Genomic DNA, 56,734 nt, shown 5'->3' with positions numbered 1-56,734 from the left:
TCAAGAGGTCGATCCTGTTTCACTATGGTGGACTATGCATGGCACCTAACCCATACGAATAAGTGAAGAGCCATAAATAACCAGCCTCTTTATAAAAGTATTTCAGAGTCTGCGGTGGGTTTTGTATTGAAATATTTCGATTCAGCTGCATCGATGAATGAGTACGTTTTGGTGTGGGATAGGCTGCGAAGATAACATGTTGGCTTGACAGAGGTGCTGTAAAGTATCACGCCGCGAAAGAAGTTGGCCGTAGTGGTCTGACTCTACTTATGAGCCCCGTTAAAAATGGGGGATTACCTTAGGAGGTGTTATGGGGCAGGAGAGTATGGTCTCTGTTATTATGCCTAATTATAATGGGGGAGAATATATTGGAGCGGCTATCCAGTCTGTACTTTCCCAGACATACGCCGATCTCGAGCTTATCGTGGTTGATGATGGTTCGACAGACAAGTCTCTACAGGAGGTTGAGAGGATCAAACAGCAGGACTCACGTGTAAAGCTGATAAGAATGCCCGGGAACTCTGGAGCGGCAAAAAGCAGAAATGCAGCTATATTGGAGTCAGTGGGTCGCTTTATTGCTTTTCTTGATTGTGATGATCTTTGGTATGAACAGAAGCTGGAAGTGCAATTGGCTGAAATGATTGCTGCAGGCAGTGCCATCAGTTGCACTGCTGTAGATGTTATAGACTCTCATGGAGGTAAGGTTGGTGCTCGTAAGGTGCCGGAAGTCATTAGCTATTCCACCTTGCTGCGTAAGACTCCGATCGTGACTTCTTCGGTTATTTTTGATACTGATCAGGTAGGTCGGGTATTGATGCCTGATATTATTAGGCGGCAAGATTTGGCTATGTGGTTAAAGATAATAAGAATGAATGGGGTGGCGTGTGGTATCGATAAGTGTTTGGGCGCTTATCGAGTTCACTCCTATTCGCTGTCCAGAAATAAAGTGGTCTCCGCTAAATATACTTGGAAAGTTATCAGGGAAGTGGAAAATTTATCTCTGATTAAGTCTGCGTATTATTTCTCTTTCTATGCTGTCGGTGGCTTGCTTGGACGGTTGCGGGGCGTTAACTAATGCTTTCATGCAGTCGATTTTCTTTTGTTGCTTTTCGGTTGTTTGAGTGTTTTCTTGGTGTTTTGCGTGGCTTATTCTGATGAATAATAAAATTCTTGTTACTGGCGCTTCTGGATTTATTGGGCGTTATTATATGAGCCTTTTGGAAGACAAGCCGGTAAAAATTATCGCTGCCTCTCGAACCAGACCTGAGTACGTTCCAACTAATGGCACTTGGCTGGCCTCACCTGAGCTGGCAGAAGGCTCTTGTTGGCAAGCGCATTTGGATGGAGTGCAAACGCTGGTGCATTTGGCTGGTCGAGCCCATGTGGTGAGAGAGCCGTCGGTGAACGCCGTAGATGAATTTAGAAAGATAAACACGGAAGGAACCGTTGAACTGGCTAAGCAAGCACTGAAAGCTGGAGTTCAGCGTTTTATTTTTGTTTCTTCCATTGGGGTTCATGGTATAGAAACGCGTGTGCCATTGAAACCTGGCTCTCCTGTGGCCCCGTTGGATGACTATGCAGTATCAAAGCAGGAGGCTGAAAAGCTGTTGCGTGATGTTTTTTTTGACTCGAATGTTGAATTAGTCATCGTTCGGCCTCCAATGGTTTACGGCATAGATGCCCCAGGGAATTTTCGCCGCCTATTAGATATGGTCACTAAAGGTGTGCCGCTGCCATTTGGTTTAGTTCAGAATAGACGCAGTTTGGTATCTGTGCATAACCTATCTGAAATACTTTGGCGAGCGGCCAGCTACCCTCTGCCATCATGTTGCATCATTCTTCCTTGTGATGGGGAAGTGGTGAGTACTGCAGAAATAATAAGGGGGATGGCTAAAGCGTTGGGGGTATCCCCCCGATTACTGCCGGTTCCTGTTGCCTTGATGTATGCTGCGGCGACCCTCTTGGGACGAAGGCGGACGGCAGTCAAGGTCTTGGGCGACTTTGAGATCGACCCGCAGCCTCTATATGAGTTGTTGGGCTGGAGGGGTAAAGCAAATTTTGTGGATGAGCTAAAAAGGGGTGTGGTTCGTAGCGTCTTGAAATGACGCAGAGTTTGTGTGCTGATCGGCGAAATCCCTGCAACAGTTGTCCGCGACGTTCAGGCGCGGCGATCTTCTTGAGTTTCTGGATGATGGTTTTCGCGCCGCTGCTTCTACCTTTCTGAATGAGTAATCGCATGTCTTTGTGGATTTTGTTGCCCGGTGTTTTTGGTGTTGCTTTGCTGTTGACCTGGATGTTACGCCGTTATGCCTTGTCTCGCAGCCTGATGGACATACCTAATGCGCGTAGTTCACATTCAGTCCCTACGCCTCGGGGCGGTGGTGTGGCTATTGTCCTGGCCTATCTGGCTGTGCTGCCGCTGGTGGGGTATCAGGGTTGGTTGAGTTGGCCATTGGTCGTCGGGCTGATGGGGACAGGGGCTTTGGTAGCGGTGATCGGCTTTCTGGATGACCACGGCCATATCGCGGCGCGCTGGCGGTTGCTGGCTCATTTCGTGGCGGCTGCCTGGTTGCTGGCCTGGTTGCCGGCGCTGCCTCGATTGGCGCTGCTGGGCACCAGCTTTGATCTGGGGCTGATCGGTTATGTATTGGCTGCGGTAATGCTGGTATGGCTGTTGAACCTTTATAACTTCATGGATGGTATTGACGGTATTGCCAGCGTAGAGGCGATTACTGTTTGTGTGGGCGGTGCTTTGCTGTATGCACTGGTTGGGATACCCATGTTAGCTACTGCGCCTTTACTTCTTGGAGCAGCTGTAGCCGGGTTTCTGGTATGGAACTTCCCTCCTGCGAAGATCTTCATGGGAGATGCGGGCAGTGGTTTTCTAGGCGTAGTGCTTGGTGGGCTGGCGTTACAAGCAGCCTGGGTTGCACCGCAGTTACTATGGGCCTGGTTGATTCTGCTGGGTGTATTTGTGCTGGATGCCACCTTCACCCTGCTGCGCCGGCTGCTGCGCGGGGACAAGGTATATGAGGCGCATCGCAGCCATGCTTACCAGTATGCATCGCGCGAGTACGGCGCACATTTGCCGGTTACGCTGGCGGTGCTGGCGATCAACGTGCTTTGGTTGCTGCCCTGGGCTTGTGTGGTAGCGCTGGGTTATATCGATGGGCTGTTGGCCTTGTTGATTGCCTATCTGCCGTTGGCTGTGTTGGCGGTGAGATTCCGCGCCGGGCGGTTGGAAAGCACATGAGCGTAGCGCAGGTGCGCTACACACCCAGGTGATGCGGTCGGCCAGGCGCTATCGTACAAGGGGTTAGAGAGATGAAGACATTATTGATTCTGGGTGCCGGCGGGCATGGTAAGTCGGTTGCCGAGGCGGCGTTGCTCAGGGGAGAGTGGGAGTCTGTTCTTTTTCTTGATGATGCCTGGCCGCAGGTGACCGAAGCCTTGGGTTGTAAAGTGGTGGGCAAGGTGGCGGATATCGGTACTGTGGCTGGCCGTTGCCAGGGCGCTATTGCTGCTGTGGGGAATAATGCGGTTCGTGAGCAGTGGATTGCTCTGATTGAGCAAAGCGGTATTGAGCTGGTTTCTGTCGTGCATCCCAAGGCCTGGATCAGTCCTGCCGCCAGAGTGGGTGTAGGGAGTGCGGTGATGGCCGGTGCGGTGGTGGGTACGGTTTCCGAGGTGGGTAAGGGTGTGATTGTCAATGCCAATGCCACCGTGGACCATGATGTGCAGATGGGGGATCTGTCGCATATTGGTGTAGGGGTGCAGCTTGCCGGCGGAGTGAAAATTGGTGCGCGTGCCTGGCTGCAGGCAGGGGCGTGCTGTGGTTACAACGTAGAAGTCGCCGAGGGAGAGCTGATTCTTCCTGGGGCTGCTTTATATGAGAAGAGGTGATGCTTGAAAGTTCTAGTAACGGGTGCGGCGGGTTTCATCGGCTTTCATGTTTCCAGACAATTGCTGGAGCAGGGCCATAGCGTTGTCGGTTTGGATAACCTCAACGATTACTACGAGGTGTCACTCAAGGAGGATCGGCTGAAGGAGCTGGCACCTTATGAGCATTTTCGTTTTGTGAAGATGGATCTGGCTGACCGTGATGCGGTGGCCCGACTGTTTGCTGAGGAGGGCTTCAACCGGGTGGTGAACCTGGCAGCGCAGGCGGGTGTGCGCTATTCACTGGAAAATCCTCATGCTTATGTCGACAGTAATCTGGTTGGCTTCGTGAACATTCTGGAGGGGTGCCGTCAGAACAAGGTGGAGCATCTGGTGTACGCTTCGTCCAGTTCTGTGTATGGGGCTAACGAGACCATGCCGTTCAGCGAGCAGGACAATGTTGACCATCCTGTGTCCCTGTACGCGGCCACCAAGAAGGCCAATGAGCTGATGGCGCATACCTATAGCCATCTGTATGGGGTGCCTACTACCGGACTGCGTTTCTTTACCGTATATGGCCCCTGGGGGCGGCCGGATATGTCGCCCATTCTGTTTGCCAATGCGATCACGCAGGGCAAGCCACTGAAAGTATTCAACTTCGGCCAGCATCGCCGCGACTTTACCTATATCGACGATATCGTGAATGGCGTCCTGTTGTCCCTGGCGCGTATTCCTGAAGGTAACCCCGAGTGGTCGGGGCTGAAGCCTGACCCATCCAGTAGCCGGGCTCCCTGGAAGGTCTACAACATCGGTAACAGTCAGCCGGTAGAGTTGCTGCATTACATCGAAGTGATCGAGAAGGCGCTGGGTAAGACTACCGAGAAGGAGCTGCTGCCGCTGCAGCCGGGGGATGTCGAGCATACCTATGCGGATGTTACTTCTTTACAGCGGGATACGGGTTATCAGCCGCGCTTTTCCATTGAGGAAGGGGTGGAAGAATTTATTCGCTGGTACCGGGATTATTATCGGGCCTGAGTCACTGTCCGGACCTCTCTTGTTCAAATATCTGGAATATTATCAATCATGAAAATTGCCGTAGTAGGTACAGGTTACGTAGGGCTTTCCAATGCCGTTTTGCTCAGTCAGCACCATGAAGTGGTGGCGTTGGATATCATGCCTGAGAAGGTCGCTCTGCTGAATGATAGGGTCTCGCCTATCGAAGACACGGAAATCTCTGACTTTCTGAAGAACAAGCCGCTGAATTTCACTGCGACTCTGGACAAGCAGGAGGCGCTGAACGGTGCTGAGTTCGTCATCATCGCTACGCCTACCGACTATGATCCGCAGAGTAATTATTTCAATACCAGCAGTGTTGAGGCGGTCATTGCGGATGTGTTGGCGATCAATCCGGGTGCGGTGATGGTCATCAAGTCTACTGTTCCGGTGGGCTATACGCAGGCGATCAAGGAAAAGTTCAATACCGGCAACATCCTCTTTTCGCCGGAATTCCTGCGTGAAGGCAAGGCGTTGTATGACAACCTGTACCCGTCGCGCATCATTGTTGGTGAGCGTAGTGAGCGGGCCGAGGTGTTTGCCGGACTGCTACGGCAGGGCGCGATCAAGCAGGATGTGTCGGTGCTGTTCACGGACTCGACCGAGGCTGAGGCGATCAAGCTGTTCTCCAATACCTATCTGGCCATGCGTGTGGCTTACTTCAATGAACTGGATAGCTATGCCCAAGTGCATGGGTTGGACAGCAGGCAGGTCATCGAAGGCGTGAGCCTGGATCCGCGCATCGGCGGCCACTACAACAACCCTTCCTTTGGTTACGGTGGTTATTGCTTGCCGAAGGACACCAAGCAACTGCTGGCCAACTATGACCAGGTGCCCAACAACCTGATCAAGGCCATCGTGGACGCCAACCGTACCCGCAAGGACTTTATCGCTGACTCCATCATTGCCAGGAAGCCGACGGTGGTGGGTATCTATCGTTTGGTGATGAAGTCCGGCTCGGATAACTTCAGGGCGTCTGCTATCCAGGGTGTGATGAAGCGGATCAAGGCCAAGGGGATCGAGGTAGTGGTCTATGAGCCGGTGCTGGAAGAGGATGCCTTCTTCGGGTCTCGCGTGCTTAATGATCTGGATGCCTTCAAGCAGCTGTGTGATGTGGTGATTGCGAACCGGCAGTCTGCGGAGTTGGAGGACGTGGCTGAGAAGGTGTATACGCGGGATTTGTTTGGTAGTGATTGAGTTTCAAGGTGCCAGGGTGTTGTGCTCGGCGTAGCGCAGGCGCGCTACACCCCAGTGTTAGTGGGCCAGGGCACTTGCTCTGGCGGGATTGATTCGCCGTCCCAGCCGACCACGGGAATGGTTTCGCCTGGTGGTTGCAGGTGTGCTTGCTTGATCACTTTTAAATCTTGCCTGTCGGTGATCTCAGAGGGCCTGCAGGTATGCCGGTGTTGATGGCTGGTTGTGGGGACGTGGCGTATAATGTAACCATTACCCAAGTCACCGATAGGAGGGAGTGACCATGACAACGCTAACTGTTGGTGAAAAAAAGGCATATTTCGCCAGGGTCCAGCGCGACAATTATGCAGCCAGTTTGAGATTGGAAGGGTTCACTGTAAAACCCCGTGATGCTTCCTGTTCTCTCCCGACAAAGGCGGAGCTTCTCAATCGTTATCGTCAAGAGAAGGTTTGATTCTGGATAAATATGGTGTTGGGCAGGATCCTTATTGCTACCCAGGAAGCCTTGTCCTACGGAATCGCTTGCATATTCTTGACGAGGACCTTCTGACGCTGGCTGAGCGTGACATTACTACGGTATCGGCAGGTGAGATCCGATTCCAGTTGCCACCATATGACTTTTCCTACCTATGTCGCATGCACAGCGAACTCTTCATTGATATTTATGATTGGGCTGGGCAGGTCCGGACAGTCGATATCTCCAAAGCTGATACACGATTCTGTAACGTAGACAGGATCAGGCCTGAGGCAGCCAAGCTTTTTCATACGCTGGCAAATGCTAACTGGTTGGAAGGATGCGAGCGGATAGAGCTGGTGAAGCGGGTTGCTGAGTTTTATGGAGACCTGAATGTTATTCATCCTTTTAGGGATGGGAACGGTCGCGCGCAACGTCTGTTGTTCGAGCACTTGATTATCAATGCCGGCTACCAGATTGACTGGTGGCAGGTAAGTAGAGATGAATGGGTGCAAGCAAATATTGCTGCTGTTGTTTGCGACTATGGACCTTTGGTGGCGGTTTTCGATCGATGCATTGGTCAGCGGATTTCTCCATGAAGGAGTGGTCTGGCGCCTCGACATTACCTGTGTCGTGCAAGGCTTATCAAACGTATGGCACGCAGGCGCTTGATCATCTCGTCGAGGGTCCGACAGGTCGCTGTCAGGGTAGGAGCCCCCGATGTTGGAGTGGAAGCCGGGAAACCAGACCTGTTCGACCATCTTCTGCCGCCGTCAGAAAGGTGCCTTCTATCTACGTGATCCCTCTGGCAGGTATCGGCGTGTTCGAACAGCTACGCCGTATTAATGTACAGATCGATACATTAGCATTTTGTACGTTAAGGGCTTCCCATGCAGAAATTTTACAACCGCGAGCAGTAACTGCATCAGCTGCGAAAAACGAAATAGACATTGTCGCCATCAATGACCTGGAAAAACGCATCCTGCTAGTGGAGGTCAAGCGCCAGTTGAAACGCTACAGCCCACAAGCCCTGGCGGATAAAACCCGGCACTTGCTGCACAAGCTCGACTGCAAAGGCTACAGCGTGGAACAGGAGTGCTTCGCTCTGGATAATCTGGAGACTGTTCTGGATAGGTATGCGGAGTCGGGCGCCGGTGTACGCAGACGTTGAGCTGGTCGGCCATGGCCATCACTTTCCTGAGTCCGATGTCGCATGCATCGCGAACTCTTCATTGATATTTATGATTGGGCTGGGCAGGTCCGGACCGTTGATATCTCCAAAGCTGATACACGATTCTGTAACGTAGGCAGGATCAGGCCTGAGGCAGACAAGCTTTTTCATGCATGTGGTAATGGATATGGCGAATGGCGTAGCGCAGGGACGCTACACCCCAAACAGGAAGTGGAGCCGAGATGAAACGCCCCTCACGACGACAACGAGTGAAGTCAAAGCATGCACTGCTGGACGATTCCAGGCTGAGTCTTGAGCAGCGCTTGCAGATAGCGCAAGCGGTGCGTTATCAGGGCAGCCCTTTCCATAAGAAGTTCCCGGCGGATTACGGACTACCCGAACCAAAACCCCGGCCAGACAAAACCCTTTGCGACGCTGAGGAAAAATTTTCGTTATCGGATGCCCAGACACTATTGGTTGCCGGCGTTATGCGGGGCATGGTGAGTACGCAGTTCCGGAATGGCTGGCCTCAGAATATCTGGGCTGTACATAATGACATAGTATTTGAGTCCCAGCTGCAGAATCAGGGGCTGGGAGAGTATCATGGCTATCCAATGATACTGGATGTGGCTTTTGCTGACGTCATCCGCAAAGAGTGGGAGAAGCGAGCACCATGAGCATGCATATTGCCACGCGCTGGCTGGAAACGGCGCAGGTTAGTCGCGCTTCCCAGTGGGAAAGCGCTGCAGACAATGCGACTTTATCAGAGCTTGAACTGAGCGTAGCCGGCTTGTGTATGACACGTGCCGAAGACTCACTGAACGGTGAGGTGCGGCGTCATGCGGTGCTTTCCGCGAACCGCCTGGCAGAATGGCTGGTGTGGAATTGGTGGCGTTTATGCTTTGAACCTCGGCGTAACGGTAAACAGCAGGCACCAGGCTGGCTTGAGTCTCATGGAATGGCTGCGGTTGGGGGAGGTTGGTTATGGCCCAACGTGACCTTTGCCAGTGATGGGGTGCGGATGCGAGTCAGCGCTGATCCCAGTGCGGCAAGCGCGCAACAACCCCTGCGTTATTTGTCTGCAGGGCATGCAGTCATTCCTCTGATCAGCTTTGAAGATGCTGTTGATGACTTCGTAGAGCGGGCTTGCGAGCGGTTGGTGGACCAGGGGCAGACACAAGCTGACCTCCTGATGATGAGGCAAGAGCTGCAAGCAGAACGCGCAGATCCAGAGCTGGCAATCTATCGGCAGCTGGAGGCGTTACTGGGCTTTGATCCTGATGAGTGTCCAGAGACATTGGTAGCGGGCTTGTATCAGGATATCGATTTGTTGGGGCTGGATGCGATTACCGAGCTGGCTGCGGGTGCAGGTAATGCCGCTATCAGCGCTGATCAGCTTCAGAGCTGGGCGCGTTCAAAGGGGGGAGCGTCTTCCAGGGAAGATAGAATAGGCTGGTCGGGGCAGGATGCGCGTGTTGACTATCAGCTGGAAGCTTGGCGCAATGGGGTAAAAGCCGCTCATGCTCTGAGAGAGCAGGAAAATGTACCGGACACTCCTATCAGTAACACTCAGTTAGCCGAATGGTTTGCTGTCCAGAAGGTCTTTTTTGAGGATCAGAGCCATAATCAGGCGCTGGCCTATGATCTGGCTCTGAAGGGCGAGTCGAGTCGTGTGCTCCTGCGTTCGAAATGGCCTGTTGGCCGGCGGTTCGAGGTGGCAAGACTGCTGGGTGATGGCTTGTTACGACCAGCACCTGAAACATTGCACTTGGCAACCGCGCAAAATACCTATCGTCAGAAGCTACAGCGCGCTTTTGCTGCGGAGTTGCTATGCCCTATTGGTCCCCTGACAGAGTTGCTGTCAGGGGAATACTCAGATGATGCTCTGCAAGGGGCTGCCGATGTATTCGGTGTTAGCCCAATGACGGTGACAATGCAGCTGCTGAACAACCATGTTCTGCAAAGCGATGAGCTGAACGGCTACGATCTTGACTTGGTCACAGCATAACCCCATTGAAGAAGGCTTCGGAATCCTGGCTGTTCAGGCTCATGACTTCGTGTTCATGGATGGTTTTTTCAGCGTGAGCCAGCGCGCTGCAGTGGTGCCTTTATCAATGCGTGTGGTGTGGCAGGCGCGCTACACTCCGATGTTAGTGGGCCAGGGTACTTGCTCTGGCGGGATTGGTTCACCGTCCCAGTCGACCACGGGAATGGTTTTGCCTGGTGGTTGCAGGCTTGCCTGTTTGATCACTGCGGTGAGGTTCGGTGGGCGATAGGGGGTTGGGGTGATGTCCTTGTCCACGGGGGCGTCGTGTTGGACGTGTTCCAGTTGCCAGCGTTGCAGGGCGGAGATGTGCAGGTATTCGTTGACGGTCTCCTCTTGCGGGTTGGGCGTGTTGCGCCGGCTGTTTTCGAGGCTGACGTTGTTGCGGATCAGGCCGTCGAGCTTGCCGGTGGGTGGTGTGATCACGTCGCAGATGGTGCGCAGGTAGGGGTAGGTGTGGCTGAGCATGGCGCGGTATAGCAGTGTTCGGCTTTCGATGCCTTTGCCCTTGATGCGTTCCTGTATCGGGCGGTTGAGATCCAGGGCCACGTGATGAACGTCGATCGCCAGGTCGGTGTGGACGCGCAGGCGTTTGATCATCCAGTCGAGGGTGATGTCCGACAGGTCGCTGTCGGGGTAGGAGCCGCCGATGTTGGAGTGGACGCCGGCGAACCACACCTGTTCGACGATCTGGCCGGACGGCAGTGGTTGGCCGATGGGCTTTTCCCATAGTGTGGGTGGGAAGGCGGCGCGTTTTTCGTCGATGGCCAGGGCGTGCAGGGCGACGTCGACATGCGAGCCCAGGCGTACGTCGTGGAAGTACCAGCGTGAAGCGAAGGACAGGTTCTTCGCCCAGTCGCCGGGAATACCCAACGAGCCGACGGTGTCCCATACGCCGATGCATTTGATCCTGACCTGTTCGTGGCGCTTGAGGTTGTCGATGGCGGCGATGGCGGTTTTTCTTGCCTGGTTGTCGGGGTAGTTGTCCGATCGGCGGATTTCCAGCAGTTGTTCCAGTGGGCCACCGAGGCAGGAGGGGTGGAATATGCCGGCCAGGTTGATCAGCCCCGCCAGGCTGCGTGCGGTATAGGCGCCCCGGGAAAAGCCGAAGAGGTAGATTTCATCGCCTGGCTGGTAGTTGTTGCCGAGGAAGCGATAGCCGTCGATGACGTTGGCATCCAGCCCGGCGCCGCTGAAGCCACCGCTGACCTTGTCGCCCTTGGCGGTGCCGACGCCGCGCCCGTAGTAGAGGATCTGGCTGGTGCCGTCGCCTGCCACCGGTGGGATGGAGCGCAGCAGCTTGACGACGTTGGTTACCTTGTCGCTTTTGTCATTGGAATTCCAGGTGCCGTCCAGGCAGAGAACCAGTCTTCTTTTGGGCATGACGTTTTCCTTGTCATTGGGGGTGCCCATTCTGTATAGCTCATTTGGTGCGATTTGGAGGGGGAGGCGTAGTGCCCGAGTGCGGATCGGGCGCTACATCCCTGGCATTATCTCTACGTTAAGTCACACTAGTGTCACTTTGTGTAGAGTGAGGTGGTGAACGCTTCATGCTTGCGTCGACAATTTTCTGGAGAAGAGTGATGGATGGTCAAGACATTCGCTGGGTGCAGCGCTTGGCAAATTTTAAGCGAGCGAGGGCGAGGTTGGTCAGTGCGGTGGAGTTGGCCCATTCACGTGATCTAAGTGATCTGGAGAAGCAAGGAGTCATTCAGGCGTTCGAGTTCGTCTTTGAGTTGGCCTGGAATGTGATGAAGGATTATTTTCTCTATCAGGGCAATCCCGGCATAACAGGGTCCAGGGATGCTATTCGTAACGCGTTCAAGCACGGTCTGGTTACGGATGGAGAGGGCTGGATGGAGATGATCAAGAGTCGTAATCAGTCTGCCCATACCTACAATGAGTCTGTCGCCAACGAGATTACCGATAAGATTCTGAATAGCTATCATGGTTTGTTCGCTCGGTTTGAAACAGATATGCAGAGTAGGGCCGAGGAGATATGACAACCTTGCTGTACGGTCTGCCCACCGACGCGATTGAACGATTGACGCGGGTATTCAAGCAGTGGCCGCAGATTGATGAGGTTCTGCTTTACGGATCACGTGCCAAGGGAAACTATCGGCCAGGATCGGATATCGACTTGACGATCAAGGGAGAGATGCTTGATCTGTCGACGTTGTTGACGATTGAAAATCAAATCGATGATTTGCTGTTGCCCTGGACTGTGGATTTGTCACTGATGCACCGGATTGACAACGCGTCGCTTGTTGAGCACATCGAGCGCGTTGGGGTGCCTTTTTATGTCAAGCATGATACGGCCTTGATACAGGTATAGCGTCCGAATGCGGACCGGGGGTGCTCATCCCATGACTGCTGTGGTGGGTTACACATGTCTTGTTTGGCTAACGATTCCATCCCTTTGTCTACCGCTTCATATGCTTTCTGCGAAGCTTGCTTCGTATATGGATTTAATCTGAACTCTTTCTGCGCTACGCTTTCCTATTTTTTGAAAAAAACTTATTTAGAATCAGGAGTTAACAGTGAAGGTCACTAAAGCTGTTTTGCCGGTTGCGGGGTTGGGTACGCGCTTTTTGCCCGCCAGTAAGGCGATTCCCAAGGAGATGGTCACGGTAGTGGACAAGCCGGTGATTCAGTATGTGGTCGAGGAGGCGCTGGCGGCCGGGATCAACGAGATTGTATTGGTGACTCACTCCAGCAAGAAGGCCATCGAGGATCACTTCGATGTGCACTATGAGCTGGAGGCGGAGCTGGAGCGCCGGGGCAAGAAGGAGTTACTGCAGGTGTTGCGCGATATCGCGCCGCCGCAGCTGAAGGTGACGGCGGTGCGTCAGGGCCGGGCGTTGGGCCTGGGGCATGCGGTGTATTGTGCTCGGCCGGTGGTTGGGGATGAGCCCTTTGCCGTGCTGCTGCCGGATGTGTTGGTGGAGCAGGGCAGTGGCGCCACCAATGACCTGGGGTTGATGACGCAGCGCTTTATCGAGACCGGTGGTCATGCCCAGATCATGGTCGAGCCGGTGCCGGAGGAGTTGGTCAGCCAATACGGGGTGGTGGATGTGCATGGCGTTGAGCTGCAGCCGGGCAACCATACGCTGATGAGCCGGGTGGTGGAGAAGCCGCCACGTGATGAGGCGCCGTCCAACCTGGCGATCGTCGGTCGTTATGTATTGCCCGGGCGCATCTTCGAGCTGCTGGCCAATACCCAGCCCGGTGCGGGTGGGGAGATCCAGCTGACCGATGCGATTGCCGAGCTGATGAAGGGAGAGGGCGTCGAGGCCTGGCATATTTCCGGTCGCTCCTATGATTGCGGCAGCAAGCTGGGGTATCTGGAGGCGACGGTTGCCTATGGTTTGCAGCATCCGCAACTGGGAGCTGATTTCCGGGCGATGTTGGGGCGTTATCAAGGTTGAGGATGAACCATGTACATTGATGTGTATGGCGATACGCTATGCGCGCTGGTCAGCTCTGCGGCGCTGGCTTCCACGGGGCATCAGGTCCGCTTGCATGTGCCCGCCGGGCCGATTGCCGATGCCTTGAGTGGTGAGGAGTTTCCTTTCCGTGAGCCGGGGCTTGCGGATCTGATGGCTGAGCAGAAGCGCTCTGGCCGACTGCTGGTGGCAGGGCTTGATACCGCACCGGATACCCGTTGCACCGTGCTGTGGCTGGCATTGTCGCCGGATGCGCTGGAGTTGGCGCATCGCCTGGTGGATGGCTTGCCGGCTGATATCGATCCTGAATTCCTGGTGGTCAACCAGTCCACCTTTCCCGTCGGCAGTACCGAGGCATTGCAGCAGACTCTGCTGGGCCGACCTGGAGCCGACCTGCGCCATGGTGCGGTGGTGAGCATTCCCGATCTGCTGACCGAAGGGGCGGCGCTGAATGGTTTCACCCGCGCCGAGCATTGGTTGGTGGGGGCGGATTTGCCCTGGGCGGTGCGCCTGGTGGCGGAAATACTGCGCCCGTTTAATCGCCGCCGGGATTCGATCATGCAGATGCGCCCGCGGGAGGCGGAGTTCACCAAGCTGGCGATCAACGGCATGCTGGCGACGCGTTTGAGCTATATGAATGATATGGCCAACCTGGCGGACAACCTGGGTGTGGATATCGAGCGGGTGCGCCAGGGGATGGGGGCGGACAAGCGCATTGGTGAGGCTTATCTGTATCCCGGTTGTGGTTTTGGTGGGCTGAGCTTTTCCCGCGATGTGATGAGTCTGGCCAGTACCCTGCAGCACAGCGGTCTGCAGGCGCAGTTGCTGGAAGAGGTGCTGCAGATCAACGAGCGGCAGAAGGAGGCGCTGTTCCGCAAGTTGTGGCGGCACTATGACAATAAGCTGGATGGCCGCAAGGTGGCGATCTGGGGCGTGGCGTTCAAGCCTGAGTCGTCGCGTATCGATAATGCGCCGGCGTTGAAGCTGATCGAGGCGTTGTGGGCGCAAGGTGTGCAGGTGCATGTCCATGATCCCCGTGCGTTGCCGGCGCTGGCGCAATGGGCTGGTACGCGGGATGACCTGGTGCTGCACGACGACCCCTATGCGGCGGTGGCCGGGGCGGATGCGTTGATGCTGGTGACCGAGTGGAAGTCCTACTGGAGCCCGGATTTTGCGCGGCTGAAGGCCGAGATGCGTGCGCCGCTGGTGCTGGATGGGCGTAATGTGTGGGACCCGGTGTATATGAAGCGTAGTGGGTTTACTTATTACGGGATAGGTCGGCGCTGATGAAATATTTACAAAAGGCGAAATTATGATCTGGCGCGTTCTGGCGGACCACGCCGATAGCATGAAAGAACAGCATCTGGCCCAGCTGTTCGCGACCGATCCGCAACGCTTTGCGCATTTGCATTGCGAGTGCGGGCCGTTGTTGTTCGATTATTCCAAGCAGCGCTTGACCGAGCAGACGCTGGAGACTCTGTTCCAACTGGCCAGGCAGAGCAAACTGGAGGAATGGATCGGCAAGTTGTTCGCTGGCGAGCCGGTCAACTGCACCGAAGGCCGGCCGGCAATGCACTGGGCGTTGCGCTTGCCGCGTGATGCCGCGTGCCAGGTTGATGGCGACGATATCACCGCCCAGGTACATGAACAGCTCGACCGGATGGAGCGCATCGTCAACAAACTGCATTCCGGACAGTGGCGCGGGGTGACCGGTGAGGTGGTGACCGATGTGGTCAATATCGGTGTGGGTGGCTCCGATCTGGGGCCGTTGATGGTCAGCGATGCGCTGTGTGACAGCGTCATGCCTACCTCGTCACGCCTGACCATGCATTTTGCCTCGACCATGGATGGCAGCCAGCTGTCGCAGCTGCTGCGTACGCTCAATCCGCATTCGACGCTGTTCATCATCTCCTCCAAGTCGTTCACCACCATCGATACCCTGAGCAACGCCGATACCGCCCGGCATTGGCTGCAGCACACGCTGGGCAGCAAGCCGGGGGTGGCGCATTGTCACTTTCTCGGGGTGTCTTCCGCTGTGGCGAAGATGACCGAGTGGGGGATCAGCGAGGAGCACCAGTTGCAGATATGGGACTGGGTTGGCGGGCGCTATTCGCTGTGGTCGGCGATTGGTCTGCCGATTGCGCTGAAGGTGGGGATGGACGGCTTCCGGCACCTGCTGGCCGGTGCGCACCTGATGGATGAACACTTCAAGTCGGCGCCATGGGAAAGCAACCTGCCGGTGCTGATGGCGATGATCGGCGTCTGGAATACCAATATCTTGGGAATTAACGCCCAGGCGGTACTGCCCTATGATGGGCGTTTGAAACATTTGCCGCTGTACCTGGAGCAGTTGGAGATGGAGTCCAACGGCAAGAGCGTGACCCGTGAGGGCAAGCCGGTGGAGCACCATACCTGCCCGATCATCTGGGGCGATGTGGGGCCGAATGCGCAGCACGCCTTTTACCAGCTGCTGCACCAGGGCACCGAGGCGGTGACCTGTGACTTCATTATGCCGGCGCGGCGTTATCATCAGAGTCATGATGAGGTGATGGAGGAGCTGGTCGCGCAGCATGAGCTGGCCCTGGCCAACTGCCTGGCGCAGTCACGTCTGCTGGCGCTGGGGGATGCGGCGCTGAAGGAGCCGGAGAGCATGCCGAGCTATCAGCGTTACAGGGGGAATCAGCCGAGTTCGACTTTGTTGTTGGATGAGTTGACGCCGTATAGCCTGGGGGCGTTGATCGCGATGTATGAGCATAAGGTGTTTGTGCAGTCGGTGATCTGGGGGATTAACCCGTTTGACCAGTGGGGGGTTGAGATGGGTAAGCGGTTGGCGGTGGATACGTTGGCGAGGATTCGGGGGGAGACGCGGGAGTTGGTGGGGGCGGATTCTTCTACGGTGGGGTTGTTGGGAAGGATTTTGGGGGAGGGGTGAGGTTTTTTTGTTCCCCCTCTCCCCAGCCCTCTCCCGCGAGGGGAGAGGGAGCTTGTTGGTGCCTGCGGGGTGTTTTCCTTATTTCTGACAGTATTAAGTTATTGATGATGTCCAGATGTCCAGATGTCCAGATGAGCAGATGAGCAGATGAGCAGATGTTGTGGAGTCTCGGTGTAGTGGCCGTTCAGAGAAGCTTCAGGACGAAACAATAGCTCCCAGCCTGCACGACCGGCTCCCTCTCCCCTCGCGGGAGAGGGCTGGGGAGAGGGGGAAGGGCAGCCCACCCCCAAAAAGATTTTCACGATTTTCAAGCAAAGGAACCTGTATGTCCGAGATCACTTGTTTCAAGGCCTATGACATTCGTGGGCAGTTGGGTACGCAGCTGGATGAGGGCGTTGCCTATCGTATTGCCCGGGGCTTTGCCCAGTGGCTCAAGCCCAAGCGTGTGGTGCTCGGTGGCGATGTGCGGGAGACCTCTGCGCCGTTGAAGGCGGCGCTGGCCAATGGGTTGCGTGACGAGGGTGTGGATGTGCTCGATCTGGGTATGGTCGGCACCGAGGAGGTGTACTTTGCCACCTTCCACCTGGGTGTCGACGGCGGTATCGAGGTGACGGCGTCGCACAACCCTATCGATTACAACGGCTTCAAGCTGGTACGCGAGGGTGCTCGGCCGATTTCCGCCGATACCGGGCTGGCGGATATCCGTGCTCTGGCGGAGGCTGCTGAGTACGAGCTGGTCGACGGCTGTGACCCTACGGTGGCGGAGGCGGATCGCGGCAGCTACGAGTTGGTCGATGTCCGCGCCGACTACATCGAGCACCTGCTCAGCTATATCGACCCGGTGTCTTTCACGCCCATGCGCCTGGTGGTCAACGCCGGTAACGGTGCGGCCGGGCCGGTGGTGGATGCGCTGGAGAAGGCCTTCGCCGAGCAGCATATTCCCGTGGAACTGGTGAAGATCTGCCATGAGCCGGATGGCAGTTTCCCTAATGGCATTCCCAACCCGCTGCTGATCGAGAACCGCGGTGTGACCCGCGATGCGGTGCTCAAGTACGAGGCGGATATGGGGATTGCCTGGGATGGTGATTTTGATCGCTGCTTCCTGTTCGATGAGCAGGGCCGCTTTATCGAGGGCTATTACATCGTCGGGCTGTTGGCGGAGGCTTTCCTGCAGAAGGAGCGGGGCGCGCGCATCATCCATGACCCGCGGCTGGTATGGAATACCGTGGAGCAGGTGGAGCAGAGCGGTGGGGTGGCGATCCAGACCAAGGCCGGGCATGCCTTCATCAAGGAGCGCATGCGTGCCGAGGACGCGGTGTATGGCGGTGAGATGAGTGCACACCACTACTTCCGTGACTTCGCCTATTGCGACAGCGGCATGATCCCCTGGTTGCTGGTGGCCGAGCTGGTCTGCCGCAAGGGCAAGCCGCTGTCCGAGCTGGTCGGCGAGCGTATTGCTGCCTATCCGTCCTCTGGTGAGATCAACCTGACGGTCAGCGATGCCGCAACGGTGATCAAGGCAATCGAGGCGCAATATGCGCCTGAGGCGCTGGATGTGGATTACACTGATGGCCTGAGCGTCTGTTTCGCGGATTGGCGCTTCAATCTGCGGGCGTCGAATACCGAGCCGGTCATTCGCCTGAACGTGGAAAGCCGGGGTGATGCAACCTTGATGCAGCAGCAGACCGATAAGCTGCTGGAGGCGATACGGGCGATTTGACGTTGGGTTTGAGGTGGTAGGCCGTAGGCGTAGCGCAGGCGCGCTACACCCCGAAAGCGGGCGCGGTGTATTCGGGTTGTCGAGCGCCTGCTCGACGACAGGTTTTAGGTGGGGCGGGCGCAGGTGTGGCGCCCGATAGCGGTCCGGGGGCTGCATCCCCGAAGCCGGGGGCTACGCCCCGGAAGATGAGGAATTGGGTATGAGCAAGACCATCTTGGTGACGGGGGGCGCGGGTTATATTGGCTCGCACACCTGCATCAGATTGCTGGAGTCGGGCTACCGGGTGGTGGTGCTGGACAATTTCAGCAACAGCTCTCGGGAGGCGGTGCGGCGGGTGGAGGATATCACCCGTCAGGCGTTGCCGCTGGTTGAGGGTGACGTGAACGATGCTGCTCTGCTCGATCAGTTGTTTGAGCAGCATGCCATCGATGCGGTGATCCACTTTGCCGGGCTGAAGGCGGTGGGCGAGTCGGTGGCCCAGCCGCTGCGCTACTACCACAACAACGTCAGCGGCACTGTGGTGCTCTGTGATGCGATGCGCCGGGCCGGAGTGAAGAACATGGTGTTCAGCTCCTCGGCCACGGTGTATGGCGATCCGGCCTCGGTGCCGATCCGTGAGGATTTCCCCACCAGTGCGACCAACCCCTATGGTCGCTCCAAGCTGATGGTCGAGGGACTGCTGGGCGATCTTTATGTATCCGATAACGCCTGGAACGTGGCGCTGCTGCGCTATTTCAATCCCGTGGGTGCGCATATCAGCGGCCGTATCGGTGAGGACCCGGCGGACATTCCCAATAACCTGATGCCTTACATCGCCCAGGTTGCGGTGGGCCGGCGCGAACATCTGAGTGTGTTCGGCAGCGATTATCCAACCCATGATGGCACCGGTGTGCGTGACTATATCCATGTCATGGACCTGGCCGAAGGGCATGTGAAGGCGCTGCAGTGGCTGGAGCGCGGCCTGGGGCTCAAGGCGTTCAACCTCGGTACGGGCAAGGGCTATTCAGTGCTGGATATGCTGCATGCCTTCGAGCGGGCCTGTGGCCAGAAACTGCCCTATGTACTGACCGACCGTCGCCCTGGCGATGTGGCCTGCTGCTATGCCGATCCGGCCATGGCTGCCGAGGAACTCGGCTGGCGCGCGGAGCTGGGGCTGGAGGCCATGTGTGCCGATGCCTGGCGCTGGCAATCGAATAACCCGAATGGGTATCGCTAAGTGTCTTCGGCCTCTTTCCAGTCATCGTCGGCCCCCCTTCGTCATCCTCGGCGCAGGCCGAGGATCCAGGGTCCTGGCCTACTCTGTGTAGCGGGTGGATCCTTCGCCTTCGCGAAGGATGACGATGGAGGAGCGAAGGGTGACGGGTGAGGAACGAAGGATCGCGAGGGAGACGCCTGGGATGACGAGGGAGGTCGAGGGCGGTAGTGAGGGAACCCGAGAGTGTTGAAGATAAAAAAGACCTGGAACATTCTGTAACATATCGCTGTCGCACTAGAGCAGCGGATGTTCCCAGTTATCATCATCAGAGGTTTGAGTCGGTGCTGAAAGAACAACTGATCGAATTGAGTCATGGCCAGAAACGTTCCATCCAGATCGTGGCCGATGTCATATTGTTGTCGCTGGCCCTGTGGTTGGCTTTATATCTGCGACTGGGTGACGAGGGCTGGACCTGGCCGGAGAACGGGCAGGGGTTCCTGTTCCTGCTTGGGCCTTTGCTGGCCATTCCGCTGTATGTACGTACGGGCATGTACCGCGCGGTCATGCGGCATTTCGGTAACGTGGCGCTGTATTGCATCGCCAAGGCGGTCACGCTGGGCTTTCTGGCATTCGCTTTTGTTCTGCTGGTGGCCAAGGACCTGGGCTGGGATGTGTTGTTTCCGCGCTCGGTGTATTTTTCCTATTGGGCGCTGAGCCTGATCCTGATTGGCGGCCTGCGCCTGCTGGCGCGTGAGTATTTTATGGGCGACTGGCTGACCGCGGGCCTGCCGGTGCTGCACCATAACAAGGATAAGGACAGCGAGCATGGCGGCCAGCCGGTGGCTATCTACGGAGCGGGCGCCGCTGGTCTGCAATTGCTGGCGTCGTTGAAGGTCGGTCGTCTGTACAAGGCATTGGCCTTCGTTGACGATGATCCGCGGCTGGTCGGCCGGACCATTGGTGGGTTGAAGGTGTATTCCGGTGACCAGGTCGGCAGCATGATCGCTGATACCGGCGTGGCGGAGCTGTTCCTGGCATTGCCTTCGGCGCCGCGCTCGCGCCGCCAGGAAATCCTGACCAATCTGCAGGGCCATGGTGTGCACGTGCGTACCATCCCCGGCATCATGGATCTGGCCTGTGGCAAGGTGAAGGTCGACGATCTGCAGGAAGTGGATATCGCCGACCTGCTGGGCCGCGATCCGGTACCGCCGGACCCGTCGCTGTTCCAGCGTTGCATCAAGGGCCAGGCAGTGATGGTGACCGGTGCCGGTGGTTCGATCGGCAGTGAGCTGTGCCGCCAGATCGTCCAGTCCGAGCCGACTACCCTGGTGCTGTTCGAGCACAGCGAGTTCGCCCTGTACGAGATTCACAGTGAACTGGAAGGCTGGATTCGCACCCGCAAGCTGGATATCCAGCTGGTGCCGATCATGGGCTCCATTCGCAATTTCGGGCGCCTGCAGGATGTGATCGGCGCCTGGAAGATCAATACCATCTACCATGCCGCGGCCTACAAGCATGTGCCCATGGTGGAGCACAATATCGCCGAAGGCATCATGAACAATGTGTTCGGTACCCTGAATGCGGCGCAGGCGGCGATCAAGTGCCGGGTGGAGAACTTCGTGCTGATCTCCACTGACAAGGCGGTGCGCCCGACCAATGTGATGGGCTCGACCAAACGCCTGGCTGAGCTGGTACTGCAGGCGCTGAGCCGTGAGCAGGCGCCGCACTTGTGGGGAGAGACGCCATCGGTCAACCAGGTCAACCGGACCCGCTTCACCATGGTGCGTTTCGGGAATGTGCTGGGGTCTTCCGGTTCGGTGATTCCGCGTTTCCGTGAGCAAATTCGCCGTGGTGGCCCGATTACCGTGACCCACCCGGACATCACCCGTTACTTCATGACCATCCCCGAGGCAGCGCAGCTGGTGATCCAGGCCGGGGCCATGGGGCAGGGTGGTGACGTGTTCGTGCTGGACATGGGCGAGCCGGTGACCATCCTCGGGTTGGCGCGCAAGATGGTCATGCTGTCGGGCCTGACGGTCCGCGATGAGATCAACCCCAACGGTGATATCGCCATTACCTTCAGCGGCCTGCGTCCGGGCGAGAAGCTGTATGAGGAACTGCTGATCGGGGATAACCCTGAGGCCACTGCGCACAGCAAGATCCACCGGGCCAATGAAGTGTATACGACCTGGAGCGCCTTGCTGCCGATCCTGGATACCCTGCGTGAGGCGGTGCGCGAGGATGACTACAACCAGGTACGCGAAACCCTGCTGGCTACCGTACAGGGGTATGCGCCTACCAATGGTATCGTCGACCTGTTGTATGAGCAGCATGCCAGGCAGGAAGAGTCGCCTGGCGTCGGCAAGGATATTGCTGCTGGGTGATCAGGGTGGGTGTGGCGTACCGGTCTGCGTTGGGGCTACCCTCCTGGTAGTTTTTAGGTAGCCCTGTCGTCGAGTCCGATCGCGGCCCGAGCCGCTCGACAACCCGGAATGTGGCTCTCGGGGTGTAGCGCGCCTGCGCTACGCCTTGCGGCGGTTGGGCAGCACATAGCGTCAATTCCTGTCATTTGATATGCACCTCAAAAAAGAAATGAACATTCATTCATGTGGTGCTAATCTCCTTTTGTGCTCCTGACGGAGTTGGAACAACACAAAGGGATTAGAACAATGACAAGAAACGATCCACGACCATTGGCATTGCTTCCGCTGGCCATCGGCCTGACGTTCTCGCCGCTGGCGCAGGCGGCTTCTTTCTCCTGGGGGGAGCTTGAGGGGCAGTTTGATAGTGAGCTGTCCATCGGCGTCAGCTGGGCGACGTCGGCTCCGTCTTCGGATTTCATCGATCCGTACAACGGTGGCAGGGCCGCAGCCAAGACCACGGACGATGGGCGGCTCAATTTCGACAAGGGCGATATCTTCTCCCGGATATTCAAGGGCAGCCACGACCTGGAGCTGCGTTATCGTGACTCCGGCGCTTTCCTGCGCGGCAAGTACTGGTATGACTTCGAGGTCAAGGATGGCAGCCAGGAGTTCTACGATATCCGTGATGATGGTCGCGATCTCTTGCAGAAGGGCTCGGGCATCGCGCTGATGGATGCCTTCGTCTACCACAACTACACCATCGGCAATAACCCCGGGCATGTGCGCCTGGGGCGTCAGGTGGTCAGTTGGGGCGAGAGCATGTTCATCAGCAACTCGATCAATACCATCAATCCGATCGACGCATCGGCCTTCCGCCGCCCCGGGGCGGAGATCAAGGAGGGGCTGATCCCTGTCGAGATGCTGTACCTGTCCCAGGGCCTCACAGCGAACCTGACCGCAGAGCTGTTCTACCAGCTGAAGTGGGCGCCCAGCGTGGTCGATAACTGCGGCACTTTCTTTTCTGCCAGCGATACCCTGGCCAAGGGCTGTAATGATCGGCTCGGGTTGGCGGTGGACCGGCCACATGGTGCGGCGCCGGATATCATCTATCCGCCGAGCAACATGACCACTGACTACAACGCGCGCTACGGCAAGGACCGGGATGCGGGTGACAGCGGTCAGTATGGTGTTGCCCTGCGCTGGTTCGTGCCGCAGCTCAACGACACCGAGTTTGGTCTGTACGCGATGAACTATCACAGCCGGGTTCCCGCCTTTTCCGTGGTGCGGGGCTACGATGCGGTCGTACCCGGCGTGCCTGGAGTGGATGGTGTCAGCGGGCCGGCAGGTTACTTCCTGGAGTATCCGGAAGATATCCGGCTCTATGGGCTGAGCTTCCAGACCAGCGTGGCCGGCTCGACACTGGCGGGTGAGATCAGCTACCGGCCCAACTACAATCTGCAGATAAACACCTCCGATCTCAGCCTCACCGCCATTCCCGCCGATGTACTCGGTTATCTCTATCCGACGCCGGTTTTCAACGGTGATGCGGTTGCGCTGCAGCCGCTCGATGAGATTCATGGTTATCGGCGCAAGGAGTTGTGGCAGGCGCAGGTGTCGATGGTTCACCTGATCGACCGGGTCCTGGGCGCCAGTCGTCTGAGCCTGGCCGGGGAGGTTGGCTTCAACTATATCGGTGGCCTGGAGAGCGGGCCGGGTAGTACGCGCTATGGCCGTGATCCGCTATTCGGGCAGGGGCCGACAGCGGATGGCCAGTGCCACGGCCAGCGTCCGGAGAATGCCCGCTGGTGTGAAAATAAAGGTTATGTGACGCGTTCCTCGTGGGGATATCGGATACGGGCTGGATTGGAATACAGCAACGTGATTGCCGGGATCAACCTGAATCCGAGTATCGCCTGGTCCCATGATGTGGATGGCTATGGGCCGAACTTCATCGAGGATGCCAAGTCGGTGAGCATTGGGTTGAACGCCGACTATGCGAACAAGTACAACGCCAGCATCAGCTATACCAACTTCTTCGATGGCAAGTATAACGTACTGAAAGACCGGGACTTTGCGGCGCTGAGTTTTGGGGTGAGTTTCTAGGTTTTGCTGAAGCTGGAACGGCTTTCTCTATCTTCACACCGTCATCCCTTGCCTCTCTCGGTCATCCTTCGCCCCTCGCCGTCATCCTTCGCGAAGGCGAAGGATCCACCGGCCACTCCGATCTGACCGGCACCATGGATCCTCGGCCTGCGCCGAGGATGACGGCGAGGGGCGAAGGATGACGGGGAGGGGCGAAGGATGACGTGTAGAAACGGTACAACGGGGGAGAAGCGAAGGATGACGGTGGCAGGGCCCAGGGGGAGCCTGGGCCGCTTCTGTCACTTACACCAGTACCGTGCCCACCGGCCGGCCCAGCGTCTGCTCGCGGAAAGCGGTTGGGCTCATGCTGGTCCAGCGGCGGAAGGCGCGGGTGAAGCTGCTGGGGTCGAGAAAGCCCAGTTCGAAGGCGATACGCCCCAGGTTCAGGCGGTTTTCCTGGATCAACCTGATGGCCAGCTCCATGCGTACTTCATCCAGCAGTTTTTCATAGGTGGTGCAGGTTTCGCTGAGCTTGCGCCGCAGGTGTCGCGGGCTGACGTTGAAGGGCAGGGCGACCAGCTCCTCGGATATCTCCCGCTCGGACAGTAGCACGCGGATGCGCTGCTTGACCTGCTCGGCAAAGTCCACATTGGGCAGGTCCTCGAGCATATCTTCCAGGGACGCATCCAGGCGTTTCAGCAGGAAGGCATCGCTGGTCGGCAGGCGGGTATCCAGGGCCCGGCGGTTGAGGCGTACGGCTATGCGCTTACTGCCCAGGCGGACCCGTGTGCCGAGAATCTGCTCGCATTCCTCACGTCGCTTTTCGGCTTCTCCGCCAAGGCGGACTTCCATGATCAGCGGCAGGTTTTCCGTTTCCATTTCCTTCCATGAGTTGACGCAGCGGGAGACCAATGCCTCAATTTGCAGGGGATGGGCAGCCCCCTTGGCTTCGAAATACACTGTCACTGAATGCTCGTCTTCGACCGAATATAGCTGCACTTGGGTGCTGAAGACCTGGATGAAACGCACGATACGTTGGACAGCTGCGCCAGCTGTCTCACTGGAGCGGGCTGTGAGGGCTAGTAATTGCATCGTCGGACTGGTGAAACCCAGACCCATACGAAGGGCGAAACAGTCGTCCTTGCTCAGGCTGGCCGCTGCGTGCCAGAGGCGATTCATGTCAGTCTGGCTGACGTGGCGCAGACTCAGATCATCGGGACCCGCGTAGGAGGCCAGGTCGTCGGGCAGATCGCGAATCTGTTTCCCATAGGTACTTAATGCTTGAATGATGCCCCGGGCCCATAACGCTCGTTCCTTGAGTCGATGGCAGGGAAGTGGCGGAAGTACGTGGCTCATGCCGGCCTTTCCTCTTGTTGTTCTTATTTGTAACGATTCTTGTCGTTGAGACATAACATAGAGCAGCTGCAGCCATTATGCAAAAAAATACAACAGACTATTGCTGCGGAGAAATCGATCACATTCATCAAATGAATGTCCTGCGCGGCCAAGGCATTGGTCCGAATCGGCCAATTCGTTTCGGCGCTCCATGACAGACTTGATAGCGACCGCCTGGCTCCCCCAAGGCCAGATGGTATGGATCCAATCTAACGGAGCAGCACAATGACAAAAACAAAGCATGCTTGGGCGCTGGCTGCATTGCCTCTGGCAATCGGGCTTGCCAGCTTCGCAGGCTCGGCAAATGCGGTGAACTTCAACATCGGTGCAATTGAAGGTCAACTTGACTCGCAGCTGTCGATCGGTGCTAGCGTATCGACGGCCAATCGCGATAAGCGTTTTACCTTTCCGCAAGTAGTGAACGACGCGGGTGTGCCTATTACCGGTGGTACGGCTGCTGCCCGGACATCGGATGATGGCCGTTTGAACTACAAGAAGGGAGACGTCTTCTCCAAGATATTCAAGGGCTCCCATGATCTGGAGCTGCGTTACGGTCAGTCAGGTGCCTTTATCCGTGGCAACTACTGGTACGACTTCGAAACCAAGGATGGCAGCCAACGTTTCTACGACATCAGTGATTCAGGCCGCCACCCCTTGCAGAAGGGCTCCGGCATCCAACTGCTCGATGCCTTCGTCTACCACAACTATTCCATCGGCAATAACCCTGGCAACGTGCGTCTGGGTCGCCAGGTGGTCAGCTGGGGTGAAGGTATCTTTGTACAAAACGGTATCAACACGATCAACCCGATCGATGCCTCTGCATTCCGCCGCCCTGGTGCCGAGCTGAAAGAAGGTCTGATGCCGGTCGAGATGCTGTATTTGTCCCAGGGTCTGACCGAAAACGTGACTCTCGAAGCGTTCTATCAGTTGAAATGGCATGGAACCATCGCTGACAACTGCGGTACGTTCTTCTCTACTTCTGATGTGGTTGGCGAAGGGTGTAATGATCGCTTGGTTTGGGTCGGTCCAGATCTTCCGCACGGCCATCCTGGTCTGCCGAACGGCTTCCAGCATCCGGATCTGGGTACCTACGCTTCCTATATCGTGAGGACAAGCAAAAACAAGGACGCCAGTGATAGTGGGCAATTCGGTGTGGCGATGCGCTGGTTCGTGCCTCAGCTGAATAATACTGAATTTGGCTTCTATGCCATGAACTACCATAGTCGGGCCCCCATCTACTCCAATATCAAGGGTGGTCCTGGACCAGGTGCAGTAGCAGGTATTGATGGAACTCTGGGGCTTGCCGGTTACTTCTTCGAGCATCCGGAAGACATCCGTCTGTATGGTGTCAGCTTTGGCACTGATATTGGGGGGACCTCGGTTGCCGGTGAACTGAGTTATCGTCCGAATATGCCGATCCAGATCAACTCCGGGGACATGAGTCGTGCGGCCCTTTCTGATTTCGTGGCGCCGGGTGACAACACCCACCGCGGTGGTCCGTGGGCAGCGGGTGACTATATCCGAGGTTATGATCGCAAGGACTTCGTTCAGGGGTCTTTGAACGCGGTACATTTCATTGACCGTATCTGGGGAGCCAGTCGTCTATCCTTGATCGGCGAGGTTGCCTTCAACCATATCGGTGGCATCAGTGGTAATGGGCCCAAGTATGGTCGTGACTCTCTGTTCGGCCAAAGTCCTTGGCAGGCTGGGGATGGGCAAGCTACGGGAACCTGTGCTTCCGAGGCTAACTCATCGAGAGCACCAAGTTGGTGTGAAAACGACGGTTTCTTCACCGACTTTTCCTGGGGCTATCGTCTGCGCGCAGCCCTGGATTACAGCAACGTGTTTGCCGGAATCAACCTGAGCCCGAACATCGCCTGGTCGCATGACGTTGAAGGTTACAGCCCGAACTTCGTGGAAAATGCCAAGTCGATCAGCGTCGGCCTGAATGCCGATTACGCCAACAAGTACAACGCCAGCATCAGCTACACCAACTTCTTTGATGGCAAGTACAACACTCTGGTTGACCGCGACTTCGCCGCCGTCAGCTTTGGCGTAAGTTTCTAAGCAGGCTAGGAGAGAAAAATGCATATGCAGAAAATGATAATTGGCGCCTGCGGCCTGGCATTGAGCCTGGTTGCCACCGCTGTCTCGGCCCAGAGCCTCAACCAGTCTGAAATCGATCAGTTGGGCAACTCCCTGACCCCGATCGGGGCGGAAAAGGCAGGTAACGCGGCAGGTACCATCCCTGAGTGGACCGGTGGCCTGCCGACGGACGCGGGTAATGACTTGCCCAACAACTTCCTGCAAAACCCGTTCGAGGGCGAACAGGCTGAGTTCGTCATCACCGCGCAGAACTACCAGCAGTACAGGGACAACCTGACTCCTGGCCAGGTTGCGATGTTCGAGCGTTATCCGGAAACCTTCCGTATGCCGGTCTACAAGACCCAGCGTACAGTTGGCTTTCCCCAGCGTGTCTATGACCAGGTCAAGCAGACTGCCGGTCAGGCCAAGCTGGTGAATGGTGGTGACGGTATCGAGAACGTCACTCCCGGCGCTTCCTTCGTCTTCCCGGTACCTAAGTCCGGTGCGGAAGTGATCTGGAACCACATGACGCGCTACCGTCTGAACGTGCATCGCTGGTACATGCAGGCCATGCCGCAGACCAATGGTTCCTATACGCTGATCAAGCTGGAAGAGGAAGTGGGCTATCCGAACCTGATGCCCGATATCGATGCCACCACCATGCCCAACACGCTGCTGTTCTTCAAGCAGCGGGTGAACGCGCCGGCGCGTCTGGCCGGTAACGTGCTGCTGGTGCATGACAGCCTCGATCAGTTGAAAGAGCCGCGCATGGCGTGGGTATACAACGCTGGTCAGCGCCGGGTACGTCGTGCTCCACAGGTAGCCTACGATGGTCCGGGTACCGCATCGGATGGTATGCGCACATCGGATAACTTCTCGATGTACAACGGTGCACCCGACCGCTACAACTGGACGCTGGTTGGCAAGAAGGAAATCTACCTGCCATACAACTCCGGCAAGCTGACCCAACCAGGGCTGAAGTACGCGGATGTACTGAAAGCGGGCCACGTGAATCCCGAACATACGCGCTTCGAGCTGCATCGCGTATGGGAAGTACAGGGTGACGTGAAACAGGGCCAGCGTCATATCTACGCACAACGTAACTTCTTCGTCGATGAGGACTCCTGGCAGATCGGTCTGGCTGACCACTACGACGGCCGTGGCACCCTGTGGCGTGTTGGTGAAGGGCATATTTCCTTCAACTACAAGCACCAGATCCCCGGTTACGCTCTGGAGACCTTGTATGACCTGCTGGCAGGTCGTTACATCGCCCTGGGCATGTACACCGAAGAGGCTTCCGCGCCTCAGTTCGGTGGCACTCCGCCGACCTACAACCAGTTCACTCCGGCCGCTCTGAGGGCTGCAGGGGTACGCTGATTGCGGTAGTTGCTTTACGTTTGGGTTTGAGGGGCATCTTCGGATGCCCCTTTTTTATTTTTGTTGTCGGCTCTCACCCCATTCTTCCGGGTTTCACGTCATCCTCGGCGCAGGCCGAGGATCCACCGGCGACACTGGAGCTTGTCTGGACGATGGATCCTTCGCCTTCGCGAAGGATGACGAGGTGAGACAAAGGATGACGATGTCAGTAGGCATTCTTGTTGATGAAGCCCTTGAAGATCGTCAGGAAGACGATCTTCAGGTCGAGCCATAATGACCAGCGGCGGATGTAGTTGAGGTCGTACTCGATGCGCTTTTCCATCTTGTCGAGCGTTTCCGTCTCGCCGCGCCAGCCGTTGATCTGCGCCCAGCCGGTGATGCCCGGCTTGACCTTGTGCCGCAGCATGTAGCCGGTGATCAGCTTGCGGTATTCCTCGTTGTGAGCGATGGCATGTGGTCGTGGGCCGACAATGGACATCTCGCCGCGCAGCACATTGATGAACTGCGGCAGTTCATCGAGGGAGGTGCGGCGCAGGAAGGCGCCCAACGGGGTGATGCGGCTGTCATGGCGGGTGGCCTGGGTAACCGCGGCGCCGTTTTCCATGACGGTCATGCTGCGGAATTTCCACACTTCGATGGGTCGCCCATCCATGCCGTAGCGCTTCTGCCGGAACAGTGCCGGGCCGGGTGAACTCAGGCGTACCGCCAGGGCGATCAGCAACATGGGGACGGCGATGAGGCACAGGATGAGTAACGACAGCAGCACATCCTCGATCCGCTTGACCAGGCGATTGGCGCCATCCATAGGTGAGTCGAAGATGCTGATGCTGGGCAGGCCGTTGATGCTTTCGCTGCGTGCATGCAGCAGGTCGAAGATGAACACGTTGGGGATCAGGTAGACCGATGCGGTACTGTCGCTGAGTTGGTCCAGCAACGCCTTGATCTGGTCTTCCGAGCGCATGGGCAGGGTGATGTACACCTTGTCGATGTAACCGGCGCGCGCTCCTTCGATCACCGCCTGGATATTGCCCTTGACCTGCATGGGTTGCTGTATGTCGGGGAGCGCGACTGCGCCTCTGACCTGGTCGTCATAGAAACCGAGCAGGTCCAGCCCCATCCACGGGTTGCCGAGGATGTTGTTGGCCAGGCGCTGACCGAGCGGTCCGGCGCCGACGATGGCGACCGTGCGGCTGTTGTAGCCATTGGCCCGCAGGGTGCGCATGATCTGGCGCAGGACGATGCGATAGCCGCTGAGGATCACCAGGGTGGTGGCGAACCAGTAGAGCTTGTCCGCGTCGGTGAGCAGGCCGTTGTGGAACCACAGGTAATCGGCCGCCGCCATGAGGATGAATGCGGCGCCCCAGTTGGCGGCCACCCGGCGGTGTTCGCGGAAGGTATGTTCGCCACGCCATGATCCATACAGTTGGCTCATGTCGCTGAGCAGATAGAAGCCGAACATGGCGATCAGCAGGTTGATCCAGTGGTGGGCATCGTAGGGGGGGGCACGCCATAGAATGACCAGCACCAATGCCAGGCCGATGACCAGGATATCCAGCCAGCGCTGGATGACTGCCAGTATGGGTTCGTTGGAGCGGATGATGCCGTCTTGATTGTTCAGCATGGTGGTGACCTTCAAGGTATTCGGTGTTTGGGGGAGGAGAGGGTGATGGCATGGGGGGGCGAGTTGCCTGGATGATGTCGTCGAGCAGGCGCTCGACAACCCGAAGGGGGACATGGAAGGCCGGGTTCCATCCCGGCCTGCGGCTTTTCATGTTGCTCCGCTGGTCGAGCTGGAACTCGACCCTCCAGAGCCCAACAGCACTTCGCTTAGCCTTGCACTTCCAATTGGAGAAACAGCTTTCGCCAATAGCCGATCACCGTTGCCAGGGAAAAGTACTGCCGGGCCGAGCGGACGATCTCCTCCGCTGGCAGGTGGGGCTGTTGGGTGAGTGCGGACTCGATGGACTGAAGGTCATCGATGACCGTCAGCCCCTGCAGTGCCAGCTCCTGCTGTACCCAGCTGAAGAAGGGGGTTTTCACCCCTATCACCGGGGTGCCAAGGCTCAGCGCATAGAAGAAGCTGCCGCTGACGATCATGTCGTCATCGGCGTGGGACAGGATCAGCCCGCGCGCGGTGCCGACCAGTTCCCTGGCTTCTTCCTCGGATAGAAAGCGTGGGATGAACTCGATCTGCTTGCCTTCGGCGGCGGTTTTCAGCTGCTCGAAATAGTCCTGGTCATCGCAGGGGCCGGCGACGATCAGTGGCTGGTCAACCGGGAAGCTGTCGATCAACTGCTCGATGTTCTTGTACGGCATGACCCGCCCGAACACGATGAAGTGACAGTTCTTCCCGGTGTTACCGGCCATGGGCTGTTCGTAATACAACGGATGGGGGATGTAGTGCTTGTTCGGGAAATGGCCGCTGTGGGTGGCGGTGGCCGAGTACAGGCGCTCCGATAGATCAATGACCCGGGTCAGTGCCGCTGCACTCCGGCTGTTGGCGTGATGCGGGTAGATATTGTGGCGGACATAGACCAGGCGCCGCGCCAGGATACGAAAGGCGAAAATCTGTACGAAATAGGCGACGATGCCCAGGAGTGACGGTTTGCCGGTACTCGGGCTGGCGGTCTTGTGTTCCAGCCAGTTGACGATGATGACATCGAAGAAGCCGGGACGAAATTGCAGCATGCGCCACAGCGACTTGGTCGATGGGGACAAGGGATACACATGTCCGAGATGCGACAGGGCGTCCTGGGTGCGTTGGACGTAGGCGTTCTCCTCGGCGAAGCCGGGCACATAGCCGATTTTCAGGCGTTGCCCTGGTTTGCTGGGCAGTGGTTGCTCCCTGGGGGCGGGATGGGTGGTTGACCGGGAGCTGGAGACCGCTGGTTCCGGGCGGGAGTGCCGTGTGGCGCGAAGCATTCGGATCATGGCATCGAATCTGCGTTATGAGGTCAGGGGCGAATCAACTGGAGCTTGCGTTTGGCCAGGCCCAGCAGGCGGCGTGGCAGCGAAGGGGTATTGCATTTCTCATAGAGCTGTACCAGCGGCGTGATACGTGCGATGAACAGCTGCAGGGCATTCTGCCGGCGGGCTTCGGCGAACAGCTCATGGCTGGCTGCCGATAGCGCCCGGCGCCGGCGGATCAGTTCGCGGCGCCGGGCGTTGACCACGTTGTGATCGGCCAGGACGCGTTTGTTCGGGCTCCACAGGCCGGCGCTCTGGTCATCGGCCAGGCGCAGTGCCAGCCCTTCATGGCGATGCCGGAAATTGCCGGCCTGGGAGCTGGCGGCCTGGGCCGGGGATATGGCTTGCAGAAACAGCTCGCCGGTACTCGTGGCCTGGTCTATCAGGCTCTGTATCAGGCGGTTGCGGCACAGCAGGATATTGGTACCGCGCCAGTCCGCGCGGTATTCCGGCAACCAGGCATCGCCCAGCACCACGTCCGCGGTTTCGGCGAAGATATCGTCGCAATAGTTGCAGGCGTTGAGCTGGAACAGGGCATGGCCCCAGTTGCCGCCGAGCAGCTCGCTGGTCGGGCGGGTGATCCATTGGTCGTCACTGGCCGAATGGCCGCCGGGGTACCGGGCCCTGGCGGCGAAGCTGTAGCGACCGGCATCTCGGCCTGGCTGCTTGATGCGAAAATCCACCGCGGCCAGTTGCCCAGGTTCTATGCCGCATTGCCAGGCCAGCAGTTCGGCGAAGGCGGCGGACTTCAGATGGCCGCACACCAGCCCGACGAAGTACGCCAGTTGCCCGGCCAGGATAGGGTCTTGCATGCACAGCAGGCGGGCGCTCTTGATGAAACAGGGGACGCCAACCAGTGCATAGCGCCGGCCGTCGCCATGGATGCTCTGCAGCGCGGTATTGAAGCTGGTCGAGTAGTAGATGGATTTGCGTCGGGCGCGCAGTTCCTGCTGGGTGTAGGAAACGCGATAGGAAAACAACCCGTCGCCGCCCTGGCCGACATGGATCACCCCGTCGATATGCCCGCCGTCGAGCAGTTGCGCCAGCAGCCAACTGGTCAGGCCGCCGGAGCTGCTGCCCTGCAGGTACTCATCATCATTGACCCGGGCGGCGGCGATACTGAGGTATCTGCCGGTGCGTGGGTCATGCTTGGGGATATCGGCAAATACCTGGCGGACGATGGCATCTTCATTGGCCGATTCGTTGCTGAACGGGCAGACCCGGCTGGCGCTGGTGAGGCTATCGGGGCGGGCGCGGGACAGGTCGGCGCTGTAATAGCCCTGCTCGTTGCGGCTGACGTTGACTTCTCCCCGGGTGGCGAACTGGCAGGCTCCGCAACCCACACAGATATCCCGTTCGACTACCTGCTCAATCGTAGGCATAGGCCGTTGCCTCCCGTTCAGTGGCAGCCCTGGCGGTGGCGATGAAGTTCCGACGTGCCATGGCGCGTACTTCCGGCAGTTTGCTGAGCAGGTGCTGGTGAAGATCCTCCGGCTGCGACAGTACCTGCCGGATGATGGCGATGACGCTCTGGCCGAAGCCGGGCTGCGGGTCGACACACAGGCATTCCGCACCGAACAGGCGCATCAGCCCCTCGACCTTGCCCTGGGTGGCGAGGGTAATTGCCGGTACAGCGTGATACAGCGACATGATGGCCAGGTGCATGCGGCCGGTGACGACCAGGGTGGCGCCAGCGGTCAGGCCGCGGATGGTGGCCGGGCAGGGCAGGTGGTCGATCAGCAGGAGCGCCGGATCATCGACTGCCTGATGGATCTGCCGGCATAGCCGCAGGTCATCGCCGCCGGGCCGGGAGACGTGGGGCAGCAGGACCACGTGCAGGCCATGGTGTTGCAGCTCCCGGATCACCGGCCGGTACTCCTCGATCTGCTGGCCACTGCCGATCAGGCCGCTGGCGTTGACCAGGGCGTAGCGGCTGCCGGCGGGCAGTGAGGCCAGTAGCCGGGATGCTGCGTCAAGGTCCACTGTGCGTGCGGCGAATACCATATCCGCTACTTCGCTGACATTGGCCAGGCCATCAGCGCGGGCCCGTTCGGCTGATAGCGGGTCGCGCAGGCAGAGCTGCGCTCCGGCTGCGCTGGCGCGTTTCAGGGCGCGCAGGGCATGCGGGTGGGCGTGGCCGTTCCAGCTGAAGCCGAGAATCCGCACTGGTACGCCGGTCTGTGCTGCCAGCCAGGCGAGGTTGGCCCGGTTGCTGGAGGCGTGCCAGTTGTAGGCGCCGTCCATGATGTCGGCGCCAGTGATGGCCACGGATTCGGCCCGGTGCAGCAGGCGGAGGAAGTGCTGCATGCTGGCCAGGTGGTTGGGCAGATGGCCATAGATCAGCCCTGGCAGGGCGACCAGTTGGGTGCGCTGGTGGTACTCGGCAGGGATGCTGATATCGCTGGGGGTGCGGCAGATGATGATGATCTGTCCCGGGGTGTTTTCCAGGAAGCACTCGACCATGGCCTGGTCACCGATATTGCCGCCGCCGGGTGGGGCAATCAGCAGACTATAGGTAGGAGCCCCGCCTCGGGGCGATTGGTGCGTTCGGTCATCGCGGCGGGGCGCCGCTCCCACGGGGTCGGGGGTGGGGTTGGCGTTGAGGGTAGGAGCCCCGCCTCGGGGCGATTTACGCTGGATGCTGAACAGCAGTCGGTCACAGAGAAACAACAGGGGCGGGTAGCCCAGGATGGCTTTCAAATGCTTTTTCATGGTGCTTCCGAGAATGACGAAATGGGATGGTGGCGGTTACGCCGCGGGTCGCTTGGCCCGCAGCAGTGCCCTGGAGTCGAGTATCTGCAACATGCTGTTGCGGAAGGGCCGCCAGATCAGGCAGATGAACAGCAGGCTCGCGGCCATCAGGGGCAGGCTGATCAGCAGCTGTGTCACCGGCGCGTCGCTCCAGGTGTGGGCGCCATACCAGGTCAGGCCGCCACTGATGGCATACCCACTGATGATGATCAGGCCGTTGCGCAACATGCCCCGTACCGGCGCGCCGGAATGCCTCAGGAACAGCAGGGCCCACAGCCATGACACCGCCATGCCGCCGGCGACGGTCAGGGCCACGCCGGGCATGCCCCACAAGGCGCCGAGCAGGATGCAGGCCATCAGGACCGGCCTGGAGAGCAGGGTGAAACGCAGATGCAGCCCCGTCAGTCCCTTGGACAGGAACACCCAGTAGCTGGCATAGCTGGCCGCCTGGAAGATGCCCGCTACCGCGAGAATGCGAAAGATCGGTACCGCCGGGGTCCATTGCGGGCCCAGCACCAGCAGGATCAGGGGTTCGGCCATTGCTGCGGCAAAGCTCAGCAGCCCGACGATCACATGCAGCATGACCGTCTGGCCGTGCAGCAGGAATTGCCGATACCGCTGCGGCTCGTGCTGCAGCCGCGACAGTACCGGTAGTGCGATGGTAGTGGCCGGTGCGTTGATCTGGTTCAGCGGCAGCATGGATAGCTGGTAGGACTTGCTGTACAGGCCGAGGGATTCGGCGCCGAAGCGGTAGCCGATGATCAGGCTGTCCAGGTTGCGGGTGGCATAGCCGATCAGTTGCGTGCCCATGAGATTGCCGCCATAGCCCAGCAGGGCGCGCATGGGTACGCCGCTGCGCGGCAGGCCCGGCAGCCAGCGCGCGCTGGCCAGCAACACGCACAGCGTGGTGCCGGACAACGCCAGCTGCTGCCCGACCAGCGCCCAGTAGCCGAAGCCGCTCAAGGCCATGTGCAGGCCAGCACCCAGCCCGCCGGCCATGCCGATGATATCGGCCAGCGCCAGGCTGCCGAAGCGCATGCTGCGGTTGAGCTGGGCACGGTACTGGGTGGCGATGCCGTTCAGGATGAAGGTGATTGCCAGCACCTGGCTGATGGCAACCAGCCTGGGTTCGGCATAGAAGCTGGCGATCGCCGGGGCGATGGCGAACACCAGCGTGGCCAGGCCCAGGCCGATGGCCGAGTTGATCCAGAACAGGTTGCTGCGTTGTTGCCGGCAGAGGCTGGTGGCCTGCACGGCAGCCGATGACAGGCCGAAGTCGCGCAGCACCTCACCAAGGCCGGTGAGTACCACGACCATGGCCAGCAGGCCGTAGTCATCCGGGGAGAGCAGGCGCGCGAGGATCACGATGCCGCAGAACTGCAGCATGATCTTCACGCCCTGGCCGCCCATGGTCAGTACCGCGCCTCGGGCAGCGATGCTGCCGAGGCCTTTGGGTTGGGAAACAGCACTCATGTGGTTGCGGGTCCCGTGCACTATGCCTTGGTGGCGACCGGGTTTTTTTCCACGCGCCCGTACCTGTCTTCGAAACGCACTATGTCGTCCTCGCCCAGATACGAGCCCGATTGCACCTCGATCAGCTGCAGGTCGATGACGCCGGGGTTTTCCAGGGTGTGCACCTGGCCGATGGGGATGTAGGACGACTGGTTTTCCGTCACCAGATAGGTCTTGTCACCATTGGTGACCCTGGCGGTGCCGCAGACCACGATCCAGTGTTCGGCGCGGTGGTGGTGCATCTGCAGGGACAGTTTGGCGCCGGGCTTCACCGTGATGTGCTTGACCTGGTAGCGATGGCCATGGTCGATGGAGTCGTATACGCCCCAGGGCCGATAGACTTCGCGGTGGCTGATATGCTCCTGGCGACCGGTGGCCTTGAGCTTCTCCACCAGTGCCTTGACCTCCTGCACCCGGTCGCGGTGGGCGACGAGTACGGCATCCTTGGTTTCGACGACGATCAGGTCATCCACGCCCAGGGTGGCGACCAGGCGGTGGTCGGCGCGGACCAGGGTGTTGCGCGACTCATGCGCCAGCACGTCACCCTGCATGGCGTTGCCAGCGGCATCCTTGTCGCTGATATCCCACAGCGCCGACCAGGAACCGATATCGCTCCAGCCGGCGTCCAGGCTGACTACCACCGCATCGGCGGTGTTCTCCATGACGGCATAATCGATGGACTCGTCCGGGCAGGCGGCGAACGCTTCGGCGTCCACGCGGGTGAACAGCATGTCGTAGGCCTTGCCCAGCGCGGCTTCGCGGCAGGCGGTGAGAATGTCCGGACGGTGGTCGGCCAGCTCCTCCAGGTAGCGTGAGGCGCGGAACAGGAACATGCCGCTGTTCCAGAAATACTCGCCCGATTCCACATAGGCATGGGCGGTGGCGGCGTCGGGTTTCTCCACGAAGCGGCTGACGGTGAACGCGCGATCATTCAGCCGCTCGCCCTGCTGGATGTAGCCATAGCCTGTCTCGGCGCTGCCCGGCACTATGCCGAAGGTGACCAGCTTGCCGGCCTCGGCCAGCGGAATCGCTGCCTGTATGCTGTCCTGAAAGGCGGTAATGTCGGCTATCCGGTGGTCCGCCGCGAGCACCAGCAACAGCGGGTCCTGCCCCGCGGTCGCCAGCTTGATCGCGGCTAGGGCGATGGCGGGGGCGGTATTGCGTCCGCAGGGTTCGAGAAGGATACGGGTGTCGTCCATGCCCAACTGCTCCAGCTGGGTGGCAGCCAGGAAGCGGTGTTGTTCATTGCAGATCAGCAGCAGCTGCGCACACGGCAGCCCCTTGAGACGGCAGATGGTGGCCTGCAGCATGCTCAACTGCTGGTCCGCCAGCGGCAGGAACTGCTTGGGGTTGAGCTGGCGGGACAATGGCCAGAGCCGGGAACCGGAACCGCCGGCCATGATTACGGGTTGCAACATGGTCATACTCCTGTCGGGGTAAAAGAGGGATGCGGGTTGAACTCCTGGATGGCCGCCGCCACCGTCCGGGAAAATCGCTCGCGAAACAGCTCGACGGAAAAATGCTCCGCCTGCTCGCGACAACTTTCGGGACTGATGGCGTGGCCGGTGGTTTCGAAGCGCTCCACGGCCTGGATGAGCGATTCGACATTCTGCTGGGGAAAGAACAGTCCTGTTCTACCGTCGATGACGGTTTCCAGGGCGCCGCCCTTGCCGTAGGCGATCACCGGCGTGCCGCAGGCCATGGCCTCGACCGGGGTGATGCCGAAATCCTCCTCGGCGGCGAACACGAACGCCCTGGCGTCCTGCATGTAGCGTTTCATCTGCGCGAAGGGCAGGAAGCCGGTAACCGTGATATTGGGCGCGCCAGCTGCCTTGGCGCGTACCTTGTGGATGTCCGGGCCGTCGCCGATGATCACCAGCTGGCGCCCGGGCATGTGCCGGAAAGCCTCGGCGATCATGTCCATGCGCTTGTAGGGCACCATGCGCGAGGCGGCGACGTAGAACTCCTGCTTGTTGGATTGCAGGCTGAAGTCCTGGATGTTCACCGGTGGATAGACCACCTCGGCCGGACGCCGGTAGCACTTCTGCACGCGCCGGGCGATGAACTCGGAATTGGCGATGAACACATTGACGCCGAGTGATGAGCGCGCATCGAAGTTGCGGATGTAATGCAGCGACCAGCGGGCGATCCAGTTCTTCAGCCCGCGACTGAGCCCGGATTCCAGCAGGTATTGATGCTGCAGGTCCCAGGCGTAGCGCACCGGCGAGTGGATGTAGCAGATATGCAGCTGGTCCGGCCCGGTCAGCACGCCCTTGGCCACCGCGTGGGAGCTGGAGATGACCAGGTCGTAACTGCTCAGGTCGAACTGCTCGATGGCCAGGGGCATCAGCGGCAGGTAATGACGGTAACGCTTCCTGGCCATGGGCATGCGCTGGATGAACGAGGTGGTGGCCTGCTTGCCATTGAGAAAGGCACGCTGGTCTTCTTCCAGGAAGTCGACCAGGGAGAACAGGTCGGCATCCGGGTACAACTGCAGAATCTGCTCGACGACGCGCTCGGCGCCCGAGTAGACGGTGAGCCAGTCAACAACGATGGCGACTTTCATTGCGGGTTCCTTTGATGTTCATGCGATGAGGGGAGACAGCTTTTCCAGTGCCTGGCTGACCAGATCTGCGGTTCTGTCCCAGGTGAAATTGCGTGCCTGGATCAGGCCCTTGGCGCTCAGGGTGCGGCTCAGTTCTTCGCTGCCGGCGACGGCGAGCATGGCGGTGGCGATGTTCTCGGTATCGGTCGGGTCGACATACAGGGCGGCGCCGGCGCCGACTTCCGGCATGGATGAGGTTCGTGAAGTGATGACCGGCGTGCCGCAGGCCATGCTCTCGGCGACCGGTAGCCCGAAGCCTTCGTACAGGGACGGAAACACCGTGGCGATGGCGCCGCGGTACCAGGAGGCCAGTTCGTTTTCGCTGAGCTGCCCGGTGAACAGCACCCGCCGCTCCAGGCCATCGCGGTGGATCAACCGCTGCAACTCCATTGTGGCGGTGCCGGTGAAGACCAACTTGCTGTCGCGATACAGGCCGCTGTGCCTGAAGGCGCGGATCAGCCGCGGTTCATTCTTGTGCCCCTTGCGGTTGCTGCAGCAGAAGAAGTAGGCAAAGCCGGGCTGCCTGGGTAGCACGCCGGTGTGGAATGCATCACTGACGCCGTTGCTCACCACGCTGACCTGCTCCGGTCGGCAATCCGCCCAGTCGATGATGCGCTGGCGGGAGAATTCCGACACGGTCAGTACCTGCGCGGCCCGGTGCACGGCGGGGCGGATGATCAACTGGTAGTAGAGCTTCTTCAGGGCCGAACTGTTGTGCTCGACATCCAGGTGGTTGAGGTCGTGGATGGTGAACACGAAGGGTAGGCGGCTGGCCGATGGTGGAATGTAGCCAGGGCTGTACAGCGCCTTGGCACCACTGCTGGCCAGCCAGCGACCGAGCCTGATGGATGAGGCGAATGAACTCGGGTGAGCCGGGTCGGTGAACAGGCAGGTGAAGTTGAGGCGATCCTGCAGTTCGGTGGCGAAGCGGCCGATGCCATGCTGGCCGATCCACCTGGAGTCAAAGGCTATGTGCGAATGCTGCATGGCGGCTCCGTGCAAAGTGGGGTGATTTCAGGCTCACGCAGAGCTGGTCGAAGTAGAAGAACAGCGCCAGTACCGGCAGCAGCCAGAACGGGTAGAAGACGATCTGGTTGAAGTGCCCGGCCCAGAGCAGGGTCAATGCGGTGTAGACGATGAGCATCCGGAACAGCTGGTAGGGCAGTGGTGAGGCCAGGTGGCGAAGCTTGCTGCCGATGATCCAGGCCCAGGTGCCGGCGGCGATGAAGCTGACCAGGGTGCCGACGAAGCCATAGCTGATGATCACCAGTTGCAGGCTGGAGTCGACCTTGGTGCCGGTCTTGAGCAGCTGCCTGATGGAAAAGTTGTAGCCATGACCGAGCAGGGGGTGTTCGGCAATCAGGTCCATGCCGGTCTGGAATGCCCTGAGTCGTGACAGCGCGGAGTTGTCGGCGCGGGTGGAGGTGAAGCGCTCGATGACCCGCTCGATCTGGCTGTCGAAACTGTAGATCAGCGCCAGGACCAGGAAGGGTGACAACAGCAGGAAATAGACATGCAGGGGCTGCACGGTAATGCGCTTCATCTGGTACTGGGTGACGGTGCTCAGCAGGCGGATGCCGAACAGGCAGGTGAAGGCGAGCAGCGCCAGGGAGATGCCCGAACGGGAGAAACTGAACAGCAGGGCGACCACCATCATCAGTAACAGGGCGAAGTAGGGCGTGTGGCGAATGACCAGAGTCGCCATCAGGATCGGCAGCACTATGATGGTGCCGAAGAAGTTCGGGTCCAGGTAGGTGGAGACCAGGCGGAACTGATGCGGGTCGCCGGTGAAGTTGATGCCCATCTGCTCGAGTTTCAGCCAGAGCACGGTGGAGTCGGGATACAGGGCCAGCACGACGAAGCTGAACAGGGTGGCGATGCCGTAGGTGATGGCGAAGGCCTTGGCCAGGCGGGAGATATCGTCGCGAAACACCCAGTGCATGGCCACGCCGGCGGCAAATGCCGAGAGGATCATGGCGCTGAGGCGGATGTTGTAGAAGATGGCATCGCTGGCGGCGCCGTAATGGTAGATGCCGACGCCGAGCGAGAAGGTGTTGAGGCACAGCAGGAACAACACCGCCCTGGAGGTGATGACCCGCTTGAAGTTCTTGACCAGTATCGGTGCGGCGCACAGGTACAGCACCAGTTCGCTGGCATTGATATTGCCGAACGAGCCGGCAATCGGTACGAAGCGCGGCAGGTTACCGAGTACCACGAACAGGAGTACCAGCAACAGGAATGCGGTATTGAGGCGGAAATACTGGGATTTCATGGTGGCTCTGGTGTGGTGGTGATGTGATGTCGATGGTTGAGATGAAATGCGATCTTTGGGGTTGCTGTCGTCGAGCGGGCGCTCGACAACCCGGGTGAGCGTATGTCCTGGGGGGATAGCGCCCCGGTCAGCGTTTGGGTGCTACGCCAGCGGTGTTGTCGGCGAGCGCGTGTTTGGCAGCTCACTCTGTTGTTCGAAGGCGCGCAGGTACTGCTGGGTGATGCTTTGCCGGGAGAACTGTCTGGCCCAGATGGTGCATTGCGTGGTGAGGGTCCGCCAGTCCTGGGCGGCCAGCTTGCGTACGGCCTCGGCGAAGGCGTCGGCGTCATCGGGCGGGCAGGCGTAGCCGGTGTGGCCCGGGTTGATGATTTCCGGGATGCCGCCGCAATCCGAGCCGACTACCGGCACGCCATGGGAAGCCGCTTCCAGCACCACTCGTCCAAGCGGCTCGGCCCATTGCGATGGCACCAGCAGGATGTCGATGGCGGGGAAGAACTGTGCCGGCGGCACATGGCCCAACCAGGTCAGCGGCAGATCGGCATTGGCTGCCTGCAACTGCGCCATGTACGCGGCCTGGCCAGTGCCGGCGATGTGCAGGCGATAGCCCGGCCCGAGCCGGCGACATACCTGCAGGGCCAGTTCGATGCCCTTGGCTGGCTCCAGCCTGCCCATATAGCCCAGCGTCACGGTCTGCCCGGAGCTGCGGCTGCGTGGGGGCAGTTCCGGCTGGGTTATCGAGTTGTAGATCACCTCGGCGGATGCATGACGGAAATAGCCCAGCTTTCGATGCAGGCAGCCCACATGCTCGCTGATCGCCACATACTGCCGTACCTGTTGCGAGCGCCACTTCTTGACCAGCGAAAACAGCCGGCAGGCCAGCGCCGTCGGGGGCTGATTGCGCTCGCCGTCATACAGCGTGCAGTTGGGATGGATCAGATAGTAGTCCCGCGAGGTATGCAGCACGGCGATACCCAGTGCCCGCGCCGCATCCCACACCGCTACGGAAAACCCGGCGAGATTGTTGGTGTGCAGCACCTCGGGGCGGATCTGTTCGAGCAGCCGGCGCACGTCCGCCCGCGCCAGCGGGTTGTAGATATCCAGCACATGCCACGCCAGGCGCAGCAGCGGATTACCGTGCGTTGCCGGGAATGGCCAGTAGATGTTTCTCAGCGGCAGACGGTGCACGGTCACGCCATTGAGCTGCTCGACCCGGTACTGCCGCGCATCGTGCAGGGTGATGACGCTGACCTGGTGCCCGGCATCGGCCAGTGACTCGGCCAGCAGTTGCACGGACACCTCGGCGCCGCCGATGCGGTAGGGGTGATACAGGGTGTTGAGCAGGACGATGTTCATTTCATCGTCCTATGGCGTAGTAGTGGAAGCCCTTGTTCTGCATGCGTGCGGGCTCGTACAGATTGCGGCCATCGAAGATCACCGGGCTGCTCAGGTAGTTGGCGATCAGCTCGAAATCCGGCGCCTTGAAGGCCTGCCAATCGGTGACTACTACCAGCGCGTCCGCGCCCCTGAGCGCTGCCTCCTTGGTGCCGCACAACTGCAGGTCATCGCGATGCAGGTACAGGCGCTGGGTCTCTTCCATGGCTTCGGGGTCGTACGCCTGCACGCGCGCACCGGCTTGCCAGAGTGCCTCCATCAGCGTGCGGCTGGGCGCCTCGCGCATGTCGTTGGTATTGGGTTTGAACGCCAGCCCCCAGATGGCGAAGGTCTTGCCGCTGAGGTTGCCGTTGAAGTGCCGGGAAATCTTGCGGAACAACAGGGTCTTCTGCTCCCTGTTGCGCGACTCGACTGCCTTGAGAACGCGCGCGTCGAAGTCGATGCTGTCGGCGGTACGAATCAGTGCCTGGATATCCTTGGGGAAACAGGAGCCGCCGTAACCGGCGCCGGCATAGATGAAGTGATAGCCGATGCGCGGGTCCGAGCCGATGCCCTGGCGGACCATCTCGATATCGGCGCCGAGCTGCTCGGCGAGGTTGGCCATTTCGTTCATGAAGCTGATCTTGGTGGCGAGCATGCAGTTGGCGGCATACTTGGTCAGTTCTGCGCTCTGCACATCCATGACGATGATTTTCTCGTGGTTGCGGTTGAAGGGCGCATACAGTTCGCGCATCACTTCTTCGGCCGCGCTGCTGTCGGTACCGATGATGATGCGGTCGGGGCGCATGCAGTCGGCCACCGCGGAGCCTTCCTTGAGAAACTCGGGGTTGGAGACCACGTCGAAGCTCAGTGCTGGATTGCCCCGGTCGGCGAGTATCTGGCTGACGGCCTGCTGCACACGGGTTGCGGTGCCTACCGGTACGGTGGATTTGTTGATGATGATGCGGTGCCCATCCATGTGTTCGGCGATGGTGCTGGCGACGGCAAGGACGTATTGCAGATCGGCGGAACCGTCTTCATCGGGCGGGGTGCCCACGGCGATGAACTGGACGCTGCCGTGCAGTACGCCCAGGGCGGCATCGGTGGTGAACTGCAGCCGGCCAGCGGCGTGGTTGTCGCGTACCAGGTTCTCCAGGCCAGGCTCATGGATCGGAATACGTCCCTGTTTCAATTGCTCGATCTTGTCCGGATCGACGTCAACGCATATGACCTGGTGGCCGACTTCCGCCAGCACGGCGCCTTGCACCAGGCCGACATAGCCGGTGCCGAATACGGTTACTTTCATGTTGGTTCCCTGTCATCAATAAGGGCAGATTGGTCAGCGGGTGAAGGGGTAACGACCTCAGGCCTTTTCGGATCGGTATTCATAGAAATAGTGGCCGTAGTGACTGTATCCATACACGGATGACTTCTTGATTACGGCGTTGAAGATGGCGCCCTTGAGCTGGATATCGTCCTGCTCGAAACAGCGCTTGGCGGCTTCTATCTCCTTGGCCGAGTTCTGGCCGAAACGGGTGACCAGCAGGCAGATGCCGGCTTCGCGACCGACGATCGAGGCGTCGGTCACCGCCAGGACCGGCGGGGTGTCGATCACGATCAGGTCATAACGTGCGTCCACTTCATCGAGAAAGCGCCGAAAGTTCTCATGCATCAACAGCTCGGAAGGGTTGGGTGGAATGCGCCCGCGGGGTATCAGGTGCAAGCTGTCGATTTCGGTGCGATGGATGGCGCTGTCCAGGTCCAGGCGCGCGGTGAGCAGCTCGGATAATCCATCCCTGGCGGGCAGGCGGTACATCTTGTTGAGGTAACCCTTGCGCATGTCGGCATCGATCAGCAGGACTTTCTGTCCGGCCTGGGCCATGGTCGCCGCCAGGTTGGCGGCGACGAAGGACTTGCCCACCGATGGGCTGGGGCCGGAGATCATCAGTACGTTGTTCTTCGCCTCGGCATGGGCGAAGTGCAGGCTGGTCCGCAGGCGGCGCAGTGACTCCACGGCCAGGTCGGCGGGGTTCTTCATTGCCAGCAACAGCGAGTTGCGCTGCGCCGCCTTGCTGTTGCTGCGCAGGTTCTTCTCCAGATGTTCCTGGTCCTTGCTGAAGGGGATGGCGGCATAGACCGGCAATCCCAGGTGCTCGATGATCTCCGGGTTCTCGACGCCGCGATTGTGAATCTGCCGCAGCAGCACCACGGCTACGCCGAGAAAGCCGCCGAACAGGGTGGCCAGGACGGTGATCAGGGCCTTTTTCGGCTTAACCGGGCGCGATACGCTGGCGTCGGCGGCGTCGATGATGCGCACGTTGCCGACGGTGCCGGCGCGCAATACATCCAGCTCCTGGGAGCGGTTGAGCATGGCGGTGTAGACCTCGGTGGTCACCGCTACATCCCGTGACAGACGCAGTAGTTCCTGCTGGGTTTCGGGCAGCTCATCGACCTTCTTGCTCAACTCGTTGCGCTGCCGTTGCAACTGCTGGGTCTGTTCGAGCAGGATCTGGTAGGACGGATGCTCACCGGTGAAGCGGCGCTGCAACTCGGCGCGTTTGAGGTTCTGCTCGGAGATCAGGGTGTCCAGCTCGATGATCTGGCTGAGTACCGACTGGGTTTCGATGGAGATGTCGACCGACTTGCTGCTCATCTGGAAGTCGTTCAGGGCCTGCTCGTAGCGTTCCAGCTCCGAGCGCACCTGGGGCAGCTGCTCGCGCAGGAACTCCAGGCTCTGTGCCGCTTCGGCGGAGTTGCGCTCTACGTTCTGGCGAACGTAGAGACGGCTTACTTCATCCAGGACGCGAATGGAGTGCTGGTGGTCCGGGTGCTGGAGGCTGAGGCTGATGATGCCGGAATCCCTGGAGCGCTCACTGGCTTCCAGCTCATTCTGGTAGTGCATGATGGTATTCAGCAGGCGGTTGCGGGATACCGTGAAACGGGTGCCTGGCCGCGCCCGCAGGGTAGCGATCTGCACCTTGAAGCCGTTCTGGTCGAGCTGCTGGCCGATCTGCCCGGTGAGCAGCTGTGCGTCATCTTCATCGTAAAGACTGAAGTAATCGTGCTCCCCGGCCACCAGGGTCAGGGGTTTGTCCAGGTATTCGGCGGGTACCTCCAGCTGGAAGATATCCAGCTCCTCGCCGCCCCAGGCATACTCGGTCAGGCCAAACCAGGGCATGGCCACCTCGCCTCTGAAGTGCGGTTGGAAGCGCCGCGCTGCCCATTCGCCGATCAGTGGGAAGTGGTTGGGTGCCGAGAGCGTGTCCAGTTTCAGGTTGATCACGGCCTGGCCTATGACGGCCCGGGACTTGAGCAGTTCGATCTCGGTGACGGCCTTGGAAGGGGTTCCGAAGACATCGGACAGTTCCGACAGCCCCGCCAGTCGCCCACCGCTTTTCTCCTCGATCTGGATCAGCGCGTTGGCCTGAAAGATTGGCGTCGCCAGGATGGCATAGGCCATGCCCAGCAGGGCGAACGCGATCGTCAGGCCGGCAATGATCCATTTGCCTTCGATCAGTGCGCCGAACAGCACTGCCAGATCGATTTCATCGGTATTGCCCTGGTTGCGATAGGGGGACGAAATGTTTTGCATGATTTTCCTTGCGCGGGCGCAAATGTGAGTATGGGGAGCTCCGGCATGGCCTTTTCAGGCACGCTACCGCCCCAGGATTTGCAGTCGGATCCTGAGAACTGTTGATATGTCGGTATAAAACTTTCTCGGGCGGGCATACGGCAGCCACAACGGCTACTGCACGTTTGAGAAAAAGCAGTTTGGTAAAACGTACCGCTACTGCCGGAACATGTTTGCCAGGGCAGCCGTCCAGATTTCAGGCTGTTGGTGATGTCCGATTCGGTGGGTGTACAAGGGTTTAACTAGGTCTTCCACTGACCCCGGCCGCAGGGAAGGGCAGGAGTGAGTGGCTGCTTCAATCGTATGCTGGATCGATCTGTTGGTGATGTCTTGTCGCCAGTCAGGAAGCAGTGGCCGGGAAAAGTCCGAGGCCAGTATCTGGTACAGAAGAACGCCCAGGGAGTAGATATCGCTGCGCTGGGATACACCGCCGTTGCGGTAGGTTTCCGGGGCGCGGTAGAAGCAACTGCAATTGTTGTAATGTTGCTCCGGGGCCGGATTGCCCAGGGACTTCCCGGGTGCCGTGATTCTTATATGACCATCTTCGGACACAATCAGGTTGTCGGGCTTCAGGAACGAATGCACGGTGCCTTTGGAGTGCTGCATGGACACTTCCCTGGCCAGGCTCATGAACAGATCGAGCCGTTGTTCCAGCGGCATGATCGATAGGTGGTGCCGTCCGGCCCATGCATCCAGACTGGTACCACCTGCCGCGTGGAAGGCTGCGCCCTCCGCATAGGCGCTCGCCATATCCGCCTGGGCATCGACGGTAGCGCCGAAGCTGCCGAGTTCGCCGGTTGGGTTCATCGAAATGACATCCAGGTAATGGGATGAGGGCGGGGGTGGGCTGATCCGCGCGCTGGTGAACAGCGGGTTGCTGGCCGCCAGATGTGCACTGAGGTGGGGCAGCGAGGGAATGATGCTGCAGTCGGGCTCGGCCTCCATCTTCCTGACCGGCCCCTTGATGCGGTAGCCGACGCGGGGGATGGTGATCAGCAGCGGGGCATTTTCCCCCAGTGCCTTGCGCAACTTGGCCGTTGCGTTGGCCAATACGTTCTCCACGGTGAGCCGGCCGCCCCAGACCGTTTGCAGAAGTTCGCCCTTGGTCACTACCTGGTCTGCATGCTCGAGCATTTTTGCCAGTAATACCAATGGCCTGCGTTCAATCGCTACAGGCGTTCCGTTTATCCTGAGTTCGAACTTCGCTTCATCGAATTCGGCTGTACCGAAGAAATATCGGTACAGCCTGGCAGGTCGTTTATCGAGTAAATCCATATGCCGTCTCCTCAGCAGGATGAATCACGACGCTATTAAGGCAGATGTTGGCTGATTAAGTTTGCTGCGTTAGTGAATCGTTATTGATTGGTGACTATTGAGCCGGCGTTATTGATTCGTGAAGGCGAAATGCCGGTTTTCATGCCTGAATAACCCTGTGGATGGGTAGTGGCAATCTCATATCTGCTGCACCGACCTGGCCTCCCTTAGTGCGTTGGGGTAAGTATATGGAAATCTTGCGTAGTTACGCTGAAAAGACCATCGAGAAAGCGCGATCATCACTGATATCGGTGTCCCTGGGGCTTTTGCCCGAGGTTGTGGAGTATCAGCTTCGGTATCTGAAAAGACATGGGAGGCTGTGCAACTTCGATAACCCCGAGAGGTTGACCGAGAAGCTGCATCACCGGATGCGTTATCCCTTGCCGCACTTTTCCCGCCTGGCCGATAAGGTCCTGGCCCGGGAGTACATTCGGGATACTGTAGGCGAGAAGTTCAATGTCCCACTGTATGGCGCAGTGGAAATGATAACTGCGTCACAATTTGAGCATCTGCCCAATACCTTTGTCATGAAAACCAACAACAGTAGCGGCTCTGTTCGCATTGTTCCGGACAAGTCGCGGGAGGACATTGCCGCTCTGGTTAGCCTGGGCAACTCGTGGCTGCGTGATGACTTTTCCAAATGCCGGGGAGAGCGGCACTACAAGGCGATCCGGCCACAGGTGCTGTTCGAGCAGGCGTTGTTGACCGACGCCGGCCCACCGGCGGACTACAAGATCCATGTATTCAATCCCGCCGAGGGGGACAGCTATCTGTTCGTGCAGGTCATCAATGGCCGCTTCGGCAGAATGACCCAGAACCTGTATTCGGCGGACTGGCAGAGCCTGCCGTTTCGATTGGGTGGAACCTTGCCGCAGAGCACCGATACGGCGATCACCACTGCTCCGGCCAATCTGGCCGAGATGCTGGATGTGGCCAGCCGCCTGGCGCAGCCGTTCGGCTATTGCCGGGTGGATCTGTACCTGTTTGAAGGGCATGTCTATGTCGGTGAGATCACCTTCACGCCGGGAGCGGGCGCTTTCAAGTTGTATCCAGCGGAGTGGGATCGGAAGTTGGGGGCGTTGTTTCGCTGGCCGGAGATTCCCATGTCGGGTGCCGCCGAGGTCGCCAGCGAGCGCAGCGGTCATTTCCACAACGCGGTGAACGAACTGGGGTGAGGCATGGATACATATCGCGGTGACATCGAAGGGCTACGGGCGCTGGCCGCCTTGCTGGTGGCGATATTCCATATCTGGATGAACAAGGTATCCGGTGGCGTGGATGTATTTTTCGTGGTTTCCGGGTACCTGATCACGCTTTCGCTGCTGCGCCAGAGCGAGCGGCTGGGGCGGGTGCGACCCTTGCTGTTCTGGGCCGGACTGGCCCGGCGACTGTTACCCGCCGCGCTGCTGGTGATCGCCGCGGTGCTGCTCGGTACCTGGCTGCTGTTGCCACGATCGCTGTGGATGGCTTCGATGAAGGAAAGCCTGGCGGCGATGTTCTACCTCGAGAACTGGCTGCTGGCATTCAACTCGGTGGACTATCTGGCCCGTGATAACCAGCCCAGCCCGGTACAGCATTACTGGGCGCTGTCGGCGCAGGGGCAGTTCTATGCGCTCTGGCCGTTCGTCATCATGCTGGCGCTGTACCTGGGCAGGCTACTGGCGCTGGGCCGGCGCCAGGCGGTGCTGCTGACCTTTGCCGGTGTATTCGTCCTGTCGCTGGTTTTTTCCATCATCCATACCGCTGCCAACCAGACCTTCGCCTATTTCAACACCTTCGCCCGGGTCTGGCAGTTCGCGCTGGGTGGGCTGGTGGCCATCATGCCCTGGGCGGCGCTTGCCGAAGCTCCGCGCCGGTTCATGGGCTGGCTGGGGTTGGCGGCGATTCTGAGTTGCGGGCTGGTGCTGGACGTATCGCTGAGCTTTCCCGGGTACGTGGCGCTGTGGCCATCGCTGGGTGCGGCGCTGATCCTGGCGGCCGGAGCGAGCGCAGTGAGCAACAGTGCCGGTGGCTTACTGGCGATTCGACCGTTGGTCTGGCTGGGTGGGATCAGTTATGCCTTCTATCTCTGGCACTGGCCGATCATGATCTTCTTCCGGGCTACTTTTGTCGAATTGGGAGCAGTCTGGTATGGCGGTGTGATGATCATGCTGCTGTCGTTGCTGCTGGCCTGGGGCACCACCCGCCTGGTGGAAAAGCCGCTGCGAGCGCGACTGGGCACGCGGTCTCCGGGCTTTGTCTATGCCACGGCACTGGTTGCAGTGGCTCCACTGGTGCTGGCGATCGCCCTGTGGCGTAACGAGGTGCAGGGCCTGGCCGAACACTATCAGGTGCCGGAAACGGTGGATGCGGTGCGCTATCCCGGTGCACGGGCGCTGAGCGCAGGGGCTGCGGAGCATGTGCTGGAGGAGGCGAGGGTCATTCCCGAGCCGTTCATGGCCAGCAGGGATGTGCCCAAGCCCTATCGCGAGGGTTGTCACCAGGGCCTGCTGGGGAGCGAGGCGAGTGCCTGTCATTATGGACATGCCGACGGTGTGCTGACCATCGCCGTGGTGGGTAGCTCCCATGCTACCCATTGGGTGCCGGCATTGGAGAAGATCGCCCTGCAGCGCAACTGGCGGCTGGTGAGTTTCACCAAGAATGGGTGCCGCTTTACCGCCAATGCACAGGAGTCGCCGGAGAATCGGGAGAATTCCTGTGCGCTATGGAATGACAACGTGTTGGCGGCGCTCGAACGACTGGCCCCGGATCTGGTGTTCACCACGGCCAGCGTGGCAGCCACCGCGGACCGTGCGGAACATGTTCCGCCAGGCTATGTGGTCCAGTGGCAGAAGCTGCAGCGGATGCGGCTGAAGATCATCGCCGTGCGCGATACGCCCTTCATGGGCTTCCATGTGCCGACCTGTGTCGATATCAACGGCGCTGACTCGCAACGCTGTTCGCGGCCGAGGGAGCAGGCACTGGCGGTGGACCTGCGCTTGCCGCTGGAGGAATTGGGCGGGGAGGGGCAGGCCATCCACTTCATCGATATGAGCGATTACTTCTGCACCCGCGACAGTTGCCCGGCAGTGGCCGGCAATATCCTGATCTACAAGGACAGAAGCCACGTATCCACCCTTTACATGAAGTCCCTGAGTGGCTTCCTGGCAGAGGCGATCGACCGTTCGGCCTGGTCGTTGGCCGAGCGACAGGCCAGCCGCCTTCTCAGGCGCGGAGCGTTGGTGTTCTGACTATGGGCTCTGGCCTGGTATTGCCAGGCCAGGGCCGCGAGTTACTCGACGGTCACCGACTTGGCCAGGTTCCTGGGCTTGTCGACATCCGTGCCCTTGACCAGGGCGACATGGTAGCTGAGCAGTTGCAGCGGAATGGTGTAGAGGATCGGCGAGATGATGTCGTCCACCTGCGGCAGGCTGATGATGCCGTCGCCCTGCTGGTGGTCGATGCTTTCACAGGCGAAGGTGATCAGTTCGCCACCGCGGGCACGCACTTCCTCCAGGTTGGACTTGAGCTTTTCCAGCAGGCTGTCGCTGGGGGCGACGCTGACCACCGGCATGTCCTCGTCGACCAGTGCCAGCGGGCCGTGCTTGAGCTCACCGGCGGCATAGGCCTCGGCGTGGATATAGGATATCTCCTTGAGCTTGAGCGCACCTTCCATGGCGATGGGGTAGTGCGGGCCGCGACCGAGGAACAGGGCGTGATGCTTGTTGGCGAAACGCTGCGCCAGGCTGGTGATGGCCGGCTCCAGTGCCAGCACCTGGCCGATCAGCGCCGGCAGTTTGCGCAGCGCCGCCACGTTTTCGGCCACCTGCGGCGCGCTGCTGTTGCGCACCTGCAGCAGCGCGGTGGTGAACCACAGCAGGGCAACCAGCTGCGTGGTGAATGCCTTGGTCGAGGCGACGCCGATTTCCGGGCCGGCATGGGTCAGCAGGCGCCAGTCGGCCTCGCGTACCAAAGAGCTGCCGGCGACGTTGCAGATAGCCAGGGTGGCGAGATAGCCCTGGTTGCTGGCAAAGCGCAGCGCGGCCAGGGTATCGGCGGTTTCACCTGACTGGGATATGGTGACCAGCAGGGTATTGGCTGGCACCACCACGCGGCGGTAGCGGTATTCACTGGCCACCTCGACCTGACAGGGCAGGCCGACCAGGGACTCGATCCAGTAGCGGGCGACGAGACCGGCATGGTAGCTGGTGCCGCAGGCGACGATGTGGATGTTCTGGATATCCGCCAGCTTGGTTTCCGCTTCCGGGCCGAGAATGGCGGTCAGTACGTGGTCATCGCCAAGGATGCCGCTGAGGGTATCGCTGATGGCGTCGGGTTGCTCGAAGATTTCCTTGAGCATGTAGTGGCGATATTCGCCTTTTTCCAGACTGTGGGCGGCGTGTTCGTAGCGTTTGACCGAGCGCTCGACCTGCTGATGCTCGCGGTCCCAGATGTCGCACTGCTGGTCGCTCAGACGCGCGTGATCGCCTTCGTCCAGGTAACGGAAGCGGTCGGTGACCTGCAGCAGCGCCAGCGGGTCGGAGGCCAGATAGTGCTCGCCGCTGCCTTCGCCGATGACCAGCGGGCTGCCCATGCGCGCGCAATACAGGTGCTGCGGCTCGTCCTCATGCACCAGCGCCAGTGCATAGGCGCCGTGCAGTTCGCCGAGGGTGGCACGAAAGGCCTTCAGCAGGTCTGCGTCCTGACTGTAATGCCAGGCGATCAGGTGCGCGACCACCTCGGTATCGGTTTCCGAGGTGAACACATAGCCCAGGTCGGTCAGCTTCTTGCGCAGGGGAGCGTGGTTTTCGATGATGCCGTTGTGGACGATCGCCAGCCCTTTGGAGACGTGGGGGTGAGCATTGTGCTCGGCCGGTTTGCCATGGGTGGCCCAGCGGGTATGGGCGATGCCCAGGTAGCCATTGGCGGGATTGGTCGCCAGGGCGCTCTCCAGTTCCGCCACCTTGCCGGTGGCACGAACCCGCTGGATACCGGTACCGCTGGCCAATACGGCAACGCCCGCCGAATCATAGCCGCGATATTCCAGGCGACGCAGACCTTCGAGCAGAATGGGAGTGATATTGCGCTGAGCGACCGCGCCGACGATTCCGCACATGTTGTGGTTTCCTTGTTGCCGGATGCAAAGAGGGCAGTTTATCACTGCTGGTCGAGGGGCGATATTTCCGGGTTGTCGCGCGCCTGCGCGACGACGTATGTGCTCGGAGACCGCAGGCGTAGCGCAGGCGCGCTACACCCCCGGGGTTGTCGAGCGCCTCGGGCCGCGATCGGACTCGACGACGCATTTTGCCCGGAGATCGCAGGCGTAGCGCCCGAACGCGGACCGGGGCACCACACCCCCAGGGTTGTCGCGCGCCTGCGCGACGACATCGTGCTCAGCGCCGGTTGAAACGCTCCACCAACGCACTCTGCTGGGTGGCGCTGTCAGCCAGTTGCAGATTGATCTCGGCACTGCTTCGGGCGTGGGTTGCGGTCTGGTCGGAGAGGACGGCGATATTGGTGATGTTATGGTTGATCTCGTCGACCACGGCGCTCTGTTCCTCGGCGGCGCTGGCGATCTGGCCGGCCATGTCGTTGACCCGCTCGATGGCCTGGCGGATGCCGTCCAGTGCCTCGTCGGCCTGAATCACCAACTCGACGCCTTGGTCCGCCTGTTCGCTGCCGGCATGCATGGTGTTGACCGCGCGGTTGGTGGCCTGTTGCAGGTTGTCGATCAGCCCGTGGATCTGCTCGGTGGAGTCGGCGGTGCGTTTGGCCAGTGCCCGGACCTCATCGGCGACCACGGCAAAACCGCGGCCCTGTTCGCCCGCGCGGGCGGCTTCGATGGCGGCGTTGAGGGCCAGCAGGTTGGTCTGCTCGGCGATGCCCTTGATCACGTCGACTACCGTGCCGATCTCCCTGGCATCGGTCGCCAGTTGCGAGGCGACGGTGGCGGCGGAGCTGACCGAGGCGGAGAGCATCTCGATGGAGTCGCGCGCCTTGCCGGCCACCGCCTTGCCCTGTTCGGCCTGCTGGTTGGCGCTGCGTGCGGCGTCGGCCGCGCGGTGCACGTTGCCGGCCACTTCCTGGGTTGCCGCGGACATCTCATTGACCGCGGCCGCGACCATGTCGGTTTCGTTGCGCTGGCGCTCCAGCTGGTCGCTGCTCTGCCTGGACAGCTCGCTGCTGTGCAGGGCCTGCAGTCGGAGCTGCTCGGTGCTATCGGCGACCCGGGTGATGCAGGTGCGCAGCTGGGCCTGCTGGCTGTGCAGGGCCATTTCCAGCTGCCCGAGCGGGCCGCGATGGTCGGTGTACATCTGCGCGAGCAGGGGATCGATGATGCTGTTTTCCGCGCCTTTGGTGAGCATGCGCAGCAGGGTACGGTCGCGCATGTGCTTGAGCAGCAGACCGATCGGGCCCCCGACAGCCGCGGCCAGCAGCAGGCCCCAGAGGCCGAGGAAATGCACCGACAGGCCGCCGAAGCAGCTGATCAGCGCAACTGGCAACAGGATCTGCAACATGCCCCGCCAGTCGGCGGGCACCGCCTTGCTGCCGGCATTGAGCCGGGCATACAGGCGGGTGGCGCGGGCGACTTGGTCGGGTGTGGTCCTGGTGCGTACCGACTCGAAGCCGACCACTTCATCGTTCTCGCGGATCGGCGTGATGAAGGCATTGACCCAGTAATGATCGCCATTCTTGCAGCGGTTCTTGACCACGCCCATCCAGCTGCGGCCCTGCTTGAGGTCGTTCCACAGGTGGGCATAGACCGCCTGGGGCACATCGGGGTGACGCACGATATTGTGCGCCTGGCCGATCAGCTCCTCGCGGCTGAAGCCGGATACATCGACGAAGGCATCGTTGCAGTAGGTGACTACGCCTTTCAAGTTGGTGGTGGAAATCAGTCTCTGGTTGGCATTGAAGGTTCTCTCCCGTTGGGTCACGGGTAGATTCTTGCGCATGGGCTTTCCTGAAGGCTCTGGTTATCTGGACTATTCTAATAGGTGTTGTCCGGTGGGGTATCGGCCAGACCGCCTAGTTCTTGAACGGACTTGTCGGTCTCGAAGATTCTAAGAGGAGCAGTCCCTGATGTCATCAATCGACAGTTTGCAAACCCTCAGCAGTCTGCAGGTAGGCGGCCTGACCTATCAGTATCATTCGCTGCCCAAGGCCGGCCTGTTGCTGGGTGAAATCGACCGCCTGCCGATGTCGCTGAAAGTGCTGCTGGAGAACCTGCTGCGCTATGAGGATGGCCAGACGGTGACCGGTGAGGATATCCAGGCGATGGCCGACTGGCTGACCACCCGGCACTCCGACCGGGAAATCCAGTACCGGCCGGCGCGGGTATTGATGCAGGATTTCACCGGCGTACCGGCGGTGGTCGACCTGGCCGCCATGCGTGATGCCGTGGCACGGGCCGGTGGTGATCCGCAGCGGATCAACCCGCTGTCGCCGGTGGACCTGGTGATCGACCATTCGGTGATGGTCGACCGCTTCGGCGATGAACAGTCCTTCCATGACAACGTGGCCATGGAGATCAAGCGCAACGGTGAACGCTATGCCTTCCTGCGCTGGGGGCAGAAGGCGTTCAACAACTTCCGGGTGGTGCCGCCGGGTACCGGCATCTGTCACCAGGTGAACCTGGAGTACCTGGCGCAGAGTGTCTGGGCCGAGCAGATCGATGGGCAGCTGTGGGCCTATCCCGACACCCTGGTCGGGACCGATTCGCATACCACTATGGTCAACGGCCTGGGCGTGCTGGGCTGGGGCGTGGGGGGCATCGAGGCGGAGGCGGCGATGCTCGGGCAGCCGGTGTCGATGCTGATCCCCGAGGTGGTGGGTTTCAAGCTGACCGGCAAGCTGCGCGAGGGCATGACCGCCACCGACCTGGTGCTGACGGTGACGCAGATGCTGCGCCAGCGTGGGGTAGTGGGCAAGTTCGTCGAGTTCTATGGTGATGGCCTGGCCGATCTGCCGCTGGCCGACCGTGCCACCATCGCCAATATGGCGCCGGAGTACGGCGCTACCTGCGGCTTCTTCCCGATCGATGAGGTGACCCTGAGCTACCTGCGCCTGACCGGTCGGCCGAGCGAGGTGGTGGAGCGGGTCGAGGCCTACAGCAAGGCGCAGGGGATGTGGCGCGAGCCGGGCCATGAGCCGGTGTTCTCCGATACCCTGCATCTGGACATGGGCGAGGTCGAGCCGAGCATGGCCGGTCCGCGCCGGCCCCAGGACCGTGTGGCGCTGGGCGATGTGCACAGGGCATTCGATGCGCTGCTGGAGCAGCAGAAGGCGCCGGTGGTGCGCGATGTTGAACGCCTGGAGGATGAAGGTGGTGGTGGCGCGGCCATTGGTGGGCCGAGTGGCGAGGTGTGCGTGACCATCGACGGCGAAGAGCATGTGCTCAAGGATGGCGCCGTGGTGATTGCCGCGATCACCTCCTGCACCAACACCTCCAACCCCAGCGTGATGATGGCTGCCGGACTACTGGCGAAGAAGGCGGTCGAGCGCGGCGTGCGGCGCAAACCTTGGGTCAAGTCATCGCTGGCTCCGGGTTCCAAGGTGGTCACCGACTACCTTGAGCGGGCCGGGCTGACCGAGTATCTGGACCAGTTGGGCTTCAACCTGGTCGGCTACGGTTGCACCACCTGCATCGGCAACTCCGGGCCGTTGCCTGAACCGATCAGTCACGCGGTCAGTGAGCATGACCTGGTGGTGTCGGCGGTGCTGTCGGGCAACCGCAACTTCGAAGGGCGCATTCATCAGCAGGTCAAGGCCAACTGGCTGGCGTCGCCGCCGCTGGTGGTTGCCTATGCGCTGGCGGGTGACAGTCGGATCAATCTGCTGGAGGAGCCGCTGGGGCTGGATCGCGACAACAAGCCGGTGTACCTGCGTGACCTGTGGCCGAGCAATGCCGAGATCGCCGAGGCGGTGGCGCTGGTCGAGGACAGCATGTTCCGCCGTCGTTATGCCGATGTGTTTACTGGCGACGAGCACTGGCGGGCGATTGCCACCAGTGGCGGTGATACCTATGCCTGGGACAGCCAGTCCACCTACGTGCAGAACCCGCCGTACTTCGAGGATATCGACAAGCCGCTGCAACCGCTGCGGCCGATTAAGCAGGCGCGGGTATTGGCGGTGTTCGGTGATTCGATCACCACCGACCATATCTCGCCGGCGGGCAACATCAAGTCCAGCTCCCCGGCGGGTGAGTACCTGCAGCGCCTGGGCGTCAGCCCGGATGACTTCAACTCCTACGGCTCGCGGCGTGGCAACCATGAAATCATGATGCGCGGTACCTTCGCCAATATCCGCATTCGCAACCGCATGCTCGGCGGCGAGGAGGGCGGCCTGACCATTCATGTGCCCAGCGGCGAGCGCATGTCGATCTACGATGCGGCCATGCGTTACCAGCGCGAGGGTACGCCACTGGTGGTGCTGGCCGGCAAGGAGTACGGCACCGGGTCGAGCCGCGACTGGGCGGCCAAGGGCACCAACCTGCTGGGGGTGAAGGCGGTGATCGCCGAGAGCTTCGAGCGTATCCACCGCTCCAACCTGGTGGGCATGGGCGTGTTGCCCTTGCAGTTCGTCAATGGCCAGGGCGCTGCCACGCTGCAGTTGACCGGGCATGAAGTGCTGGAGATTCCCGGCATCAACGACCAGCTCCGGCCCGGCCAACCGCTCAAGGTCATCGCCACCCGCGACGATGGCCGGAAACTGGAGTTCGAGGTGCAGTGCCGGATCGATACCGGCAATGAGGTGGATTACTTCAAGGCGGGTGGGATTCTGCATTATGTGCTGCGGGAGATGTTGAAGTGAGCCTGATGGCTGGCGCTCCCCCCGGGGTTGTTGCGCACGAGGTGCTCCCCTGGGGTTGTCGTATATGGTCTCCTCCCTCATTGCAAGGCTTTCAACATTCAATGACAAGAGCAGGTTGTCTGTCGTATA

The 56,734-nt window shown here is 59.7% G+C and carries 43 protein-coding genes; 25 read left to right on the top strand and 18 right to left on the bottom strand.

Annotation, left to right across the window (positions count from 1 at the left end; translation table 11 throughout):
- The first annotated feature begins 310 nt into the window (after window positions 1–310).
- The 11 genes from H6X51_RS16875 (at window position 311) to H6X51_RS16820 (ending at window position 9,759) form a co-directional block, all read left to right on the top strand.
- Entirely contained in the window at window positions 311–1,075 is a 765-nt protein-coding gene (locus H6X51_RS16875) for a glycosyltransferase family 2 protein (protein WP_221627396.1), read from the top strand.
- 79 nt (window positions 1,076–1,154) lie between these two features.
- Window positions 1,155–2,105: an NAD-dependent epimerase/dehydratase family protein gene (locus tag H6X51_RS16870; RefSeq protein ID WP_185268635.1), complete on the top strand. Its 951-nt coding sequence runs from the start codon at window positions 1,155–1,157 to the stop codon at window positions 2,103–2,105.
- 131 nt (window positions 2,106–2,236) lie between these two features.
- Window positions 2,237–3,253 carry an MraY family glycosyltransferase gene (locus H6X51_RS16865; RefSeq protein WP_185268634.1) on the top strand — a complete coding sequence of 339 codons (1,017 nt, stop codon included), beginning with the start codon at window positions 2,237–2,239 and terminating at the stop codon, window positions 3,251–3,253.
- A gap of 71 nt (window positions 3,254–3,324) precedes the next feature.
- On the top strand, window positions 3,325–3,903 hold the full coding sequence (locus H6X51_RS16860) for an acetyltransferase (protein WP_185268633.1): 579 nt from the start codon (window positions 3,325–3,327) through the stop codon (window positions 3,901–3,903).
- Between the two features lie 3 nt (window positions 3,904–3,906).
- Window positions 3,907–4,914 carry an NAD-dependent epimerase gene (locus tag H6X51_RS16855; protein WP_185268632.1) on the top strand — a complete coding sequence of 336 codons (1,008 nt, stop codon included), beginning with the start codon at window positions 3,907–3,909 and terminating at the stop codon, window positions 4,912–4,914.
- A gap of 48 nt (window positions 4,915–4,962) precedes the next feature.
- Window positions 4,963–6,129 (top strand): nucleotide sugar dehydrogenase, encoded by a 1,167-nt coding sequence (locus H6X51_RS16850; RefSeq protein ID WP_185268631.1) that lies wholly within the window; start codon window positions 4,963–4,965, stop codon window positions 6,127–6,129.
- Window positions 6,130–6,409: 280 nt separating this feature from the next.
- Window positions 6,410–6,580: a YhfG family protein gene (locus tag H6X51_RS16845; RefSeq protein WP_185268630.1), complete on the top strand. Its 171-nt coding sequence runs from the start codon at window positions 6,410–6,412 to the stop codon at window positions 6,578–6,580.
- Window positions 6,580–7,179: a putative adenosine monophosphate-protein transferase Fic gene (locus H6X51_RS16840; RefSeq protein ID WP_185268640.1), complete on the top strand. Its 600-nt coding sequence runs from the start codon at window positions 6,580–6,582 to the stop codon at window positions 7,177–7,179. The genes H6X51_RS16845 and H6X51_RS16840 overlap by 1 nt, the downstream gene beginning before the upstream one ends.
- A 221-nt stretch (window positions 7,180–7,400) precedes the next feature.
- Window positions 7,401–7,751: a hypothetical protein gene (locus H6X51_RS16830; protein ID WP_185268629.1), complete on the top strand. Its 351-nt coding sequence runs from the start codon at window positions 7,401–7,403 to the stop codon at window positions 7,749–7,751.
- A gap of 242 nt (window positions 7,752–7,993) precedes the next feature.
- A complete protein-coding gene (locus H6X51_RS16825; RefSeq protein ID WP_185268628.1) occupies window positions 7,994–8,428 on the top strand; it encodes a hypothetical protein in 435 nt (144 codons plus the stop codon).
- On the top strand, window positions 8,425–9,759 hold the full coding sequence (locus tag H6X51_RS16820) for a hypothetical protein (protein ID WP_185268627.1): 1,335 nt from the start codon (window positions 8,425–8,427) through the stop codon (window positions 9,757–9,759). Before H6X51_RS16825 ends, H6X51_RS16820 begins: the two co-directional genes overlap by 4 nt.
- Here the strand turns inward: H6X51_RS16820 and H6X51_RS20435 are convergent.
- Both H6X51_RS20435 and H6X51_RS16810 read right to left on the bottom strand, forming a co-directional pair.
- On the bottom strand, window positions 9,749–9,841 hold the full coding sequence (locus tag H6X51_RS20435) for a type II toxin-antitoxin system TacA family antitoxin (RefSeq protein ID WP_185268639.1): 93 nt from the start codon (window positions 9,839–9,841) through the stop codon (window positions 9,749–9,751). The genes H6X51_RS16820 and H6X51_RS20435 overlap by 11 nt on opposite strands.
- Window positions 9,842–9,888: 47 nt before the next feature.
- On the bottom strand, window positions 9,889–11,178 hold the full coding sequence (locus H6X51_RS16810) for a DUF2235 domain-containing protein (protein WP_185268626.1): 1,290 nt from the start codon (window positions 11,176–11,178) through the stop codon (window positions 9,889–9,891).
- Window positions 11,179–11,378: 200 nt separating this feature from the next.
- Here H6X51_RS16810 and H6X51_RS16805 point away from each other — a divergent pair, with 200 nt between their 5' ends.
- The 9 genes from H6X51_RS16805 (at window position 11,379) to H6X51_RS16765 (ending at window position 23,554) form a co-directional block, all read left to right on the top strand.
- Window positions 11,379–11,798 carry a nucleotidyltransferase substrate binding protein gene (locus tag H6X51_RS16805; RefSeq protein ID WP_185268625.1) on the top strand — a complete coding sequence of 140 codons (420 nt, stop codon included), beginning with the start codon at window positions 11,379–11,381 and terminating at the stop codon, window positions 11,796–11,798.
- Entirely contained in the window at window positions 11,795–12,130 is a 336-nt protein-coding gene (locus H6X51_RS16800) for a nucleotidyltransferase domain-containing protein (RefSeq protein WP_185268624.1), read from the top strand. The genes H6X51_RS16805 and H6X51_RS16800 overlap by 4 nt, the downstream gene beginning before the upstream one ends.
- 205 nt (window positions 12,131–12,335) lie before the next feature.
- Window positions 12,336–13,223 carry a UTP--glucose-1-phosphate uridylyltransferase GalU gene (gene galU, locus H6X51_RS16795; protein WP_185268623.1) on the top strand — a complete coding sequence of 296 codons (888 nt, stop codon included), beginning with the start codon at window positions 12,336–12,338 and terminating at the stop codon, window positions 13,221–13,223.
- Window positions 13,224–13,232: 9 nt separating this feature from the next.
- A complete protein-coding gene (locus H6X51_RS16790; protein ID WP_185268622.1) occupies window positions 13,233–14,528 on the top strand; it encodes a UDP-glucose dehydrogenase family protein in 1,296 nt (431 codons plus the stop codon).
- Window positions 14,529–14,553: 25 nt separating this feature from the next.
- The gene (pgi, locus tag H6X51_RS16785; RefSeq protein WP_185268621.1) at window positions 14,554–16,173 is read left to right on the top strand and encodes a glucose-6-phosphate isomerase; all 1,620 of its coding nucleotides are present in this window, start codon (window positions 14,554–14,556) and stop codon (window positions 16,171–16,173) included.
- 325 nt (window positions 16,174–16,498) lie between these two features.
- Window positions 16,499–17,893, top strand: a complete 1,395-nt coding sequence (locus tag H6X51_RS16780; RefSeq protein WP_185268620.1) for a phosphohexomutase domain-containing protein — start codon at window positions 16,499–16,501, stop codon at window positions 17,891–17,893.
- Between the two features lie 199 nt (window positions 17,894–18,092).
- Window positions 18,093–19,109, top strand: a complete 1,017-nt coding sequence (gene galE / locus H6X51_RS16775; protein WP_185268619.1) for a UDP-glucose 4-epimerase GalE — start codon at window positions 18,093–18,095, stop codon at window positions 19,107–19,109.
- Window positions 19,110–19,429: 320 nt separating this feature from the next.
- Window positions 19,430–21,472: a polysaccharide biosynthesis protein gene (locus tag H6X51_RS16770; protein WP_328795721.1), complete on the top strand. Its 2,043-nt coding sequence runs from the start codon at window positions 19,430–19,432 to the stop codon at window positions 21,470–21,472.
- Between the two features lie 285 nt (window positions 21,473–21,757).
- A complete protein-coding gene (locus H6X51_RS16765) occupies window positions 21,758–23,554 on the top strand; it encodes a DUF1302 domain-containing protein (RefSeq protein WP_185268618.1) in 1,797 nt (598 codons plus the stop codon).
- Between the two features lie 282 nt (window positions 23,555–23,836).
- Here the strand turns inward: H6X51_RS16765 and H6X51_RS16760 are convergent, their stop codons facing one another.
- The gene (locus tag H6X51_RS16760) at window positions 23,837–24,889 is read right to left on the bottom strand and encodes a helix-turn-helix transcriptional regulator (RefSeq protein ID WP_185268617.1); all 1,053 of its coding nucleotides are present in this window, start codon (window positions 24,887–24,889) and stop codon (window positions 23,837–23,839) included.
- A gap of 264 nt (window positions 24,890–25,153) precedes the next feature.
- Between H6X51_RS16760 and H6X51_RS16755 the strand changes: the two genes are divergently transcribed.
- Together H6X51_RS16755 and H6X51_RS16750 are read left to right on the top strand one after the other, a co-directional pair.
- Window positions 25,154–26,995: a DUF1302 domain-containing protein gene (locus H6X51_RS16755; protein ID WP_185268616.1), complete on the top strand. Its 1,842-nt coding sequence runs from the start codon at window positions 25,154–25,156 to the stop codon at window positions 26,993–26,995.
- 24 nt (window positions 26,996–27,019) lie between these two features.
- The gene (locus H6X51_RS16750) at window positions 27,020–28,390 is read left to right on the top strand and encodes a DUF1329 domain-containing protein (protein WP_185268637.1); all 1,371 of its coding nucleotides are present in this window, start codon (window positions 27,020–27,022) and stop codon (window positions 28,388–28,390) included.
- A 205-nt stretch (window positions 28,391–28,595) separates the two neighbouring features.
- On the opposite strand, the gene H6X51_RS16745 is transcribed toward H6X51_RS16750, so the two are convergent.
- The 13 genes from H6X51_RS16745 to H6X51_RS16685 form a co-directional block, all read right to left on the bottom strand.
- Window positions 28,596–30,011 carry an undecaprenyl-phosphate glucose phosphotransferase gene (locus tag H6X51_RS16745; RefSeq protein WP_185268615.1) on the bottom strand — a complete coding sequence of 472 codons (1,416 nt, stop codon included), beginning with the start codon at window positions 30,009–30,011 and terminating at the stop codon, window positions 28,596–28,598.
- A 206-nt stretch (window positions 30,012–30,217) separates the two neighbouring features.
- Window positions 30,218–31,321, bottom strand: a complete 1,104-nt coding sequence (locus tag H6X51_RS16740) for a glycosyltransferase family protein (protein WP_185268614.1) — start codon at window positions 31,319–31,321, stop codon at window positions 30,218–30,220.
- 23 nt (window positions 31,322–31,344) lie between these two features.
- The gene (locus H6X51_RS16735) at window positions 31,345–32,739 is read right to left on the bottom strand and encodes a Coenzyme F420 hydrogenase/dehydrogenase, beta subunit C-terminal domain (protein ID WP_185268613.1); all 1,395 of its coding nucleotides are present in this window, start codon (window positions 32,737–32,739) and stop codon (window positions 31,345–31,347) included.
- Complete coding sequence (locus H6X51_RS16730) at window positions 32,726–34,069, bottom strand: polysaccharide pyruvyl transferase family protein (protein ID WP_185268612.1); 1,344 nt, start codon at window positions 34,067–34,069, stop codon at window positions 32,726–32,728. The genes H6X51_RS16735 and H6X51_RS16730 overlap by 14 nt, the downstream gene beginning before the upstream one ends.
- 36 nt (window positions 34,070–34,105) lie before the next feature.
- On the bottom strand, window positions 34,106–35,581 hold the full coding sequence (locus H6X51_RS16725) for a lipopolysaccharide biosynthesis protein (protein WP_185268611.1): 1,476 nt from the start codon (window positions 35,579–35,581) through the stop codon (window positions 34,106–34,108).
- A gap of 20 nt (window positions 35,582–35,601) precedes the next feature.
- Window positions 35,602–37,038 carry a mannose-1-phosphate guanylyltransferase/mannose-6-phosphate isomerase gene (locus H6X51_RS16720; RefSeq protein ID WP_328795714.1) on the bottom strand — a complete coding sequence of 479 codons (1,437 nt, stop codon included), beginning with the start codon at window positions 37,036–37,038 and terminating at the stop codon, window positions 35,602–35,604.
- Window positions 37,039–37,040: 2 nt separating this feature from the next.
- Window positions 37,041–38,186 carry a glycosyltransferase family 4 protein gene (locus tag H6X51_RS16715; RefSeq protein ID WP_185268609.1) on the bottom strand — a complete coding sequence of 382 codons (1,146 nt, stop codon included), beginning with the start codon at window positions 38,184–38,186 and terminating at the stop codon, window positions 37,041–37,043.
- An 18-nt stretch (window positions 38,187–38,204) separates the two neighbouring features.
- On the bottom strand, window positions 38,205–39,212 hold the full coding sequence (locus H6X51_RS16710; RefSeq protein ID WP_185268608.1) for a glycosyltransferase family 4 protein: 1,008 nt from the start codon (window positions 39,210–39,212) through the stop codon (window positions 38,205–38,207).
- The gene (locus tag H6X51_RS16705) at window positions 39,187–40,497 is read right to left on the bottom strand and encodes an O-antigen ligase family protein (RefSeq protein ID WP_185268607.1); all 1,311 of its coding nucleotides are present in this window, start codon (window positions 40,495–40,497) and stop codon (window positions 39,187–39,189) included. Before H6X51_RS16705 ends, H6X51_RS16710 begins: the two co-directional genes overlap by 26 nt.
- A 141-nt stretch (window positions 40,498–40,638) precedes the next feature.
- Window positions 40,639–41,850 carry a glycosyltransferase family 4 protein gene (locus H6X51_RS16700; RefSeq protein ID WP_185268606.1) on the bottom strand — a complete coding sequence of 404 codons (1,212 nt, stop codon included), beginning with the start codon at window positions 41,848–41,850 and terminating at the stop codon, window positions 40,639–40,641.
- Window position 41,851: 1 nt separating this feature from the next.
- Window positions 41,852–43,174: a UDP-glucose dehydrogenase family protein gene (locus tag H6X51_RS16695; RefSeq protein ID WP_185268605.1), complete on the bottom strand. Its 1,323-nt coding sequence runs from the start codon at window positions 43,172–43,174 to the stop codon at window positions 41,852–41,854.
- A gap of 57 nt (window positions 43,175–43,231) precedes the next feature.
- The gene (locus H6X51_RS16690) at window positions 43,232–45,460 is read right to left on the bottom strand and encodes a polysaccharide biosynthesis tyrosine autokinase (protein WP_185268604.1); all 2,229 of its coding nucleotides are present in this window, start codon (window positions 45,458–45,460) and stop codon (window positions 43,232–43,234) included.
- Window positions 45,461–45,655: 195 nt separating this feature from the next.
- Window positions 45,656–46,774 carry a protein kinase domain-containing protein gene (locus tag H6X51_RS16685; protein WP_185268603.1) on the bottom strand — a complete coding sequence of 373 codons (1,119 nt, stop codon included), beginning with the start codon at window positions 46,772–46,774 and terminating at the stop codon, window positions 45,656–45,658.
- A gap of 161 nt (window positions 46,775–46,935) precedes the next feature.
- On the opposite strand from H6X51_RS16685, the gene H6X51_RS16680 reads away from it, so the two are divergent.
- Both H6X51_RS16680 and H6X51_RS16675 read left to right on the top strand, forming a co-directional pair.
- Complete coding sequence (locus H6X51_RS16680) at window positions 46,936–47,988, top strand: ATP-grasp fold amidoligase family protein (RefSeq protein WP_328795711.1); 1,053 nt, start codon at window positions 46,936–46,938, stop codon at window positions 47,986–47,988.
- Between the two features lie 3 nt (window positions 47,989–47,991).
- Window positions 47,992–50,043 (top strand): acyltransferase family protein, encoded by a 2,052-nt coding sequence (locus tag H6X51_RS16675; RefSeq protein WP_185268601.1) that lies wholly within the window; start codon window positions 47,992–47,994, stop codon window positions 50,041–50,043.
- A gap of 41 nt (window positions 50,044–50,084) precedes the next feature.
- Here the strand turns inward: H6X51_RS16675 and glmS are convergent, their stop codons facing one another.
- Together glmS and H6X51_RS16665 are read right to left on the bottom strand one after the other, a co-directional pair.
- Window positions 50,085–51,908: a glutamine--fructose-6-phosphate transaminase (isomerizing) gene (glmS, locus tag H6X51_RS16670; protein WP_185268600.1), complete on the bottom strand. Its 1,824-nt coding sequence runs from the start codon at window positions 51,906–51,908 to the stop codon at window positions 50,085–50,087.
- A gap of 277 nt (window positions 51,909–52,185) precedes the next feature.
- On the bottom strand, window positions 52,186–53,748 hold the full coding sequence (locus tag H6X51_RS16665) for a methyl-accepting chemotaxis protein (protein WP_185268599.1): 1,563 nt from the start codon (window positions 53,746–53,748) through the stop codon (window positions 52,186–52,188).
- A 127-nt stretch (window positions 53,749–53,875) separates the two neighbouring features.
- On the opposite strand from H6X51_RS16665, the gene acnA reads away from it, so the two are divergent.
- Window positions 53,876–56,605 (top strand): aconitate hydratase AcnA, encoded by a 2,730-nt coding sequence (acnA, locus tag H6X51_RS16660; protein ID WP_185268598.1) that lies wholly within the window; start codon window positions 53,876–53,878, stop codon window positions 56,603–56,605.
- Window positions 56,606–56,734 lie beyond the last annotated feature (129 nt).

The organism is Halopseudomonas xiamenensis (assembly GCF_014219065.1).
Taxonomy (GTDB): Bacteria; Pseudomonadota; Gammaproteobacteria; order Pseudomonadales; family Pseudomonadaceae; genus Halopseudomonas; species Halopseudomonas xiamenensis.
This window is presented reverse-complemented; position numbering and strand designations above follow the sequence as displayed.

Excerpts from the sequence above, each read along its gene's own strand:
- pgi (WP_185268621.1), top strand. The coding sequence starts at position 14,554 with ATGATCTGGCGCGTTCTGGCGGACCACGCCGATAGCATGAAAGAACAG.
- H6X51_RS16845 (WP_185268630.1), top strand. The coding sequence starts at position 6,410 with ATGACAACGCTAACTGTTGGTGAAAAAAAGGCATATTTCGCCAGGGTC.
- H6X51_RS16740 (WP_185268614.1), bottom strand. The coding sequence starts at position 31,321 with ATGATCCGAATGCTTCGCGCCACACGGCACTCCCGCCCGGAACCAGCG.
- H6X51_RS16810 (WP_185268626.1), bottom strand. The coding sequence starts at position 11,178 with ATGCCCAAAAGAAGACTGGTTCTCTGCCTGGACGGCACCTGGAATTCC.
- H6X51_RS16710 (WP_185268608.1), bottom strand. The coding sequence starts at position 39,212 with ATGCAGCATTCGCACATAGCCTTTGACTCCAGGTGGATCGGCCAGCAT.
- H6X51_RS16755 (WP_185268616.1), top strand. The coding sequence starts at position 25,154 with ATGACAAAAACAAAGCATGCTTGGGCGCTGGCTGCATTGCCTCTGGCA.
- H6X51_RS16825 (WP_185268628.1), top strand. The coding sequence starts at position 7,994 with ATGAAACGCCCCTCACGACGACAACGAGTGAAGTCAAAGCATGCACTG.
- H6X51_RS16725 (WP_185268611.1), bottom strand. The coding sequence starts at position 35,581 with ATGAGTGCTGTTTCCCAACCCAAAGGCCTCGGCAGCATCGCTGCCCGA.
- H6X51_RS16680 (WP_328795711.1), top strand. The coding sequence starts at position 46,936 with ATGGGTAGTGGCAATCTCATATCTGCTGCACCGACCTGGCCTCCCTTA.
- H6X51_RS16665 (WP_185268599.1), bottom strand. The coding sequence starts at position 53,748 with ATGCGCAAGAATCTACCCGTGACCCAACGGGAGAGAACCTTCAATGCC.
- acnA (WP_185268598.1), top strand. The coding sequence starts at position 53,876 with ATGTCATCAATCGACAGTTTGCAAACCCTCAGCAGTCTGCAGGTAGGC.
- H6X51_RS16765 (WP_185268618.1), top strand. The coding sequence starts at position 21,758 with ATGACAAGAAACGATCCACGACCATTGGCATTGCTTCCGCTGGCCATC.
- H6X51_RS16675 (WP_185268601.1), top strand. The coding sequence starts at position 47,992 with ATGGATACATATCGCGGTGACATCGAAGGGCTACGGGCGCTGGCCGCC.
- H6X51_RS16745 (WP_185268615.1), bottom strand. The coding sequence starts at position 30,011 with ATGCTGAACAATCAAGACGGCATCATCCGCTCCAACGAACCCATACTG.
- H6X51_RS16865 (WP_185268634.1), top strand. The coding sequence starts at position 2,237 with ATGTCTTTGTGGATTTTGTTGCCCGGTGTTTTTGGTGTTGCTTTGCTG.
- H6X51_RS16735 (WP_185268613.1), bottom strand. The coding sequence starts at position 32,739 with ATGCCTACGATTGAGCAGGTAGTCGAACGGGATATCTGTGTGGGTTGC.
- H6X51_RS16700 (WP_185268606.1), bottom strand. The coding sequence starts at position 41,850 with ATGAACATCGTCCTGCTCAACACCCTGTATCACCCCTACCGCATCGGC.
- galE (WP_185268619.1), top strand. The coding sequence starts at position 18,093 with ATGAGCAAGACCATCTTGGTGACGGGGGGCGCGGGTTATATTGGCTCG.
- H6X51_RS16750 (WP_185268637.1), top strand. The coding sequence starts at position 27,020 with ATGCAGAAAATGATAATTGGCGCCTGCGGCCTGGCATTGAGCCTGGTT.
- H6X51_RS16685 (WP_185268603.1), bottom strand. The coding sequence starts at position 46,774 with ATGGATTTACTCGATAAACGACCTGCCAGGCTGTACCGATATTTCTTC.
- H6X51_RS16790 (WP_185268622.1), top strand. The coding sequence starts at position 13,233 with ATGTACATTGATGTGTATGGCGATACGCTATGCGCGCTGGTCAGCTCT.
- H6X51_RS16780 (WP_185268620.1), top strand. The coding sequence starts at position 16,499 with ATGTCCGAGATCACTTGTTTCAAGGCCTATGACATTCGTGGGCAGTTG.
- H6X51_RS16820 (WP_185268627.1), top strand. The coding sequence starts at position 8,425 with ATGAGCATGCATATTGCCACGCGCTGGCTGGAAACGGCGCAGGTTAGT.
- H6X51_RS16870 (WP_185268635.1), top strand. The coding sequence starts at position 1,155 with ATGAATAATAAAATTCTTGTTACTGGCGCTTCTGGATTTATTGGGCGT.
- H6X51_RS16715 (WP_185268609.1), bottom strand. The coding sequence starts at position 38,186 with ATGAAAGTCGCCATCGTTGTTGACTGGCTCACCGTCTACTCGGGCGCC.
- H6X51_RS16860 (WP_185268633.1), top strand. The coding sequence starts at position 3,325 with ATGAAGACATTATTGATTCTGGGTGCCGGCGGGCATGGTAAGTCGGTT.
- H6X51_RS16875 (WP_221627396.1), top strand. The coding sequence starts at position 311 with ATGGGGCAGGAGAGTATGGTCTCTGTTATTATGCCTAATTATAATGGG.
- H6X51_RS16805 (WP_185268625.1), top strand. The coding sequence starts at position 11,379 with ATGGATGGTCAAGACATTCGCTGGGTGCAGCGCTTGGCAAATTTTAAG.
- H6X51_RS16695 (WP_185268605.1), bottom strand. The coding sequence starts at position 43,174 with ATGAAAGTAACCGTATTCGGCACCGGCTATGTCGGCCTGGTGCAAGGC.
- H6X51_RS16800 (WP_185268624.1), top strand. The coding sequence starts at position 11,795 with ATGACAACCTTGCTGTACGGTCTGCCCACCGACGCGATTGAACGATTG.
- H6X51_RS16730 (WP_185268612.1), bottom strand. The coding sequence starts at position 34,069 with ATGAAAAAGCATTTGAAAGCCATCCTGGGCTACCCGCCCCTGTTGTTT.
- H6X51_RS16690 (WP_185268604.1), bottom strand. The coding sequence starts at position 45,460 with ATGCAAAACATTTCGTCCCCCTATCGCAACCAGGGCAATACCGATGAA.
- glmS (WP_185268600.1), bottom strand. The coding sequence starts at position 51,908 with ATGTGCGGAATCGTCGGCGCGGTCGCTCAGCGCAATATCACTCCCATT.
- H6X51_RS16720 (WP_328795714.1), bottom strand. The coding sequence starts at position 37,038 with ATGTTGCAACCCGTAATCATGGCCGGCGGTTCCGGTTCCCGGCTCTGG.
- H6X51_RS16705 (WP_185268607.1), bottom strand. The coding sequence starts at position 40,497 with ATGAAATCCCAGTATTTCCGCCTCAATACCGCATTCCTGTTGCTGGTA.
- H6X51_RS16760 (WP_185268617.1), bottom strand. The coding sequence starts at position 24,889 with ATGAGCCACGTACTTCCGCCACTTCCCTGCCATCGACTCAAGGAACGA.
- H6X51_RS16850 (WP_185268631.1), top strand. The coding sequence starts at position 4,963 with ATGAAAATTGCCGTAGTAGGTACAGGTTACGTAGGGCTTTCCAATGCC.